Source organism: Lysobacter sp. FW306-1B-D06B, assembly GCF_038446665.1.
In the GTDB taxonomy this organism is placed as follows: domain Bacteria; phylum Pseudomonadota; class Gammaproteobacteria; order Xanthomonadales; family Xanthomonadaceae; genus Lysobacter_J.
This window is the reverse complement of sequence record NZ_CP151802.1, coordinates 1-57,671: the sequence shown is the minus strand read 5'-3', so window position 1 is coordinate 57,671 and position 57,671 is coordinate 1. Positions and strand designations below refer to the sequence as shown.

Sequence of the window (57,671 nt, the reverse complement as noted above, 5' to 3'; positions counted from 1 at the left end):
TCCATGCTCGCGCCGTCGAATCCATGCTGAGTAAACATTCTTTTCGCCGCCTCCAGGATGGCGGCGCGCTTGCCCATGTCCTTCGGGCGGCCGGGGCCGGCCGCTTTGGGGGCCTTCGGCGGACTGGCGGCGCCCGAGCGGGGCGCGGCGGGCTGGCGAGAAACAGGCATGCTGGCAATACTAGACTAATGAGTTTGATATTTATACAGTACCCACAGGTACATTAATTAACCGCAGGGACCCCCGCAATGCGCAGTTCTTCCCCCGCTGCGTTCCGCCTGAGTGCATGGACGCTGGCCGGACTCCTTCCCTTGCTGCTCAGCGCCTGCGGGCGCGGAGGCGCTGTCGAAGAAGCCCCCAGGCCCGTACTGGTGACCCATCCGGTCGCCTCGGATCACACCGCCACCGCGTTTGCCGGTGATGTCCGTGCCCGCGAAGAGAGCCCGCTCTCGTTCCGCGTCGGCGGCAAGCTCGTACAGCGCAATGTCGATGTCGGCGATCACGTGCGCGCCGGCCAGGTGCTGGCGACCCTCGATCCCGGCGATCTGCAGGCGCAGGCCCGCGCCGCACAGGCGCAGCTCGCGGCCGCCGAAGCCGAACTCGGCCGTGCCCGCGCCGACCAGGCCCGCTTCGCCAAACTCGCCGGCGAGCAACTGGTGAGCAAGTCCACGCTCGACGCGCAGAATGCCGCCGCCACCGCCGCGCAGGGCCAGGTCAACGCCGCGCGTGCCGAACTCTACGTCGCGCGTAACCAGGCCGCCTATTCCCAACTGCGTGCCACGCGCGATGGCGTGATCGCCGGCCGCCAGGCCGAAGCCGGCCAGGTGGTCGCGGCCGGGCAATCGGTGTTCACGCTGGCCGCCGATGGCGTGCGCGAGGTGGCCTTCGCGCTGCCGGAAGGCATGGTCGCCAACGTCCGCGCGGGGCAGCCGGTGCAGGTCGAGGCCTGGTCACAGCCGGGCCGCCGCTGGAACGGCCGGATCCGCGAGATATCGCCCGCCGCCGATCCCGCATCGCGCACCTTCGCCGCGCGCGTCACCGTCGATGCGCCGGCCGGTGCGATCGAACTGGGCCAGAGCGCACGCGTCTACCTGCCCACCAACGGCAACGGCGGATTGAGCGTGCCGATCGCCGCCCTGCAGCGCGAGAACGGCAAGGCTTCGGTGTTCGTCGTCGACATGAAGACCTCCACGGTCAGGCTGCGTCCGGTGCAGATCGGCGTGTACGGCGAGAACCGCGTGCCGGTGAAGGCCGGCATCGACGCCAACGACTGGGTCGTCGCCGCCGGCGGCCATCTGCTGCGTGACGGGCAGAAAGTGCAGCCGGTCGATCGCGACAACCGTCCGGTCGCCGGCGCGGTCGCCGCCGCCGCCGAGCGCTGAGGCCCGCATGCGCTTCAACCTCTCCGAATGGGCGCTGCGCCACCGCAGCCTGATCGTCTACGCGATGCTGGTGATGGCGATCGCCGGTACGTTCTCGTACCTGCGCCTGGGCCGCAGCGAGGACCCGGCCTTCACCTTCAAGGCGATGGTGATCCGCACGATCTGGCCGGGCGCGACCGCCGAGGAAGTCTCGCGCCAGGTCACCGAGCGCATCGAAAAGAAGCTGATGGAGACCGGCCAGTACGAGTTCATCCGCTCGTACTCGCGCGCAGGCGAATCGCAGGTGATCTTCGTCGCGAAGGACTCGCTGCGTTCGAAGGACATCCAGCCGCTGTGGTACCAGGTGCGCAAGAAGATCGGCGACATCCGGCCGACGCTGCCGGGCGACATCGTCGGCCCGTTCTTCAACGACGAGTTCGGCGACACCTTCGGCAACATCTACGCGCTCACCGGCAAGGGTTTCGACTACGCCGTGCTCAAGGACTACGCCGAGCGCGTGCAGCTGCAACTGCAGAAGCAGCCCGACGTGGGCAAGATCGAGCTGTTCGGCGTGCAGGACGAGAAGGTCTGGGTCGAACTGTCGAACGTGAAGCTCGCGACCCTCGGTGTTCCGGCCGCTGCCGTGCAGCAGGCGCTGGACGAACAGAACGCGATGGTGCCGGCCGGATTCTTCGAAACCGGCAGCACGCGCGTCGCGCTGCGCGTGGGCGGCAAGTTCAAGTCGGTCGAGGAGATCCGCGAGTTCCCGATCCGCGTGGGCGACCGCACGTTCCGTCTGGCCGACGTGGCCGATGTGAAGCGCGGCTTCTCCGACCCGCCGGCGCCGCGCATGCGCTTCATGGGCGAGGACGCGATCGGCATCGGCGTGGCGATGAAGGAGGGCGGCGACATCCTCAAGCTCGGCAAGCGGCTGGAGGTGGAGTTCGCCAACCTGCAGAAGACGCTGCCGGCCGGCATGGAACTGCGCAAGGTCGCCGACCAGCCCGCGGCCGTGACCGAATCGGTCGGCGAGTTCATCCGCGTGCTGTCCGAAGCCGTCGCCATCGTGCTGCTGGTGAGCTTCTTCTCGCTCGGCCTGCGCACGGGCTTTGTCGTCGCGCTGTCGATCCCGCTGGTGCTGGCGATGACCTTCGCCGTGATGGACCTGTTCGGCGTGGGCCTGCACAAGATCTCGCTGGGCGCGCTGGTGCTGGCGCTGGGCCTGCTCGTGGACGACGCGATCATCGCGGTGGAGATGATGGCCATCAAGATGGAGCAGGGATTCAGCCGACTGAAGGCCGCGGCATTTGCGTGGGATTCCACCGCGTTCCCGATGCTCACCGGCACGCTCATCACGGCGGCCGGCTTCCTGCCGATCGCCACGGCGAAGTCGAGCACCGGCGAGTACACGCGTTCGCTGTTCGAAGTGGTGACGATCGCGCTGCTGGTGTCGTGGGTGGCGGCCGTTGCCTTCATCCCGTACCTGGGCGACAAGCTGCTGCCCGATTACGGTCATGCGGCCAAGCCGATGAAGCCCGGCTCGATTCCGCATCGTTGGCACGCTTTCCGCGAGCGCATCGCCAGCCGTTTCCCGGCACTGCACGATTACATCGCGCCCAAGCCGCCGATCGACGGCCACGCCCACGATCCCTACGCGACGAAGTTCTACGTGCACTTCCGCCAATGGGTGACGTTCTGTGTGCGCCGGCGCTGGCTGGTGATCGGCATCACCGTGGCGGCATTCGTCGCGTCGATCTTCATGTTCCGCTTCGTGCCGCAGCAGTTCTTCCCGGATTCCACGCGTCCTGAACTGATGGTCGACATGGAACTGGCCGAAGGCAGCTCGCTGCGCGCGACCACCGAACAGGCGCAGCGCTTCGAGAAGATCCTCAAGGAACGCAAGGATCTGGCGAACTTCGTCGCCTACGTCGGCACCGGTTCGCCGCGTTACTACCTGCCGCTGGACCAGCAGCTGCCCGCGGCGAACTTCGCCCAGTTCGTGCTGACGCCGAAGGACCTGGAGTCGCGCGAGACGATCCGCCAGTGGCTGATCGACGATGTCTTCCAGCGTTTCCCCGAGCTGCAGATGCGTGTGACGCGACTGGAGAACGGACCACCGGTGGGCTATCCGGTGCAGTTCCGCGTGTCGGGCGAGCACATCGACCAGGTGCGCCGCATCGCCTACCAGGCGCGCGAGAAGATCCGCGAGAACCCGCACGTGGTGAACGTCAACCTCGACTGGGACGAGCCGAACAAGGTCGTGCGCCTGGTCGTGGACCAGGAGCGCGCACGCGCGCTGGGCGTGAGCTCGGCGCGGCTGTCGCAGTTCCTGTCGAGCTCGCTGTCGGGTTCGCACATCAGCACCTACCGCGAAGGCAACGAGCTGATCGAGATGCTCCTGCGCGGCCCGGAGGAAGAACGTCTGCGCCTGGAAATGCTCGGCAGCCTGATGGTGCCGACCGAGAGCGGCAAGAGCGTGCCGCTGACGCAGATCGCCACGCTCGATTACGGCTTCGAGGAAGGCATCATCTGGCATCGCGATCGCCAGCCGACGATGACCGTGCGCGCCGACATCTACGACGGCACGCAGCCGGCCACCGTGACCGCGCAGGTCTCGCCGACGCTGGACGCGTTGCGCGCGCAGCTGCCGTACGGCTATTCGATCGACATCGGCGGCAGCGTGGAGGATTCCGCGCGCGGTCAGAAGTCGATCAACGCCGGCATGCCGCTGTTCGTGTTCGTGGTGTTCACGCTGCTGATGCTGCAGCTGCGCAGCTTCTCGCGCAGCTTCATGGTGCTGCTGACCGCACCGCTGGGCTTGATCGGCGTGACGCTGTTCCTGCTGGTGTTCCGCGTGCCGTTCGGCTTCGTGGCGATGCTGGGCACGATCGCGCTGGCGGGCATGATCATGCGCAATTCGGTGATCCTGGTGGACCAGATCGAGCACGACATCGGCGAAGGCGCGGCACCGTGGCAGGCGATCGTGGAAGCGACCGTGCGCCGCTTCCGGCCCATCGTGCTGACCGCACTCGCCGCGATCCTGGCGATGATCCCGCTTTCGCGCAGCGCCTTTTTCGGCCCGATGGCGGTAGCGATCATGGGCGGACTGACGGTGGCGACGTTCCTGACGCTGCTGTTCCTGCCGGCGCTGTACGCGGCGTGGTTCCGCGTGAAGCCGCCGCAGGCGGCGTGATCGCGGACCGGCACAGCGAAAGGGCGCCTTGCGGCGCCCTTTCCTTTTAGTGCTTGGGCGTGCCGCCCCACGGCGGAGGCGGGGCCGGGATGGGGTGCTTGAGGTCGAAACTGACCCGGAACTCGCGGCCCGGCCGCGCCAGTTCGTAGACGAAATGATCCTGCGGTTCGACCTCCATCGCCCAGACGTTGGCGACGGAGGTCGCGCGCTTCTCGCGTTCGAACAGCGCTTTCGACGCCGCGTCCGCCGGGAATTCCTGGCGCTGCGCCGTTCCCGCGTCGACGGTGTCGCCGCCGTACTGGCTCAACGCGTCCTCGGTGCCGTCTTCGTGGCGATGGTCGTGCTTGAGCCGAAGGCCCGTCGCTGTGCGCGTCAACACCCACGTGCGCGAGCGGTCGCCGCCGACATAGAACGGGATGCGGATCGTGTCGCCGCTGCATTCGCGCACGTGCATGATCAGCGGCTTGCCGGCGAAGGGATCGCCGGGTGTTGCGGGCCGGTCCACTTCGACGCGACCGGCGAAAGCCTGGCCGCATAGCGCGGCCACGCTCTGGAAGAAGGCATCCTGCGGCGCCACGTCCGACGAAGCCTCCGGCGTGGAGGTGCAGGCGGCGAGGCAGCAGGACAGTGCGATCAGCAGGGCTGGACGTGTGCTCATGGGCGCACACGCTAGCCCGAAGCCCGTGCGCCGCGCAATGCGACGCCGGGTATCGCCCTCAATCGCGCATCACCACGGGCTGGCATTCCAATTCGAGCTGCTCCAGCACCGCCGCCGTGGCCGCTTGCGTGGACACGCCGCGCCCGGCCGGCGCCAGGTCGGCCGTGAACACGCCTGCGGCGAGCGCGCCGTCCACCGCCTTCTCCACGCAGCGCGCTTCCGATTCCAGATTCAGCGAATGGCGCAGCAGCATCGCCGTACTCAGGATCGTCGCGTACGGATTGGCGATGCCGCGTCCGGCGATGTCGGGGGCCGATCCGTGGATGGGCTCGTACAGGCCGATCATCCTCGAGGTGCCGTCCATGGCGTCACGCGATGGGCTTGCGGATGCCCCGGCCCGGCCATCCGTGGCCGGGTGCTCAGCAGTGCTGCGAGCAGTGCTCGCAGAGCGCACTGCTTCGCCCAAGGACGCCGACGGCAACAGCCCCAGCGAGCCCGCCAGCATCGAGGCCTCGTCGGTGAGGATGTCGCCGAACATGTTCTCGGTGACGATCACGTCGTACTCGCGCGGCTTGGCGAGCAGGTGCATCGCCATCGAGTCGACCAGCTGGTGCTCCAGCGTGATCTCGGGGAACTCGTCGCGCACCACGCGCGTGGCGACTTCGCGCCACAGCCGCGAGGTCTCCAGCACGTTCGCCTTGTCCACCGAGGTGACGTGGCCGCGTCGCGTGCGCGCCAGCGTGCAGGCGCGACGCACGGTACGTTCGATCTCCGCGACGGTGTACTCGCACAGGTCGCTCGCGCGGTCGGCCGCGCGCTGCTTCTGGCCGAAGTAGATGCCGCCGGTGAGTTCGCGCACCACCAGCAGGTCCACGCCGGTGAGCAGGTGCGGTTTGATCGGCGAGGCGCCGAGCGCGGCCTGGTGCGGCTTCACCGGACGCAGGTTCGCGTACAGGCCCAGCGCCTTGCGGATCGCCAGTAGGCCCTGTTCCGGGCGAACCTTCGCGCCCGGGTCGGACCACTTCGGCCCGCCGACGGCGCCGAGCAGCACGGCATCCGCACGCCGCGCGGCGTCCAGCGTGTCGGCCGGCAGCGGCTCGCCGGTCGCGTCGATGGCGGCACCGCCAATGAGCTTCTCGTTGAAATGGAACGAATGGCCGTAGCGTTTGCCCACGGCACGCAGCACCTGCACCGCCGCGGCGGTGACTTCCGGGCCGATGCCGTCGCCCGGCAGCACGACGATCTCAGCTTGCATGTTGGAACTCCTGGTCCTGGCGTTGTTGTTCATGGCGCGAGGTTTCGAAACGGGTGATCGCGTCGTTCTGCTTCAGCAGATAGCCCAGCTGGTCCACGCCATCCAGCAGGCAGGTCTGCGCGAACGCGTCCAGCGGGAAGTGCACGCGGCGACCGTCCGGCAGCGTGACGCTGCGCTGCGCCACGTCGATCCTCAGTTCCACGCCGGGCTGGTCGAGAAGCGCATCGACGACGGACTCCTCCAGCACGATCGGAAGCAGGCCGTTCTTGAGCGCGTTGCTTCGGAAGATGTCGGCGATCTCGGCGCTGATGACCGCACGCAGCCCCAGGTCGGTGAGCGCCCACGGCGCGTGTTCGCGCGAAGAGCCGCAGCCGAAATTGCGGCCCGCGACGAGGATGCGTGCGCCGATGTTGTCCGTGCGGTTGAACGGGAAGGCCGGGTTCGGCGTGCCGTCGGCGAGCAGGCGCCAGTCGTTGAACGCGTGCTTGCCCAGCCCCTTGCGCTCGGTGGTGGTGAGGAAGCGGGCGGGGATGATCTGGTCGGTGTCTATGTTGCGCTCGCGCAGCACGACCGTGCGCGAGACGACCTCGGTAAGCGGCTGCATCACGCGGTCTCCAGCTCGGCGGCGACCGGCGCCGGTGCGGTGGTGAGATAGGGGCGCGGATCGGTGATCTCGCCGGCGACCGCGCAGGCGGCCGCGGTGGCCGGCGAGGCGAGCACGGTGCGCGCGCCCTTGCCCTGGCGTCCTTCGAAATTGCGATTGCTGGTGGACACGGCCAGCTGTCCAGGACCGACGATGTCGCCGTTCATGGCGATGCACATGGAACAGCCAGGCTCGCGCCATTCCGCGCCGGCCTCGCGCACAATGAGGTCGATGCCTTCGCGCTCGGCCTCGCGCTTGACCTGCTCCGAGCCGGGCACGACCAGCATGCGCACGCGCGGATGCACGCGCCGGCCGCGCAGTACGTTCGCCGCTTCGCGCAGGTCGGACAGGCGCGAGTTCGTGCAACTGCCGACGAACACCACGTCCACCGCGCGTCCCGCCAGCGGCGCGCCGGCCTGCCAGCCCATGTACTCGCGCGCCTTGGCTTCGTCGCCGTCGTCGTTCGCCGGAACGTTGGCGCTGATCGCGGCGACCTGGCCCGGATGCGTGCCCCAGGTGACGGTCGGCTGGATGTCGCGCGCGTCGATGGTCACTTCGCGATCGAAGCGCGCGCCCTCGTCGCTGCGCAGCTGCGCCCAGCGCGCCACGGCTTCATCGAACGCGCTGCCCTGCGGCGCGCGGGGACGTCCGCGCAGGTAATCGAAGGTCACGTCATCCGGTGCGATCAGGCCCGCGCGCGCGCCGGCCTCGATCGACATGTTGCACACCGTCATGCGCTGTTCCATCGACAGCGACCGGATGGCCGAGCCGCGGTACTCGATGACATGGCCGGTGCCGCCGTTGACGCCGATCACGCCGATCACGTGCAGGATCAGGTCCTTCGCGCCGACGCCCGGCCCGAGTTCGCCGTCGATGGTGATGGCCAGCGTCTTCGGCCGGCGTTGCAGCAGGCACTGCGTGGCCAGGACGTGGCCGACTTCACTGGTGCCGATGCCGAAGGCCAGAGCGCCGAACGCGCCGTGCGTGGCGGTGTGGCTGTCGCCGCAGACGATGGTCTGGCCCGGCTGGGTGAGGCCGAGTTCCGGCCCCATCACGTGCACGATGCCGCGCTGCGGGCTGTCGTAGTCGAACAACTCCACGCCAAAGCGCGTGCAGTTGCCGCGCAGCGTTTCGACCTGGGCGCGCGCTTCGGCGTTGACGTAGGGACGCTGGCCGGCCGCGTCGACCGGCAGCGTCGGCGTGGAATGGTCCAGCGTGCCTTTCGTGCGGCCGGGGCGCCGCACCGGCAGGCCGCGCAGTTCGAGTTCAGCGAATGCCTGCGGCGAGGTGACCTCGTGGATCAGGTGCAGATCGATGTACAGGATCGCGGGCGCGGTGTCGGTCTCGGGCGTGACGATGTGCGCGTCCCAGAGTTTGTCGAAGAGGGTGCGGGGTGGGTGGGTCATGTGGGCCACTGGCTTGGGTCTTCCTGGCGTCTGGCATGGCCCCGCTCCTGCGGAACGGGGCGCGGTGGGTTCAGGCGATCGCGGCGGTGCGCGTCTGTGGCGTCTGTGCGCGCTTGCGCTGCACACGGTTGGCGATGTCCAGCCATGCGAGCGCGCTCGCTTCGAGGATGTCGGTGCTGGTGCCCGAGCCGGTGAGCTCGCGTCCTTCCACGCGCGCGATGATCTGCGCCTGTCCCTGCGCATCGTCGCCGGTGGTGACGCTGGACACCTGGTAGCTGTCGATCTCCAGCGCGATGCCGGTGGCGCGTGCGAGCGCGGCGAACAATGCGTGCACCGGCCCGTCGCCGACCGCGGCCTCGCTCACCGTCACGCCGTCCGCATCGACCAGCTGCACGCTGGCGGTGGGCAGGCTGTCCTGCGCGACACCGGTGCTGACGTGGAAGCGCGTCAGGCGATGCCCGCGCGCCATGCGTGCGTCGGCGCCGAGCACCAGCGCTTCCAGATCCGCATCGAACACTTCGCGCTTCTTCTCGGCCAGCGACTTGAAGCCGGCGAACACCGAATTGAGCTGCGCTTCGTCCAGCGCGAAGCCCAGCGTCTGCAGGCGGTCGCTCAGCGCGGCGCGGCCGCTGTGGCGGCCCATCACCATCTGCGACTGCGCCCAGCCCACGTCCTCCGGCCGCATGATCTCGTACGTGCCGCGATGCTTGAGCATGCCGTGCTGGTGGATGCCCGATTCGTGCGCGAACGCGTTCTGCCCCACGACCGCCTTGTTGCGCTGCACGGCCATGCCGGTAATGCGCGAGAGCAGGCGCGAGGTCGGCACCAGCCGGCGCGTGTCGATGCGCGTATGCGCGCCGTAGTACTCGCCGCGCACGCGCAGCGCCATCACCAGTTCTTCCAGCGCGCAATTGCCGGCGCGCTCGCCGATGCCGTTGATCGTGCATTCCACCTGGCGCGCACCGCCCTCGATGGCGGCCAGCGAGTTCGCCACCGCCAGTCCCAGGTCGTTGTGGCAGTGCGCACTGAAGACCACCTGCTCCGCGCCGGAGGCACCTGACTCGCGGACCGCCGCGCACAGGTACTCGAACAGGGCGCGGATCTCGCTCGGCGTCGTGTAGCCGACGGTGTCGGGGATGTTCAGCGTGCGTGCGCCGGCGGCGACGGCCGCGACGCAGACTTCGGCCAGGAAGTCCGGCTCGGTGCGCAACGCATCCTCGGCGGAGAACTCCACGTCGTCGGCGTACTTCCTGGCAAGCTGCACACCCATCACGGCGCGTTCGAGCACCTGCGCGCGGTCCAGGCCGAGCTTGTGCTCGCGGTGCAGCGGGCTGGTGGAGATGAAGACGTGGATGCGCGGATGCACGGCGTGCTCCAGCGCACGCGAGCAGGCTTCGATGTCGCCCGCATGGCAGCGCGCCAGCGTCGCCACCGTGGCGCCGCGCACTTCACGCGCGATGGCGCGCACGGCGTCCATGTCGGCTTCCGAACTGGCCGGGAATCCCGCCTCGATCACATCGACACCGAGCTCGGCAAGCGCGTGCGCGAAGCGAAGCTTCTGCGGCGCGGTCATGCTGCAACCGGGCGATTGCTCGCCGTCGCGCAGGCTCGTGTCGAAAATGCGTACTCGCGATGCGGGGTCGTTCATGCGTAGAGCTCCTCGTGGACGCGCGCGATGGCGGCGGCGCGGGGCGTGGTGGACGGGATGGGGTTCAGGGTGGCGATGGCCGGCTCCAGGGCGGCGGCCTGTTCACGATGGCGACGGCGCGGGCGGCGCGGCGCGCGCGGGCGCACGTCCGACAGCAACTGCGCGAGTACACCCGCATCGAGGTTGCCGCCGGAGACGACGGCGCATTTGCGCTTGCCGGCAATGCGCCGCCCGGCCGCGAGCGCGAGCGCGCCGGCGCCTTCGGCGATGACGTGCTCCTCCAGCGCGAGGCGCACCAGGGTTTCGCGCAGTTCGGCCTCGCGCACGACGATGACGTCGTCGAGCAGTTCCGCGAGCAGGCGCTGCGTGAGCTGGCCGGGTTCCTTCACCCGCACGCCGTCGGCCAGCGTGGCCGCGGGATCGCGCAGGGTCCGATCGCCGCGCAGTGCGCGTGCCATCGCGTCGACGCCTTCGACCTGCGCACCGATCACGCGCACGCCCTGCGACTTCAACGCGAGGGCGACGCCGGAGGCGAGGCCGCCGCCGCCGATCGGCACCAGTACCACGTCGGGTGCGAGCGCGGCCAGTTCCAGTCCGACGGTGCCCTGGCCGGCGATCACGTCGGGATCGTCGAAGGCCGACAGCACGCGGTAGCCGTTCTGTGCGGCGAGTTCGGCCGCGAACGCCTTGGCTTCGTCGTACGAATCGCCGTGCAGGCGCACGGTCGCGCCCCAGTGCGACACGCCGGCGATCTTGGTCTGCGGCGCGCCGCGCGGCATCACGGTGATGGCGTTGACACCCAGGCGGTAGGCGGCCCACGCCAATCCTTGCGCATGATTGCCGGCGGAGGCGGCGATCACGGGGCGATGGTCGCCGCGCTCGCGCGCGGCCAGCAGTGCATTCAGGGCGCCGCGCACCTTGTACGAACCGGTGCGTTGCAGGTTCTCCAGCTTCAGCCAGCAGCCGAAGCGCTCGGCGTGGTGCAGTGGCGTTGCCGACAGGTAGCGGCGCAGGCGGGCCTGCGCTGCCAACACGTCGGCGGCGGTGACGGTCGCGTCTGTGCGTACGTCGGTGACTACGTCGCCGTCCATGGCCTCAGACCACCGTCAGCCAGTGCGCATGTGCGGCGTCTTCGCCGCGCACGACACGCGCGTACTGTGCCTGCAGCACGCGTGTCACCGGGTTGTCGCCGAACTCGCGGCGGTCCAGTGCGCTGATCGGGGCGATCTCCGCCGCCGTGCCGCAGACGAACACTTCGTCCGCGTCCAGCAGCTCGTGATGCGTCACCGGCCGCGAGCGCGCGCCGCTCAGCGCCATCACCGTGTCGCGGGTGATGCCCGGCAGTGCGTCGCGATGCTCGACCGCGGTGACTTCGCCGTTGCGCACCATGAACACATTCGCGCCCGTGCACTCGACGACATAACCGTCGTCGTCGACGAACAGCGCTTCATCGAACCCGCGCAGGCGCGATTCGCGCTTGGCCAGGATGGAGTTGATGTAGGCCCCGCACAGCTTCAGCGGCGGCAGCGACGAGGCGGGGTTGCGCTTCCACGGCGACACGGTCAGGCGCGAGCGCTTGCCGTTGAGGTGGACCACCGTGGGCAGCGTGACGACCATGAAGTGCTGGCTCAGCCCCGGCACGTCCAGGCCGACGGACACGCCTTCCGCGCCCGTGCCCAGCCACGTCAACGGGCGGACGTAGGCATCGCGGTGGCCGTTGGCGCGCAGCGTCTGCAGCGTCGCCTCGAAGGCCTGCGCGACGTCGAAGTCGATGCCCAGCAGATCCGCGCCCTTGCGCATGCGCTCCAGGTGCTCGGGCAGCCGGAACACCGCGGCGCCATCGCGCGTGGCGTAGCTGCGGATGCCTTCGAACACGCCGGTGCCGTAGTGCATCGCGTGCGTGGTCAGCGGCGCCTGCAGCGTGTCGGCGCTGCTCAGTTCGCCGTCGAACCACAGCAGCGGCATGCCGGGGCGGCGCGCCTCGTCGCGCAGTTCGATGGGGCGAGTCGCCGGCTGTGCGGCCGAATGTTGTCGCGCGGGCGGCGGTGCGGGTGTGGCGGTCACTGACATGGCGACACCTCCACCGACAGGCAGTCGTAGAGCTTGGCGAGCTGGTGCTGCAGGTTGGCGTCGTCGCGTTCGCCTTCCACGGTCAGCCGCAGGTACCAGCGGTCGCCGTCGGCCTGCGCTTCGCCGTCGACGGCAAGCGGACGGAAGCCGCGGCGCTCGGCGGCGCCCAGTACCCGCGACAGCGCGCCTTCGGCCTGACGGAGCGTGAGATCAAGCTGGTATCGCATGGCGGGGATCCTCGTTGGGGGTGGGAGGGTTGGACGCGGCGTCGAGCTCCGGATCGAGCATCTGCGCATTGTTGTGATTGGGCGGAACCAGCGGCCACACGTTGGCGGCCTGGTCGATGGCGACATGCAGCAGCGCGGGGCCGTCGATGGCGAGCAGCGCCTGCAGCGCGTCCTCCACGCGATCGGCGCGATCGACGTGCAGCGCCTGCACGCCGAACGCCGCCGCGATCGCGCCGAAGTCGGGGTTGTCGGACAGGTCGACCTCGGAATAGCGCCGGTCGAAGAACAGTTCCTGCCACTGGCGCACCATGCCCAGCGCCTGGTTGTCCAGCAGCACGATCTTGATCGGCAGGCCATAGCGGCGCAGCGTCGCCAGCTCCTGCACGTTCATCAGGAACGAACCGTCGCCGCTGACGCACACGACCTGAGCATCGGTGGATTGCAGTTGCGCGCCGATGGCGGCGGGCAGACCGAAGCCCATCGCGCCCAGCGCGCCGCTGGTGAGGTGTTGGCGCGGATCGCCGAAGCGCCAGTGCTGTGCGACCCACATCTGGTGCTGGCCGACATCGCAGGCGACGATCGCGCCCGGCGCCATTTCGGACAGACGCTTCAGCAATGCGGGCGCGTACACCGTTTCGCCGGGCGCGTCGTAGCGCGCGGCGCACTCGCGCATGCGCTGCTGGCAGGTCGCGCGCCAGGCGCGGCGCGCGGCGCCGTTGCGGCCGTGCAGGTGCGCGGCGCAGGGCAGGGTCAACGAGGTCAGGGTGCGACGGATGTCGCCGCAGACCGCGGCATCGGCATGGCGCAGCTTGCCGATCTCGCATGCATCCAGGTCCATGTGGACCACGCGCGCATTCGGCGCGAACTCGGCGAGCTTGCCGGTGGCGCGATCGTCGAAGCGCGCGCCGACGACCAGCAGCAGGTCGGCCTCCTGCACCGCCAGATTGGCGGCGCGGCTGCCGTGCATGCCCAGCATGCCCAGGTTGAGCGCGTGGCCCGACGGCAGCGCGCCCAGGCCCTTGAGCGTCAGCACCGTCGGAATCTGCGTGGCGTCGACGAAGGTGCGGAACGCCTGCACCGCATCGCCCAGCGCGATGCCGCCGCCGCCGTAGATCACCGGCTTGTGCGCCTGCGAAAGCAGGGCCAGCGCGGCATGCAGCGAGGCGTCCTTCGGCGCGGGCGCATCGTCGATGTCGTGTGGAACGTGCGGCGGCAGATGCGAGGCGTCGCCGATCTGTACGTCCTTGGGCAGATCGATCAGCACCGGGCCGGGGCGTCCGGAACGCGCCAGGCGGAACGCCTCGGCGACGACGTTCGGCAATTCGTCCACGCGGCGCAGCAGGAAGCTGTGCTTGACGATCGGCATGGTCATGCCGAACACGTCCAGCTCCTGGAACGCATCGGTGCCCATCAGCGCCGTCGGCACCTGGCCGGTGATGATCACCATCGGCACCGAATCGAGCATCGCGTCGGCGATGCCCGTGACCAGATTCGATGCGCCGGGACCGGAGGTCGCCACGCATACACCCACGCGCCCGCTGGCCCGTGCATACCCGTTGGCCGCGAAGGCCGCACCTTGCTCGTGCCGGACCAGCACATGCTTGAGATCCGAACCGTGCAGGGCATCGTAGAAGGGCATGATCGCGCCGCCCGGATAGCCGAAGAGCGTGTCCACGCCTTCGGCCGACAGGGCTTGCGCCAGCCAGCGAGCACCGTTCATCACGCCGCCTCTGTCTGCGATTCGCGCTTTCCGGCGGCCGCGGACGGCGTCGCCTGCGGCGCGGTGGAAAGCCATTTCATGTTGGCGCGCAGCTTCTTGCCGACGGCCTCGATCGGATGCTCCAGGTCGCCCTGCTTGAGCGCCTTGTAGTTCGCGTTGCCGGCGGCGTACTCGGCGATCCACTGGCGCGCGAACGTGCCGTCCTGGATCTCGGTGAGGATCTTCTTCATCTGCGCGCGCGTGTTGTCGTCGACGACGTAAGTGCCGCGCGTGAGCGCGCCGTACTGCGCGGTCTCGCTGATGAACTCGTGCATGCGCGTGATGCCGCCTTCATAGAACAGGTCGACGATCAGCTTCAGTTCGTGCAGGCACTCGTAGTACGCGACCTCCGGCTGGTAGCCGGCTTCCACCAGCGTTTCCCAGCCGGCCTGCACCAGCTTGGTGGCGCCGCCGCAGAGCACGGCCTGCTCGCCGAACAGGTCGGTCTCGGTCTCTTCCTTGAAGGTGGTGCGGATGGCGTTCTGGCGCGCGCCGCCGATGCCGGCGCAGTAGGTCAGCGCAAGCTGCTCGGCATTGCCGCTCTTGTCCTGGTGGACGGCATACACCGACGGCACGCCGCGGCCGATCTCGTACTCGCGGCGCACCAGCGCGCCCGGGCCCTTGGGTGCGACCAGCACGACGTCCAGGTCCTCGCGCGGCGTGATCTGCCCGTAATGCACGTTGAAGCCGTGCGCGAACAGCAGGCACGCGCCGGGTGCGATGTTCGGCTCGATCACCTCGCCGTAGAGCTGCGGCTGGACCATGTCCGGCGTGAGCACGGCGACGAGCTGCGCGTCCTTCACCGCTTCGGCGGGCGATTTGACGGTGAAGCCGTCCGCCTTCGCCTTGATCTCGGTCGGGCCGCCGGGGCGCAGGCCGATGGTCACGTCGAAACCGGAGTCGCGCAGGTTCAGCGCGTGCGCGCGGCCCTGGCTGCCGTAGCCGACGATGGCGATGCGGGGTTTGGCTTGGGTGCTCATGTAAGTGTCCGTTGGGTGAAAGGGTGGGCGGGGCAATGCGGTAACGGGTCCGACGGAAATGCCGTCTCAGACCAGGAACAGTTCCTTCGCTTCATCAGGTTCGATGGGCTCCCCGACGACCTGCACGGGGATCTCGCGGGACTTCGCGCGCGCGGCATCCAGCGGGCCCGGCGCAGTGACCGCGCCGCGCGAGGCCGAACTCACCTGCGCGGCGTACTTGGCGAGCACACCGGTGGTGACGCGCGGCGCGATGCGCGCCACCGGCCGCGTCCGCAGGTCGGCATCGACGTCGATGCGGCGCGTGGTGACGTCGATACGCACGCGGTCGCCATCGCGCAGCTTGGCGAGCGGGCCGCCGCGCGCGGCTTCGGGTGAAATGTGGCCGACCATGAAGCCGTGCGTGGCGCCGCTGAAGCGGCCGTCGGTGATCAGCGCCACGTCGTTGCCGAGCCCCTGTCCGACCAGCGCGGCCGTGACGGCGAGCATCTCGCGCATGCCCGGGCCGCCGGCGGGGCCTTCGAAACGGATCACGACGACGTCGCCGGCACGGATCGTGCGCGCCTGCACGGCGGCGAACGCGGCTTCCTCCGAATCGAACACGCGCGCCGTGCCTTCGAAATGTTCGATGCCGTGGCCGGCGAGCTTGAGGATGCAGCCTTCAGGTGCGAGATCGCCGTAGAGGATCGAATAGCCGCCGCGCGGCTTGAGCGGACGCGCAATCGGATGCACCACGTCCTGTGCACCCGGTGCGGGAACCTCGTCGAGCTCGGTGAAGAAACTGCGGCCGGTGACGGTGGGAATGTCTTCGATGAGGCCGGCCGCGCGCAGTTCGCGCGCGACCAGGGCGGTGCCGCCGTATTCGAACATCTCCGCCGCGGTGTAGCGCCCGCCGGGTTTGAGGTCGGCGATGACGGGCGTGCGCGCGGCAGCTTCGAATTCCTCCAGGTCGAACGCCACGCCGGCTTCGTGCGCGATCGCCAGCAGATGCAGCGCGGCGTTGGTGGAGCCCGCGGTGGCCGAGACCGCGCACGCCGCGTTGCGCAGCGCGACGGGAGAGAGAATCTCGCGCGGTCCCGGTCCACCGTTGCGCAAACGCTGCATCACCATCGCGCCGCAAGCCCGCGCGGCGGCGGGCTTGTCGGCGTGGACGGCGGGAATGTCGTTGAGCTGGAGCGGCGACAGGCCGAGGAACGTCAGCACCATCGCCATCGTGTTGGCGGTGAACTGGCCGCCGCACGCGCCCGCGCCGGGACAGGCGTGCGATTCGATCCGATGCAGTTCGGCGTCGTCGATGCGACCGGCCGAGTGCGCGCCCACCGCCTCGAAAACGTCCTGCACGGTCAGCGCCTTGTCACTGCCGTCCTTGCGGCAGTGGCCGGGCATGATGGTGCCGCCGTAGAGGATCACGGTCGGGATATCGAGCCGCGCCGCCGCCATCGCCGCGGCCGGAATCGTCTTGTCGCAGCCCACCAGCAGCACCATCGCGTCCAGGCAATGGCCGTTCACCGCCAGCTCGATGGAGTCGGCGATGGTCTCGCGCGAGGCCAGCGAAGCGCGCATGCCGTCGGAGCCCATCGCGATGCCATCGGTGACGGCGATGGTGTTGAACTCGATCGGCGTGCCGCCGTTCTCGATGACGCCGGCGCGCACGTGCTGGGCCAGGTCGCGCAGCGTGAAGTTGCACGGCGAGACGTCCGACCACGTGTGCACCACGGCGACCAGCGGCTTGGCGATCGCCTCGTCGTCCAGCCCGGTGGCGCGCAGCATGGCGCGTGCCGGAGCGCGTGCGGGGCCTTGCTTGATGGCATTGCTTCTCACGAACTGCGTTCTCCTGACTGGGGAAACCGCAGGCCCAAAACAAAGACCCCGCGCCGTTTCGGGCGCGGGGTCTTGGGTATCGACCTGGGGTGTGTGGTGTCTTACTTACACAAACCCGTACTCCGCGCTGGCAAGCCCGGTAATAAGTACGAGTACAAGAATGAGCGCCGAGAGGGGCGCGATCTTGGTCAGCAACTCGAGGGCGCGGGTGTCCGCGGCCTTGCGCAGCGCAACGGCCGGACGGTGGGTCCGGTGGTGGGCGGTCTGCGAATGGTTGCTGCGTTGCGTCATGGGTTCGAGGTAAACATGGCTTGAATGGGCGTGTCAACAGTTTCGTTCGCAACTGCGGCGAAGTCTCACCGCAGCGCGATGGTTACCGTTGCAACTACGTCGTGCCTCCGAGCAGTTGCGTTCGCAGTGCTTCGTAGTCGGCCGACAGCCGTTCGGCGGAGGCCGGCCAGGCCAGTGTTTCGGCGAGCGCGGGCGGTGCCGGCACCGCGTGGCCGACCAGCGGCTCGACGATGCCGTCGAACTTCGCCGGGTGCGCCGTCGCGACGACCGCCCACGGACGCGTATCGCCGCGCGAGCGCAGTCCTTCGAGCACCTTCAGCCCCGTCGCGGTATGCGGACAGGGCACGATGCCGTGCCGTTCGGGCGCGCGGCGGAGCGTGTCGGTGATGTCCTCATCGCTGACCGAGAACGCGGTGACACTCGTGCGCAAGTCATCGTCGTTGCGGTGCCAGTGGCGCAGGCGCTCGAAATTGCTCGGTGCGCCCACGTCCATCGCATTCGCCAGCGTCGCTCTCGTCGCCTGCGGTGCGTAAGCCTCGCCCGCGAAGAAGCGCGGCAGGACGTCGTTGGCATTGCAGGCGAGGATCAGCTCGCCGATCGGCAAACCCATGCGACGTGCGACGAACGCGGCGCATGCATTGCCCAGATTGCCGGTCGGCACGATGAAGTTGAGCGGCTGCCCGTTCGCGCTCCGGAACCGCAACGCGGCGTGCGCGTAGTACGCCACTTGAGGCAGCAAGCGCCCCAGGCTGATGCTGTTGGCCGAACTCAGCGGTACGTCGCGACGCAATGCTTCGTCCGACAGCGCCTGCTTCGCCAGCCGCTGGCAATCGTCGAACGTGCCCTGCACGCGGAACGTGCGCACATTGTCGCCCCAGCATTCCAGGCCGTGCGCCTGGCGCGGCGAAACACGGCCTTCGGGGTAGAGGACGACGACGTTGAAGCCAGGGCGACGATGGAAGGCCGAGGCCACGGCCGCACCGGTGTCGCCGGACGTGGCGACGACGATCGTGGTCGGCGCTGCGTCGGCATGGCGCAGGCGCGACAGCGATTCGGCCAGGAAGCGTGCGGCGTAATCCTTGAAGGCCGCCGTCGGGCCGTGGAAGAGTTCGAGAAGATGATCGTCTTTGCCGAGCGGTCGCAGCGGTGCATCGAAGGAGTAGGCATGCGTGCAGATATCGGCGAGCGCATCGCGCAACGAGGACGTGGCGAAGTAGGGACGCAGCACGGCATGCGCCGTATCGGCGAGTGTGGCGCCGGGCGTGATGTCGATGTGTGGGATCGATTCGGGCACGTACAGCCCGCCGTCCGGCGCGAGGCCGGCGACCAGGGCGTCGTCGATCGAGGTGGGCGGCGTCTGGCCGCGGGTGCTGAGGAAGTTCATGCGCGTTCGATGACCTCCGCGCGCGGGCCGGCCACCGGCGTGACATAGGCGCGTGAACCGTAGCCCGCCGCGGCGAACGCAGCCTGCATCGACGGCGCCGCGGCCTGCGCCTGCTCGCGCGATTCGAACCACGCAAAGGTGCTCGGCCCTGCGCCGGAAATGCTGGCCCCGAGCGCGCCGTGTTCGAGTGCGGCGGCCTTGGCCTCGACGAAGCCGGGAATCAGTGGCGCGCGGCGCGGTTCGACCAGCAGGTCGTGCAGGCCCTCGCGCAACAGCGTTGCATCACCGCGTTGCAGCCCCGTCAGGAACAGAGCGAGATGCGCGCTCTGTTCGACCACCACCGACAGCGGATACGGATCGGCCAGCACCGCGCGCGCACGGCGTGTTTCCAGCACCTGATCCGGGTGGACCACGACCGCGTGCAGCCACTGCGGCACCTGCAGCGGGATCATGCGGGTGTCGGTCGCCATCACCACGCCGCCGAGCAGCATCGGTGCGACGTTGTCGCCGTGGCGGCTGCCGCTGGACACCGATTCGCCGTCCAGCGCGAATTCGTACAGCGCTTCGCGCGGCAGCGGTGTGTCGAGCAACGCGTTCGCCGCGACCAGCGCGGCCACGCACGAGGCCGCCGAACCGCCGAGGCCGGAGCCGAGCGGAATGCCTTTTTCCAGTTCCACGGTGAAGCCGTGAGCAAGCCCCAGCTTGTTGCGAAGACTGATCAGTGCCTGTCCGGCGGTGTTGCGTTCGGCCTGCAGCGGCAGCGAGTCCGCGCCGGGCACGTGGCCTCGGATCGCGTCGATGCGGACGACGGGTTCGGCGATGCGCCGTACGATCGCGACGTCGCGTACGCCGACGATGGAATGGCCGAGCAGATCGAAGCCCACGCCGATATTGCCGACGCTGCCCGGCGCGAACGCGCGGGCGATGGGCTGTGCCTCGATGTCGTCGCTCATGCATGGACCTCTGCGTGCGCTTCGCCCAGTGGCAGCGACAGCCCCGGCGCGGTGCCGAGCGACTGCGCGATCGCGAGCACATCGCCGAACACGCCGGCCGCGGTCACCTCGGGTCCGGCGCCCGGACCCTGTACGACCAGCGGATTGTCGGCGTAGCGGCGCGTGCGGAACTGCACGAGGTTGTCGGTCAGCCGTGTGTGGCAGCAGGCGTGCTCGGCGGGCAGGGCGACCACGCCGACGCGGGCGCGGCCATCACGGTCGAGCTGGGCGAGGTGGCGCAGCGATCGGCCTTCCGCCGCGGCCTCCCGGTAGCGGGCCAGCATCGGGGCGTCCATTTCCTCCAGGCGCGCGAGGAACGCCCCGCGGTCCACTTCGCGCAGTGCCTGCGGCACCAGGTTCTCCACTTCGACATCCTCCAGCGACAGCGCGCGACCGGCCTCGCGCGCCAGGATCACCAGTTTGCGTGCGACGTCGAGGCCGGAAAGGTCGTCGCGCGGATCCGGCTCGGTATAGCCCAGCGCCTGCGCCTCGCGTACGAGCTGCGAGAACGGCACCGTGCCGTCGAACCGGTTGAACAGCCACGCCAGTGTGCCCGAGAGCATGCCGTCGATGGCGTACAACTCGTCGCCGGTGTCGAGCAGATTGCGCAGGGTGAGCATCACCGGCAGCCCCGCGCCGACGGTGGCTTCGTAACGGAAACGTCCACCGCCACGGCGGCCGGCGTCCTGGATCGCGGCGTAGTTCGCCCACGGACCGCTGCCGGCCAGTTTGTTGGGCGTGACGACGTGGATGCCGCGCGCCAGCCAGCGCGGATAGTGTTCGGCCACGCGCGGGCTCGCGCTGCAGTCGACGATGAGCGCATGCGGGAGGTGTTCGCCACGGACGTGGTCGGCGAATTCATCCAGATCCAGCGCTCGTGCGGCCCCGCCCTGCAGGCGGGCGGCGGCGTCGGCCGGCTCCACGCCGCGTTCGTCGAGCACCATCGCGCGGCTGTTCGCGATGGCGCGCAGGCGCAGGTCCAGGCCGGAACGCTCGCGCAGCCGCGGCAACGCGGCGGACATCTGCACCAGCAGCGCGCTGCCGACCTGACCGGGGCCGATCACGCCGACCGACAGCGTCTGCGGCGAGAGCCAGAACGCGGCGTGCGCGGCACGCAAGGCGCGCGTCGCGTCGTTCGCGCCGATGGCGACGGAGATGTTGCGTTCGCCAGCGCCCTGCGCGATGGCGCGTGCATTCACGCGTGCCTGCGCCAGTCCGCTCAGCAGGCGCGCCGCGACGCCGGGCGTACCGACCATGCCGTCGCCGACCGCCGCCAGCACGGCGATGTCGCGCGTGAGCGTCACGCCTTGCGCCTGGCCGTCGGCGATGGCGTCGGCGAAGGCGGCAGCGGCGGCGTTGCGCGCGCGCTCGGCCTGATCGGCGCGCAGCACGCAGCAGATCGAATGCTCGGACGAACCCTGCGAAATCATCGTCACCGATACACCCGCGCCGCGCAGCGCACCGAAGAGGCGCTCGGCCGCGCCCGGCACGCCCACCATGCCGTTGCCGACGAGTTCTACGATGGCCAGGTCGCGCACCAGGCTCAGGCCTTTGACCGGCGCGGCGTCGTGGCCGCTGTGCGTGGAGATCAGCGTGCCCGGCGCTTCGGGGCGGTGCGTGTTGCGGATCCACAGCGGAATGCCGCGTTCCTGCACCGGCGCCATGGTCTGCGGATGCAGCACCTTCGCGCCGAAGTACGCCAGCTCGCAGGCCTCGGCGTAGGACATCGAAGGCAGGCACACCGCTTCGGGCACCAGGCGCGGGTCGGCGGACAACACGCCGTCGACGTCGGTCCAGATGGTGAGCCCGACGGCATCGAACAGGTTGGCGAAGATCGCGGCCGAGTAGTCGCTGCCGTTGCGGCCGAGCGTGGTGGCATGGCCGTCGGCATCGCGCGCGACGAAACCGGTGACTACGACGTTGCCGTCGGCGTGGCTCGCACGCCACGCGGCCAGGCGCTCGCGCGAGGCGGCCCAGTCCACCGCCATGCCCATCTCGCCTTCGTGCACGACGAGCACGTCGCGCGCATCGAGCCGGTGCCAGCCCGCTGCATCAGCGCCGAGGGCGGCCTGCATCAGACGCGAGGACACGACTTCGCCCAGACCGGGCAAACCGCGAGCATGCACGTCGGCCGATGCATCGCCGCAGGCCAGCGCGAGGAGTTGTTCGTGCAGAACGTCGAAGTCCTGCAGCAGTGCGGCCTTGAGGACGTGATGACCATTGGGGTCCAGGACCGCTGCGGCGACGAGATGCCGCTCGCGCAGCGCGTCCCATTCGGCGGCCCAGTCATCGCCCCGGCGTGCGGATGCCAGCAGGGCGAGGAGGGCGTCGGTAACGCCCTGCATCGCTGATACGACGACGATGCGGGTGCGCGCCGGATCCTGCAGCAAGGCGGCAGCGGCGCGATAAAGCGACGCATCGGCCAGGCTGCTGCCGCCGAACTTGTGGACGTGGCACTGCGGAGAAGGTGGAAGTGATGCGTCTGCGGGGGGCATGGTCGGGCTCCGTGTTTGAGCCCCGCGACCGCCCGGGTGCCAGACCTGCGCACCCGGTTCGGGTGCGGAGGCGTGGTCTTCAGATCAACTGGACACGCCCGTCCGCACCCGCAAGCGAGTGGTACCGGTACCGGTGGTAATCGCAAATACGCCCGCAACGGACGCCACGCCGGTCGGCGCGGTCAGGTCGGTCTGCGGAAGCGTGCTGCGATGCGTCATGGGGTCGAGAAGATCACGCGGTTTCGGGGCTTGTCAACTGTTGCATCTGTAACCGGACAACGCCGTCCGCGCTGCGATTCGGTCGCTCTTGTGCCGGAGCGTCCGAGTCGCAGGTGACCGGCAGCCCATGCCTCCACTAGCATGCGGGCTGCCGGGGAGCCGCGCGCAGGCGCGTACCAACCAACAATCGGACACCCAGCCGACGCATGCGCGGCAGGGCTCAGTGCGGGGATTCGTGAACACGTCGACGGCCAGGACCACTCTGTCGCTCCGCGAAGCTTTCGCGGTCGCGGCGATCTGCTTCGGCCTATCCGTCCTGGCGTCGGTGGAGGCCGTCGTGGTGGGGTTTCCCGATCAGGTCTTCTCGGACGCCTCGAACGTCTGGGCCGCCTTCATCGAAATCATGTTGGGTATGGCCGCGGTGTTCTACCTTCGCGTGCGCGATTTCGACGTGCATTCACTGATGCCGCGCCCCGACCTGAGCGGAACCGTGGTCGGCATCGTGCTGTTCTTCGCCACGTGGATGGCGTGCGCGGCGGTCCTCGCGATCCTCGGATTGGAGCGTGCGGTCGTCGGATTCTCCTTTACCGAGGCCTCTCTCGGCTCGACCGTTCTCATCTCGATCGTCAATGGAACGTTCGAGGAAGTCTTCCTGCTGGGCGTGCTGACCCGCAGCTTGAGGGAGCACGGTGCCTCCATCGCCATCGGTCTTTCGCTGCTGGTGCGTCTGTTGACCCACCTTTACCAGGGGCCGGCGGGCGCCGTATCGATCCTCGTATTCGGCCTGTTGCTGTCGGTGTTCTATGTGCGCACGGGGCGGCTGTGGCCGGTGGTGTTCGCGCACATCCTTGCGGATGTCGTCCCGATGACCCAGGGCGGGGCGGGCGGCTGAGTTGTCCCGCCCGCGGCCGCGTGGTGAAATGCACGCCGAAGCGGGGGTACCGGCCATGGGGCCGGTTGAGACAGACCCTTCGAACCTGATGCGGTTGAGACCGCCGTAGGGAAGCTTCGCGACACCGCCGTGCGTGCGGTGCGCGCCGCCGCTTCGTCCCGCCGCTCCAGGACGAACGCCATGAATGCTGTCCCCTCCGAACTCCTCCAGAAGGCCGAACAGCTGTCGGCCGACGTCACCCGTCCGATTCCGGGCTCGCACAAGATCCACGTCGAAGGTTCGCGCCCCGATCTGCGCGTGCCGATGCGCGAGATCGCGCTGGCGAAGACGCCGACCATGTTCGGTGGAGAAGACAACGCACCGATCGCCGTGTACGACACCTCCGGCGCCTACACCGATGCGAACGCGCACATCGACCTTGCCCAGGGGCTGACGCCGCTGCGCGCGCAGTGGATCGCCGAACGCGGCGACACCGAAGTGCTGTCCGCGCTGTCGTCGGAATTCGGCCGCAAGCGCGAGCACGATCCCAAGCTCGACGCCGTGCGTTTCCGCAATCGCCCGCTGCCGCGCCGTGCGCTGTCCGGCGCCAACGTGACGCAGATGCACTACGCGCGTCGCGGCATCGTCACGCCGGAGATGGAGTTCATCGCCATCCGCGAGAACCAGCGGATCGAGGCGATCCGCGAGGCGCACCTGCTGCGCCAGCATCCGGGCGAAACCTTCGGCGCGAACATCCAGAAGATCATCACGCCGGAATTCGTTCGCGATGAAGTGGCGCGCGGTCGCGCGATCATCCCCAACAACATCAACCATCCGGAAAGCGAGCCGATGATCATCGGCCGCAACTTCCTCACCAAGGTCAACGCGAACATCGGCAATTCGGCCGTGTCGTCCGGCATCGCCGAGGAAGTGGAGAAGCTGGTGTGGTCGATCCGCTGGGGCGCGGACACGGTGATGGACCTGTCCACCGGCAAGCACATCCACGAAACGCGCGAGTGGATCATCCGCAATTCGCCGGTGCCGATCGGCACGGTGCCGATCTACCAGGCGCTGGAGAAGGTGGACGGCCGCGCGGAGGAGCTCGACTGGGAGATCTTCCGCGACACGCTCATCGAGCAGGCCGAGCAGGGCGTGGATTACTTCACCATCCATGCCGGCGTGCTGCTGCGTTACGTGCCGCTCACCGCGGGCCGCGTGACGGGCATCGTCTCGCGCGGCGGTTCGATCCTCGCCAAGTGGTGCCTGGCGCATCACAAGGAGAATTTCCTATACACGCACTTCGAGGAGATCTGCGAAATCATGAAGGCCTACGACGTGGCCTTCTCGCTCGGTGACGGCCTGCGTCCGGGTTCGATCGCCGATGCGAACGACGCGGCGCAGTTCGGCGAACTGGAAACGCTGGGTGAGCTGACCAAGATCGCGTGGAAGCACGACGTGCAGACCATGATCGAAGGCCCCGGCCATGTGCCGATGCAGCTGATCAAGGAAAACATGGACAAGCAGCTGCGCGAGTGCGGCGAAGCGCCGTTCTACACGCTCGGCCCGCTGACCACCGACATCGCGCCGGGCTACGACCACATCACCAGTGCGATCGGCGCGGCGATGATTGGTTGGTTCGGCACGGCGATGCTGTGCTACGTCACGCCGAAGGAGCACCTGGGCCTGCCCAACAAGCAAGACGTGCGCGAAGGCCTGATGGCGTACAAGATCGCCGCGCATGCGGCCGACCTCGCTAAGGGCCACCCGGGCGCACAGGCGCGCGACAACGCGATGAGCAAGGCGCGTTTCGAGTTCCGCTGGGAAGATCAGTTCAACCTCGGCCTGGATCCGGAGCGTGCGCGCGAGTACCACGACGAGACGTTGCCGAAGGATGCGCACAAGGTCGCGCATTTCTGCTCGATGTGCGGCCCGCACTTCTGCTCGATGAAGATCACCCAGGACGTGCGCGACTACGCGAAGGAGCATGGCGTGGACGAGTCCGCCGCGCTGGCCGAGGGCATGGCGGAGAAGTCGGCGGAATTCCGCGCGCAGGGCGCGCAGGTCTACCGCAAGGCGTGACTTCGCAGGGCGTCGTTGTCGCACAACGACGCCCCTTCGCCCCGCGTTCGGCTACGCTTGGCCGCATCCGGAAGGGACGCGAGGCGACATGGCAGACAACCGCATCGGCAAGCTGCGCTGGCGCGCGCAAGCGCGGCGCCATCCTTCCGCATTCCTGCTGGGGGCGCAGCTGCTGAGTCTGGTGCTGTACCCGCTGTTCGACGAGATGCGCGGCGGGCGCGTGCTGTTCGGTGCACTGGGCGTGGCGGTGCTGATGCTGGCGGTGTGGGTGGTCAACCGCAGCCCGGCGAAAGTGTGGGTGGCGTGGCTGCTGGCGGCGCCTGCGCTGCTGCTGTCGGTCGCGGCCGTCGTGCTGGGCAACGACACGCTGCTGGTGGTGTCCTCCGCGCTGGAGGCGCTGCTGTACCTGTACGCCGCGGCGAGCCTGATCGCCTACATGCTCGGCGATCATCGCGTCACCACCGACGAACTGTTCGCTGCGGGCGCGACGTTCACGCTGCTCGCCTGGGGCTTCGCCTATGCGTATTTCGTATGCCAGGCCTGGTATCCGGGCAGCTTCACCGGCGCGGTGAACCCCGAGGCGCCGCGCACCTGGCTGGAACTGCTGTTCCTGAGCTTCACCACGCTCTCGGCGACGGGCCTGGGCGACATTCTGCCGCTGTCCTCGCCGGCACGCGTGCTGGTGATGCTGGAGCAGTTCGCCGGCGTGGCCTACATCGCCGTGGTGGTTTCGCGCCTGGTGGGCCTGACGATCCTGCGCTACGGCGCCCGCTGACGCTGCGGGCCGGGATCTCCAGACAAAAAAATTCGCGCCGGAGCGCGAATGCTGGAACAGAACGTTCTGTAGTACGTCGGCGAGAGAGGGCCTGAAGCCCACCCCCATGTAAACGGGAGTAAGCCTGCGGACGTTAGAATGTCCAGGCAAGTTTTGCTTTCCCCGTGACGTCTGGGCGTTTTGCCGGATTTGCCGAGTAGTCATGCCAAACCCTTTCGGCACATGACGGCTGTTCAGCTTGCCGCTCAACATCTCCGGATTCATGCCCAGACCTTCCGAACCCTCCACCTCGCCCCTGCCGTCCGAACGACTGCGCGTGGGCGAATGCGTGGTCGACGTGCCCCTGCGCGAGATCCGCGCGCCGGGCAAGCGTCGGCCGTTGCGCATCACCCCCAAGTCCATGGGCGTGCTGCTGGTGCTGGTCGAGCAGGCCGGGCGGGTGGTCAGCCGCGACACGCTGATGACCGAAGTCTGGCCGGACACGCTGCCGACCAACGACGTGGTCACGCAGGCGATCACGCAGCTGCGCAAGGCCTTCGACGACGAGCGTGGCAATCCGCGCTACATCGAGACGATCGCCAAGAACGGCTATCGCCTGCTGGCGCCGATCGAATGGGTTCACACCGCCACGCCTTCGGGCAGTGCAGACACGGTGACCGGCGACGAGCGCTGGGCCGACCCCACGCGCACGACCGCCAAGTACCCGGCGATTGCCGGCGCCGATCCGAGCGAACCGCTGGCGCCGGTGCCGTTTCCGGCCGCGTCGATGCCGCGCGGGACCTGGGCGTCGATCGCCTCGGTGGTGTTTGCCGTGGCCCTGCTGGTCGCGGGCCTGGTCGCTTGGGCCCTGCTGCGCGCGCCCGTGGATTCCGGCGAGGCGAATACGCCGGTGGCGGTGTCGGGCATGCAGGGGCTGCGAAGTGAGCGCCCCTATCGCCTGATCACCTCCGCCGTCGGGTTCGAGCTGTCGCCGACCTTGTCGCCGGACGCCGGCCTGGTGGCGTACGTCGCGATCCCCGAGGGGCAGCGCGGCACCGCGATCATGATCCAGACGACCGAGCAGACGCAGCCGCGCCAGCTCACGCGCCCCCCGGAAGGCGCCGACGACAGCGCGCCGACGTGGTCGCCCGACGGGCGCTGGATCGCCTTCATGCGCACCACGGTGGACAGTTGCAGCATCCGTCTGGTCACGCCGAACGCGCGCTCGGAGCACGAGGTCGGCGATTGCGACCGCCGCAACCCGCCCAGCTTCGACTGGACGCCCGACAGCAACGGTCTGATCTTCGGCGGCATGACCGGCGAGCACGGCAGCCTGGGGCTGCGAGTGCTCGACCTCGACAGCGGACAGTGGCGGCCGATCGAGTACCCGCACGACCCCGAAGAGCTGGACACCTCGCCGCGCTACTCGCCGGACGGCCGCTGGATCGTGTTCGTGCGCAACCCGCCGCTGGGGGATTTCTGGCGCATTCCCGCGCAGGGCGGGAATGCCGAACGCCTCAGCCGCCTGCGTGCCGACCTGCGTGGCTGGGACTGGTCGCCGAGCGGGCGCGGCCTGCTCTTCAGTGCGATGGTCGACGGCGAATACCGCGTGTTCCGGCTCGACACCGGCACCGGCGAGGCGCGGCCGGTCGGGCTCGACGAGGCGCAATCGCCGGTGGCGGCGCGCGCGCGGCGGGCGATCGCCTTCGTCCAGCGCCGTCCGTACTTCGGCCTGTACCGCGTGCGCCTGGACAGCGACGGCTCCGGCCACGGTCGCGTGCACGTGGTCGAGCCACTTTATCCGTCCTCGTCGCGCGACCTCCTGCCGGCGATCGCGCCGGACGGGCGGCAGCTGGCCTTCGTGTCGGATCGCTCCGGCAGCAATGGCCTGTGGGTGGGCGACGTGGACCAGCCCGACACGCTGCGCATGATGGGCGGGGTTCGCCCGGGCACCCGCTACGCCCCGTCCTGGTCGTCCGACGCCCGCCGCCTGCTGGTCACCGGCTCGGACGAAGGCGGCAAGGCGGTGGTCCAGGAAGTCATGGCGGCCAGCGGTCAGGTCGTGACCCTGCCGATCCCCGACCCGGACCCGCTCCAGGCCCAGTACACGCCGGACGCGAACCGCCTGCTCGTCCTGGCCGCCAACGACGACGGCCTCCCGCAGCTGCGCATGTACGACCGTTCCACCACGCCGTGGCGCTCCCTCGGCCGGGTCGATGGCGTCTCGCACTTCCAGGTGGACGGGCCGCGCCGGCGCATTCTGTTCACCCGCCTGACCGAGGCCGGGCTGTGGGAAGTCGGGCTGGACCTGTCGGCCGCGTCGATCCGGCGCATCAGCGCCGCCGACCCGACGGCCGACCGTTACCGCATGTGGTCCGTGGCGCCCGACGGCGAGGTCCGCTACATGGAGCGGCTCCAGGATTGCGCCGCCAGCCTGCGCCGGATCGTCCCCAGCGACACCGCTCCGCCGCGTTGCCTGGACCAGACCCGACGCTCGGCGATCAATGGTTTCAGCCTCGGTGGGCCGCGCGGTGACGTGGCTTATCTGGCCCTGGTCGAGTGGGACGGGGCCGATATCGGTTACATGGAGCTGCCGAAGGAAACGACGGACGTGATGCCCGGATGGATCAAGTAATTGATGCCGCTGGGAAAAGTCCTTTCGGAAGTCCTTCGGTTTTGCCGTCGTTGCGATTTCGGATAAGTCTCGACCAACTTTCCTGATGGCGACCCCGCCTCTCAGGCAAATCCATTGACCATTCTCGGCACATGAGGTGGACCAATGGAGCAAGTGCAATGGGCGGACCGCGGGCAGCTGCTGCAGCTCGACACGCCTGACGGCGCGGTTCAGGGCGGTTGCATCGGGGTTTCCCGGCTGGGCAGCGTCCAGGTTTCGGGCGGCTTCTCGTTCTGGGTGCAGCTGCATGGCAGCTCGTGGGTCGAGGCGAAAGAGGGCAAGTTCCGTCTTCGCAGCGGCGACTGGCTCGCGTTCGAAAAGGACTCCAAGCCGGTCGTCCAGGCCGACCGCTTCGGCATCGCCATCGGTCTCACCCTGTCCGGCGACGCGCTGCGGGAAATGACCCGCTTCGCCGACCGCGGCCTCTACGCCGGCCGTGGCCAGATGACCCGTCACGACGCCCGCATCGCCCTGCGCCTGTGGCGCGAAGCGGCGGCCCGTCTGGCGGAGAACCCCGGCGCCGGCTTCGACGCCTCGCTCCTGCGCCCGATCCTGCTGCACCTCGCCGGCGTCCAGCGCGAACTGGCCGCACGCATCCCGCGTTGCCCGGGCCGCTCGCGCAGCCGCAAGCGTCAGGTCTTCGGCCGCCTGCAGCGTGCCCGCCTGTACCTGGAAGGCAATTGCGACCGCGTGGTGCGCATCAGCGAACTGGCCGAGCTGACCAGCTTCTCCAGCTGGTACTTCTCCAAGACCTTCCACAGCCTCTACGAGGAAAGCCCGCAGGCGGCCTCCGCGCGCATGCGCCTGGAGCACGCGGCGGACCTGCTGACCAGCACTTCGATGATGATCGGCGAAGTCGCCGCGGCCAGCGGCTTCGACAACTGCTGCAGCTTCGCCCGTGCCTTCCGCGCGCGCTTCGGCGAGTCCGCCACGCGCTACCGCGCCGCGTCCGCTCGTGGCGATGCGAGCCGCGCGTTGGCGGTCTCGCGCAAGTCGCTGGAACGCAAGTCGCTCGCGACTGGCAACTGATCGCGCACGCACGCGTTACCACAAACGGCCGGCGATTCGCCGGCCGTTTTCGTTGTGCGTTCTCTTTGCGCGCAGGTTCTGCGAGCGCGGTCTCAGCTTGATGTCCTGCGTCGGTCGCGCGTAAGAGACACCGTCGGTTCGGAACGTTAAGGCCGTGTCCTCGCTGGCAGACTCAGCAAAGTCTCTCAACGGCACACGCAAAGCGATGGAGCTCCCCAGAACTTAAGTTTGATGAGCGTTTAACACGCCCATAACAGATATCTGGAGAGAGATAGATGAACCATCGCAATTTGCGCACCGCGATGCGCGTCGGCATGCTGCCGGCAGGCATCGCGATCGCACTGGCGCCGGCGTTCGCCGTCGCGCAAGAAGGTGGCGAGCAGGGTGCGACCACCCTGGACCGCATCGAAGTGACCGGCTCGCGCATCAAGCGCGCCGACGTCGAGACCTCGCAGCCGATCTTCACGCTGAGCCGCGCCGAGATCCAGAAGCAGGGCGTGACCTCGGTCGCCGACGTGCTGCAGCGCATCTCGAGCAACGGCGCCGCGCTGAACTCGACCTTCAACAACGGCGGTGACGGCTCGGCCGGCATCAGCCTGCGTAACCTCGGTGAAGGCCGCACGCTCGTGCTGGTCAACGGCCGTCGCTGGACCCAGGGCCTGGGCGGCAGCGTCGACCTGAACACCATCCCGGCCGCAATGATCGAGCGCGTGGAAGTCCTGAAGGACGGCGCCTCGACCATCTACGGTTCCGACGCCATCGCCGGCGTGGTGAACATCATCACCCGTTCGAACTTCGAAGGTGCCGAAGCCGGTGCGTACATCGGCCAGTACCAGCAGGGCGACGGCGAGCGTCAGGCGTATGACTTCACCATCGGCACGGGCAACGATCGCGGCAACGTGATGCTCGGCGTGTCGTACGTGAAGGAAGAGCCCGTCATGGCCGGTGATCGCAAGATCTCCGCCGGCGGTCCTCCGTTCTTCGGCGGTCAGAGCACCACGGGCTTCCCGGGTTCGTTCGTCGACACCGACAATATCCGCTACATCATCGATCCGACCACGGGCGCCAAGACGCGCTTCAACTCGGACATCCACGGCTACAACAGCGCCCCGGACAACTACCTGCTGACCCCGCAGGAGCGTACGTCGCTGTTCACGCAGGCCAACTACGACATCACCGACAACGTGCGCTTCAAGACCGAGATGCTCTACAACGAGCGCATCTCGGAGCAGCTGCTCGCGGCGATGCCGGTGACCGGCATGCGCCTGTCGGCCAGCAGCTACTACAACCCGACCAATCCGAACGGCTTCTACGCCGGCACGCCGGCCTTCCAGACCGGTGGCGCGCGTGACCTGATCGGTGTTGCCCGTCGCTTCCAGGAGTCCGGTGGCCGTTCGTTCAATCAGAACGTCAAGAACTGGCACTTCTACGGTGGTTTCGAAGGCTACTTCGAAGTCGGCGAGCGCACGTTCGACTGGGATGCGGGCTACCGCTACGACCGTTCGGACGAGAATGACCTGACCTACGGTCTGTTCAACCGCTCCAACCTGGCCCTGGCCTACGGCCCGAGCTTCAACGACAACGGCACCATCCGTTGCGGCACCGCGGCAGCTCCGCTGGCCGACTGCGTCCCGGTCAACCCGATCGGCACCGACGGTTCGATCTCGCAGGAAGCGATCGACTACACCGCCTTCACCGCGCACGACTCCAGCCGCGTCACCTCGAAGAGCTACTACGCCAACATCAGCGGCGACATCGTCGACCTGCCGGCTGGCGCGCTTGCCTTCGCTGCGGGCTATGAGCACCGCACCGAGAGCGGCCAGTACGATCCGGACGCGTTCATCGCCGCCGGCCTGAGCACGGGCAACGGTTCCAAGCCGACCGCCGGTGGCTACAAGCTCGACGAGTACTACCTCGAGCTCGCGGTGCCGGTCCTGGCCGACCTGCCGGGCGCCAAGCTGCTCGACTTCTCGCTGGCCACGCGCTACTCGGACTTCAGCAACTTCGGCAACACGCTGAACAGCAAGTTCGGTTTCCGCTGGAAGCCGATCGACGACCTGATGGTCCGCGGTAACTGGTCCGAGGGCTTCCGTGCTCCGACGATCAACAACCTGTACGCGGGCAACCAGGATTCGTTCGAGAGCTACGACGATCCGTGCGATGCACGCACCGGCCAGCTGGGTAACCCGCAGGTCGCCGCGCGCTGTGCTTCGGAAGGCGTCTCCCCGACGTTCACGCGTTCGCAGCGTCAGACCGCCGAGGCCTTCACCTGGACCTCGAACGACAACCTGCAGCCGGAAACCTCCACCACCAAGACCCTGGGTTTCGTCTACAACCCGAGCTGGCTGGAAGGCTTCGACATCTCGCTGGACTGGTACGAGATCAAGATCGAGAACGCGATCTCGCGTCCGGAAGCTCAGTTCATCCTGGACAAGTGCTACGCCGGTACGGCGGGTGAGCAGGCCGTGTACTGCGGTCTGTACTCGCGCGATCCGGCTTACCCGGGTGCGCCGAACACGATCACGAACCTGGAAATGCCGCTGCTGAACCTCGCCGAGTACAACGTCGAGGGCTGGGACATGACCGTGAACTACAAGTTCCCGGAAACGTCGTTCGGCAAGTTCGCGATCACCTGGGACACCGCGTACACCTCCAACTGGTCGACCAAGGCCACGGTGGATTCGGTCGAAGAACAGCGTCAGGGCCTGTACCTGCCGCAGGATCCGTACTGGCGCATCAAGTCCAACATGTACCTGGACTGGACCTACGGCGACTTCGGTGCGACCTGGGGCATGCGCTACAAGTCCGGCCTGTATGAGACCTGCGTGCTCGACAACGACGAAGGCCTGGCCGATGCGTACTGCTCGGATCCGGACCGCGTGACCGCCGAGGGCCCGTCCCCGCGCAACTACCTGGGCGCCGTGACCTATCACGACATCCAGGTGCGCTACAACACGCCGTGGAACGCGACCGTCTCGGTCGGCGCCAACAACGTGTTCGACAAGGAACCGCCGACCTCGTACAGCTCGCCGTACAACAACTTCGATCCGCAGTACGACCTGCCGGGCGCGTTCTACTACGTCCAGTACCGTCAGCGCTTCTGATCGGTTGAAGTACCGCAACACGTAACACCGCCACGGCCCCGAAAGGGGCCGTGGTTTTTTGTGCCCGGCGTCGAGGGTTTGCGGAGTCTGGCGCGGGCCCGCGCGGGCGGTACGATAGCGGCTGGTTTCCGGATCGACCTCCCGATGAAATTGCAGGTGCCGTTCATCCAGTTGCCCGTGCACTTCGACGCCGCCGCGCTGGCGGCCGAAATCGCCGCACTGGGCGAGGGGCCGTGGCGGCCGCACCCGCAGGGCTTTGCCGGCAATTCGATGCTGCCGCTGGTGTCCGCGCAGGGCGAGGCGGCCAACGAGGCGTTTTCCGGCCCCATGCGGCCGACGCCGGAACTGTTCCGCTGCCCGTATCTGACGCAGGTCTTCGCCAGCCTCGGCGCGACGGTGGGCCGCAGCCGGCTGATGCGCCTGTCAGGCCACGCCGAAGTCACGCGTCATGCCGACCAGGGCTATTACTGGACCGAGCGCGTGCGCGTGCACATTCCGATCGTCACCCAGCCGACCGTGCGTTTCGAGTGCGACAGCGCCGTGATCAACATGGCGCCGGGCGAATGCTGGATCTTCGACACCTGGCGCCAGCACCGCGTCCTCAACGATGCGGTGGAATCGCGCATCCACCTGGTCGTGGACACGGTCGGCGGCGGGCGTTTCTGGGACATGGTCAACCGTGGCCGTCCGCATGACGCGCCTACGGCGGGCTGGCAGGCCGTGCCGATCGCACCGAAGCCCGGCGAGGTCGCACCGTTCCCCTGCGAGCGCGTGAACGTGCCGGTGGTGATGAGCCCATGGGAACTCAACGATCATCTGGGCCTGCTGTTCGCCGATGCGGTGCCGCATCCGAGCCTGCCGCAGGTGCGGCAGATCGCGATGCGCTTCGCGCGTACGTGGCAGGGCTTGTGGTTCGAGTTCGGTGAACGCGAGGAAGGTCACGCGCGCTACGCGGCCGCGGTGCAGCGCCTCGTCGAGGACATCCGCGGCCCCAGCCAGCCGTTGATGCTGAAGAACGAACTGCGCTGGTTCAACGCGCTGATGACGATCGTGTGCAAGTTCGCGGTGACGGCAGGCGATGCGCAGTTGCCTGCGACGGCGCAGCGGCAGCGCGAGATGGGCGATAACGCGTAGGGGACATCTCCCGGAACGTCAGTCCAACGTCATCCCGAGGAACGGCCAGAGGTGGTGCCATGGTGTGAGCCAGGCATCATGAAGAAAAAGGCCGCCCGGAGGCGGCCTTCTTCATTCGCGAGGAGCCAGGCCGATCAGAACTTCGGCTTGTCTTCTTCCGCGTTGTAGCGGGCGATGGCGTCGTTGAGGATCGACTTGGCCTCGGCGGCGTTGCCCCAGCCTTCGATCTTCACCCACTTGCCCTTCTCCAGGTCCTTGTAGTGCTCGAAGAAGTGGCCGATGCGATCGAGCCAGTGCTGCGAGACCTGCGCGATGTCGGTGACGTGCGCGTAGCCGCCGAAGATCTTCGGCACGGGCACGGCGATCAGCTTCTCGTCGCTGCCGGCCTCATCGCTCATCTTCAGCACGCCCACCGGCACGCAGCGGATGACCGAGCCCGGCACCAGCGGCAGCGGCAGGATCACCAGCACGTCGGCCGGATCGCCATCGCCGCACAGCGTGTGCGGGACGTAGCCGTAGTTGCACGGGTAGCGCATGGGCGTGGACAGGATGCGGTCGACGAAGATCGCGCCCGAAGCCTTGTCGACTTCGTACTTGACCGGCTCGGCATCCTTGGGGATTTCGATGATGACGTTGATCTCATCCGGCGGGTTCTTGCCGGTGGGGACGAGGTCCAGACCCATGTGGTGCTCCAACTGCGTGGGGGCCGCGCCGGACGGCGGGCGGGGTTTTCGGGAATGCGGGCCGGCATTTTACGTGGATGACTGCTGCGGCGCAGCAGCCGGAGTGCCGCTCCTGGGCGGGCGCCGCGCCCCGTTCAGCCCCGAAAACGAAAACGGCGGCCCGCAGGCCGCCGTCCCGTGAACCCTGCGCGGGAGCCCTTAGAGCAGCGGCACCATCAGCAGCGCGACGATGTTGATGATCTTGATCAGCGGGTTGATCGCCGGGCCCGCGGTGTCCTTGTACGGGTCGCCCACGGTGTCCCCGGTCACCGCCGCCTTGTGCGCGTCGGAACCCTTGCCGCCGAAGTTGCCGTCCTCGATGTACTTCTTGGCGTTGTCCCAGGCGCCGCCGCCGGTGGTCATCGAGATGGCGACGAACAGGCCCGTGACGATCGTGCCGATCAGCAGGCCGCCCAGCGCCTTCGGGCCCAGCAGCAGGCCGACGATGATCGGCACCGCGACCGGCAGCAGCGACGGCACGATCATTTCCTTGATCGCCGACTTGGTCAGCATGTCCACGGCCTTGTCGTACTCCGGCTTGCCGGTGCCTTCCATGATTCCCGGGATCTGTCGGAACTGGCGACGCACTTCCTCCACCACCGCACCGGCCGCACGGCCCACGGCTTCCATCGCCATGGCGCCGAACAGGTACGGGATCAGGCCGCCGATCAGCAGGCCGATGATCACCGTGTGGTCCGACAGATCGAAGGTGAACACCTCGCCCGGATGGGCCGCCTGCAGGTTGTGCGTGTAGTCGGCGAACAGCACCAGTGCCGCCAGCGCCGCCGAACCGATCGCGTAACCCTTCGTCACCGCCTTGGTGGTGTTGCCCACGGCGTCGAGCGGATCGGTGACCGCGCGCACTTCCGGCGGAAGCTCCGCCATCTCGGCGATGCCGCCGGCGTTGTCGGTGATCGGGCCGTAGGCGTCGAGCGCGACGATCATGCCGGCCATCGACAGCATCGCCGTCGCGGCGATGGCGATGCCGTACAGGCCGCCCAGGTAGAACGCGAGCCAGATCGCCACGCACACCGAGATCACCGGCAGCGCGGTCGACTTCATCGACACGCCCAGGCCCGCGATGATGTTGGTGCCGTGGCCGGTGGTGGAGGCCGCGGCGACATGGCGCACCGGCTTGTACTGCGTGCCGGTGTAGTACTCGGTGATCCACACGATCGCGCCGGTCAGCACCAGCCCGATCAGCGCGCAGCCGTAGAGGTTCATCGCACCGTGGCTGTTGTCGCCCATCAGTTGCGTGGTGATCGGGTAGAACGCGATCGCGGCAAGCACCGCCGAGACGATCACGCCCTTGTACAGCGCGCCCATGATCGAGCCGCCGGCCTTCACCTTGACGAAGAACGCGCCGATGATCGAAGCGATGATCGACACGCCGCCCAACACCAGCGGGTAGAGCACGGCGTTGCGGCCGGCTTCGCTGGCCATCAGGCCGCCGAGCAGCATCGTCGCGATGACGGTCACCGCGTAGGTTTCGAACAGGTCCGCCGCCATGCCCGCGCAGTCGCCGACGTTGTCGCCGACGTTGTCGGCGATGACCGCCGGATTGCGCGGGTCGTCCTCGGGAATGCCGGCTTCGACCTTGCCGACCAGATCCGCGCCGACGTCGGCGCCCTTGGTGAAGATGCCGCCGCCCAGTCGCGCGAAGATGGAGATCAGCGACGAACCGAACGCCAGCCCGACCAGCGCGTGCAGCGTGTGCTCGACGTCGTAGCCCATGTAGCGCTGCAGCACGACGTAGTAACCAGCAACGCCGAGAAGGCCGAGGCCGACCACGAGCATGCCGGTGATCGCGCCGCCACGAAACGCGACGTCCATCGCCGGGCCAATGCCCCGGCGTGCGGCTTCGGCGGTGCGCACGTTGGCGCGTACCGAGACGTTCATGCCGATGTAGCCGGCGGCGCCGGACAGCACCGCGCCGATCAGGAAACCGATCGCCGAGGCCCACGTCAGGAAGAAGCCGATGAGCACGAACAGCACCACGCCTGCGATGGCGATGGTCGTGTACTGGCGATTGAGGTAAGCGCGCGCGCCTTCCTGGATCGCGCCGGCGATCTGTTGCATTCGTTCGTTGCCGGCGGGCTGCGCGCTGATCCAGCGCGCGGAGATGATCCCGTAAAGGATCGCGATGACGGCGCAGACCAGCGCCAAGGCCAAACCGTACTGCTCCAGCATGAACCCCTCCCCGTAGAAGTGGACACCAGGAATTTCGAGTTTTCGTAAACCTTTCGAGTTGTGGTGCTGCGCGGATCGTGGGGTGCCGCCGCAACGGCCCGACTATCGCACAGGCGCCGGGCCCGACGCACGCCGTAGACGCAGCATTCAGCGCATCCGTGCCAGCCTGCGGTCCCGGTCACGGAAAGGTCGTCCCGCTGCCATGCGCATGTCGCCCCTCCTTCTCCTGATGTTCACGGCACCGGCACTGGCGGCCGGTCCCGGTGCTGCGAAGCCCGAGATCTCGCGTGGTCCGGTGGCGCCGCAAGCCCAGAACGCCGTGCACACGCTGCGACAAATTCCTGAGGCCTGCGCGCGACTGGAAGGCATGTTCACCGGCCAGGCCGCCGAGCCGTACACCTTCGCCGTGGTGCGCATCAGCCCGCAGTGCCAGCCGCGCGCACGCTTCGTCGACGCGGCGAAAGCCAGGCCGGAGCAGAACGGCTGGGTCCTCAATGACGTGATCCGCGTGCCGAACGCGGCCTGCCCGTCGCAGCAGGCCGTCGTGCATGTGTGGCGCAAGCCGGTGGACAAGACGCCCAAGCTCGACGGCCAGGGGCAGGCGCGCATCTACCTCAAGGAACAGTCCGACAAGGCGAAGGCGGGGCAGCTCGACGCCGTGCCGATGTATGCCGCGCAGATGGACGTGGAAGGCACGTCCTGCGGCCGCTGATTTCCGTCACGGAGGCGACGAAGGGGGGCCGCATCCAGCCCCTTCGCGTGATCCGGCCCGCTTACTTGGCCGGCTTGAGCTTGCCCGCCATCGCCAGGAACGTGGCTTCGTCCGACGGCGACAGGTTGGGCCGGCCCGCGACGATGCCCATGCCGAGCGAACCGAGCACGTAGTAGGTTTCGCCGGCCTCGACTTCCATCGTCAGCACGTCCTTGGTCTCGCCGTGCACGTTGTACTCGTGCTTGCCGGGTTCGACGTGGGCGACGAAATACTTGCCGCTGCGCAGCTTGCCCAGTTCGGCCTCGCCTTCGCGCACCTTGAAGCCGATCGCGCCGCCGACGAACTTCGATTCGCGGAAGAACACGATTTGCGCCTTGTCCTGCGGAGCCGCGGTGATGAGCGTGTTGGCGGCGGGTGCGGTCACGACAGCGGTGGTGGCTTCACCATCCTTGGCGATGGCGAAGGCGGGTGCGACGAGCAAAGACAGGGCAAGGCTGCAGGACAGCATGGAACGCATTCGGTTTACTCCTTCAAAGTGAGGACGCGGGCTCGGCGTCATGGGGACTTGGGGCTTCGGGCGCCGGCGCGGTGGCGTCCGTGTGCGGAGGTGACGCGTAAGGGATGCGCGCGGGCGCAAGGTCCTGCGCGAGCTTTGCGAGCGCGCGCGTACCTACGGGGATCTCGATCTCCCCTCCGTGCACGAACAGTGCGAAGGGCCCGGCCACAAACGACGTGGCGAGCGATGCATTCATGTTGTCCTTACCGCGCGCCGCAAGCTTCATGGCACGCAGCGTGAGCGGGCCGTCGGGGAGTTCGAGGAACCGAGCCGCAAGCAGCAGTTCGCCGGGTTTGCCACCGCCACGAGAGGCTTGCGCGTGGACTACTTCACCAATGCCGGGTGTGCCGGCCGGCACGACCACTACGCCGTCGCGGATAAGGGGCTTGGCCAGGCGCAGCCGGAAGCGATAACCGTTCTTGTGGCTGGCCGAGCCGACAGGTTCCGCCAGTTCGAGCTCGACCTCCTGCCCCGCACACAGGGACGTGCACTCCGCCAATGGGGCATTCGCGAACTGCGCGGCAGGCGGTTCGATGATCGCGCCGCTCGTTGTTTGCGGTGCCGATTGCGCGAACGCCTGCCCGACGGCCAGGCTGGCCGCCAGCGCCCATCCATTCCAATTCATCCACTGTCCCTTGCGATCCGCGAGGCGCGACGGACGCTAGTGGAAAGGGGTTACTCCGCCAAGGGCGGCAATTTCTTGGGCACCAGCACGTTCTTCATCGCCACGTACTTCGGCAGCCCGTCGCGGCCGTAGGGCGGCGGCGCTTCGCCGCGGATCAGCGGTTCCAGGTAACGGCGCGCGGGCGGCGTGATGCCGTAGCCGTCCTTGCGGATGAAGTTCGCCGGCATCATTTTTTCGTGGTTGGCGATCTTCGACAGCGGCGCGGCTTCGATCTTCCAGCGATACGGCGAATCCGACGTGCGCACGATCACCGGCATCACCGAGTTCATGCCCTTCAACGCGAATTCCACCGCCTTGCGACCCACGGCCTGGGCCTGGTCGAGATCGGTCTTCGACGCAAGGTGCCGCGCGGAGCGTTGCAGGTAGTCGGGCAGGGCCCAGTGCACCTTGTAGCCGAGCGCGTCCTTCACGCGGCCGGCCAGGAACGAGGCGACACCGCCCAGCTGCGTGTGGCCGAACGAATCCTTGCCGCCACCTGCGTCGGCGACGAACTTGCCGTCCGGCGTCTGGATGCCTTCGCTGGCGACCACCACGCAATAGCCGACGCGTTCGACGGTGGCCTTCACCTTGGCGAAGAAGTCGGCTTCGTCGTAAGGGCGCTCGGGGAACAGGATCAGATGCGGCGCGGCGTCCTCGCCTTCGCCGGCCAGTCCCGCGGCGGCGGCGATCCATCCGGCGTGGCGGCCCATCGCCTCGTAGACGAACACCTTGGTGGACGTGTCGGCCATCGCCGCCACGTCGAGCGCGCACTCGCGTATCGACACGGCGGTGAACTTGGCCACCGAGCCGAAGCCCGGGCAGCAGTCGGTCACGGCCAGGTCGTTGTCCACCGTCTTGGGCACGCCGACGCAGGTCAGCGGGTAGTCGAACTCCGCCGCAAGCTGCGACACCTTCAGCGCCGTGTCGGCCGAATCATTGCCGCCGTTGTAGAGGAACCAGCGCACGTCATGGGCGCGGAAGACCTCCAGCAGTCGCTGGTAGCGGACGCGGTCCTGGTCGAGCGACTTCAGCTTCACCCGGCACGAACCGAATGCGCCGCCCGGCGTATGGGCGAGGCCGCGGATGGCGGCGGCGGACTCCTTCGAGGTGTCGACCAGTTCCTCCCGCAAGACCCCGAGGATGCCGTTTCGGCCGGCCAGCACGCGCACCTTGCGGGCGCGGGCGGTCTCGATGACGGCGGAGGCGGTGGCGTTGATGACGGCGGTGACGCCGCCCGACTGCGCATACAGCAGGGTTCCGGAGGCCATGTCCAATTCCAGTCGGAGATCGGGATAGGGAGCGGGATGCGGTAAAGTGGCCGCAATATTGGCCCGGCGGGGCCGGACGCTGCGAGTGTAGCGCCGCCTCGCGGGCGGGCGACGGGGCCATGCCAACGTCGTCGGCCCCCCTGAGGCCGAAGAATTTTCCCGTTCTAGGAGTGATGTTGATGCGATTGGTACTTCTGGGCGCGCCCGGCTCCGGCAAGGGCACGCAGGCCACGCGCCTCAAGGAGCATCTGCAGGTCCCCCACATCTCCACCGGCGACCTGCTGCGCGCCGAAGTGGCGGCGGGCAGCAAGCTGGGTCTTGAGGCGAAGGAGATCATGGCCTCGGGCAACCTCGTCAGCGACGAGATCCTGCTGGGCATGCTGGAGGACCGCCTCTCGCGTCCCGATACCCAGGGCGGTTTCATCCTCGATGGCTACCCGCGCAACCTGGCCCAGGCCGCTGCGCTGGACAAGCTGCTGGGCCGCATCGGCCAGCCGATGGACTACGCCGTGCAGCTGGAAGTGCCGACCGAGATGCTGGTCGAGCGCATCGCCGGCCGCGCCAAGGCCGAAGGCCGCGCGGACGACAGCCCGGAATCGGTGCGCACGCGCCTGACGGTCTACAACGACCAGACCGCGCCGGTGATCGACTTCTATCGCCAGCACGGCCAGCTGACCGTGGTGAACGGCGTGGGCTCGCTGGACGATGTGTTCAACCGCATCGTCGAGGCGTTGTCGCCGGCTAAAGAAGTCGGGTGAGGCAGGCCGCTCACGCGGCACTGCCGCGTGGCCTGCCGAACGACCGGCCATGGATGGCCGGGCCGGGCGACCCGAAGCCGATCGCGCTTCGCCATGGACGGCCGCAAACACCCATCTGATGCAGCATCCGGTCACTGCTGACGTTCAATAAAGCGAGCGTTGAGGAAGTCGCAATCTTGAAGATTCATATCCTGGGCATCGCCGGCACCTTCATGGGCGGCGTCGCCGCGCTCGCGCGCGAACTTGGTCATGACGTCGAAGGCAGCGACCAGGCGGTCTATCCGCCGATGTCGACGCAGCTGGAAAACCTCGGCATCGCGCTGCGCCAGGGGTACACGCCCGAGAACATCTCCGCCGACTGCGAACAGATCGTCGTCGGCAACGCGCTCTCGCGCGGCAATTCGGCGGTGGAGCAGGTGCTCGACGACGGTCGCCGTTACACCTCCGGCGCGCAGTGGCTCAGCGAGAACCTGCTGCCCGGACGCGACACGCTGGCCGTCGCCGGCACGCACGGCAAGACCACCACGACCACCATCCTCACCTACCTGCTGCAGGCGGCCGGGCGCGAGCCGGGCTTCCTGATCGGCGGCGTCGCCGAGGATTTCGGCGTTTCCGCGCGCATCGGCGCGGGGCGGGAGTTCGTGGTGGAGGCCGACGAATACGACACGGCGTTCTTCGACAAGCGCAGCAAGTTCGTCCATTACCGTCCGCTGGTCGCCATCCTCAACAATTTGGAATACGACCACGCCGACATCTTCCCGGACGTGTCCGCGATCCAGCGCCAGTTCCACCACCTCGTGCGCACGGTGCCGCGTCGTGGGCGCCTCATCGTCAACGGCGAGGACAAGCACCTGGCCGAGGTGCTGGCGATGGGTTGCTGGACGCCGGTGGAAACCTTTGGCCTCGACGCAAGCCTGCTGCCCGCGACGTCCGCCGGCGGCAGCCACGGCGACCGGGCCGACGAGCGCGCGACCGCGCGCGCCGCCTTCGACTGGACCGCGCGCCTGATCGCGCAGGACGGCAGCCATTTCGCGGTCGTGCACCGCGGCGTTGAAGTCGGCGAGGTGCGTTGGCCGTTGCTCGGCCGGCACAACGTGATGAACGCGCTCGCCGCGCTCGCCACGGCGAATGCGGTGGGCGTCGACGTGGCCGGCGTGCTGCCTTCGCTGGCGGACTTCCGCAGCGTGAAGCGCCGGCTGGAAGTGATCGGCCAGGCGCAGGGCGTGACGATCTATGACGACTTCGCCCACCACCCGACGGCCATCGCGACCACGCTCGCGGGCCTGCGTGCGAAGGTCGGCGGTGCGCGGATCGTGGTAGCGATGGAACCGCGCAGCAACTCGATGCGCCTGGGTGCGCATTCCGATGCGCTGGCGCCGTCGCTCGACCTCGCCGATACCGTGGTGTTCCTGCATCGGCCGGAACTCGCATGGGACGCCGGCAAGGTGGTCGGCGCGCTGCGGGGCGAGGGCGTGGCCGTGCCGGACGCCGACGCGCTCATCGCCGCGCTGCGTGAACGCGTGCGTGACGGCGACCACGTGGTGTTCATGTCCAACGGCGGTTTCGACGGTGCACCGCGGCGTTTCCTCGCGGTGCTGCGCGAGTCCTGAGGCGCGGCGCGCCTTCGCGCCACCGGCACCCGATCGGCCCTAAACTGCCGTCGATGCCTGCAGACGACACCGCACCGCAAACCCTGGGGCTGTTCCCGCTGCATACCGTGCTGGTGCCCGGCGCGGCGCTGGGTTTGCGCGTGTTCGAACCGCGCTACCTCGACCTGATCCGCGATTGCAGCCGCAACGGCAAGGGCTTCGGCGTGTGCCTGATCATCGACGGCGAGGAAGCCGGTGCGCCGGCCAGCGCGGCGGCGTACGGCACCGAGGCGGTGATCGAGGATTTCGGCCGTGGCGACGACGGGCTGCTCACCCTGCAGGTGCGCGGCAAGCGGCGGTTCCACGCGCAGAGCGTGCGCGTGCGCGACAACGGCCTCCAGGTGGCGCAGGTGAGCTGGTGCGATCCCGATCCGGACGATCCGCTGCGCCCGGAGCACGGTCTGCTCGGCAAGCTGCTGGAGCAGATCGTGGAGCAGATCGGCGGCGAGCACGCCGGCGCGCCGAAGGCGCACTTCGACGATGCGGCCTGGGTCGGCTGGCGGCTGGCGGAACTGCTGCCGCTGGAGAACGCGCAGCGGCAGGTGCTGCTGCAGACCGAGGATCCGCACGCGCGACTGGATCGGCTGCTGGCCCTACTTCCCTGACGTTCCGCCGGCGTTCGTGGTGCGCACGCGCAGCACGGGCGTGTCGCCGTGCGGATGCGGGGCTTCGACGGTGTCCAGGTCCTTCAGCGCCTCGCGCACCAGCGCGTGCGCGCGGCCGTCGTCGATGGCCGGCAACCACAGCGAAGCGGCGGCCAGCGGCTTGTTCAGGCGCAGCGTCTGGCTGGTGCCGAGCCACAACGGCGTGCCGTCGTCCAGCAGCACCGGCGCGTGCCACAGGCGCAGGACGAACTGCTCGTCCTCGCTGGCGCCGTCGTGCAGCATCAGCAGCGATTCGGCCTGCGCATCGAGCGTGGCCGGCAGCACGGCCTGATCGTGCGGCGAGGCGTCGTCATCGAGCAGCCCCAGCGTCGCGACCCAGTCCGCCTGCGGCTGCACATGCCAGCCGTGCGCTTCCAGCCGTTGCTGCAGCGGCTCCAGCGGGCCGGCGACCTGAAGGTCGAGCGGCCAGCGGCGGCGCTGGTCGCGTTCGTTGCGCTGGGCGGGAAGCTCGCTCCAGCCGTCGCGCCACCACGCTTCATGGCTCATCACCGAGGTCGGCGTCGCCGCGGCGAAGCGCGCCAGCAGCGTGTCCGCTGTGCGCGGTGCGTGCCAGAGCGCGGCGATCGCGAAGGTGCCGTAGAACAGCCACGCCAGCGGTCGCATCCAGAACGAACGCTGGACGTGGCGCCGGTACGCGATGCCCAGTGCGAGCAGCCACAGCACGCCGAAGAGCGTCCCGCCGACCAGGTCGCTGGGCCAGTGCGCGCCCAGGTACAGGCGCGCGAAGCCGACCAGCGTGGTCACCACGCCCGCCAGCAGGTACGGCCACACGCGTGTACGGCCCGGCAACTCGCGTGCGATGAGCACGGCGAAGAAGCCGAACACGATGGTGCACATCGTCACCGCCACCGACGGGAAGCCGAACCCCGCCGGCGCCGTCGGCGGACGCGGCATGTCGATGGCCGCTTCGAGCAGGGAGGTCAGCGCCAGTCCGAACACGATCGCGGCGGCGAAATGCGCCGCGGCCATCCAACGCTTGCGCCACGCCAGATACGCCAGCGCCACCAGCGCCGCGGGACCCAGCACCGAGGCATCGCCGATGCACGCCAGCGCGGCCATGAGCCGGTCCGCCAGCGGATTGCGCAGGCTCCACATGAACTCGTGGATGGTGTGGTCCAGCGCGAGCGGTCCGCCGCTGGCGAGCAACGTCGCCAGCAGCGTGAACCACGCCCAGCTGATCGCCAGCAGGCACACGGCCAGCATCAGCAACGACGGCGATTCTGGCCGGTTCGGGTCGATCAGCGCCGCCGCGTACGGCCCCAGGCGCGGGTGCTGGCGGGTCCAGCGAAGTGCGCGGGCGAGCAGGGTGTCGGCGTGGTCGGCGAACCAGCGCCAGGTGTAGAGCACCACGGCCCACACCAGCGCGACCGCGACCGCCAGCGCACCCAGCACCAGTGCGAGTCGGTCGGCCACGGCGGCGACCGCGTCGTACGAACGCCCCAGCACCCAGCCCGGCGCGAGGAACAGCAGCGCCCAGGCGATGCAGGCCAGCAGGCTCGGCAACGCATAGCGACGCAGGGGCATGTGCAGCATGCCCGCGATCGCGGGCACGAACGGACGCACGGCGCCGACGAAGCGGGCGATGAAGATGCTCTTCGTCCCGTGCCGGCGGAACATCGACTCGCCGCGGTCCAGCCATTGCGGGTAGCGCGAGAACGGCCAGCGACTTCGCAGCTGCACGCCCCAGCGCTGGCCGACCCAGTAGCTCAAGCCGTCGCCGAGGAAGGCGCCGAGTGAGGCACACACCAATGCGTAAGGGCCGCTTATGTGTCCCAGCCCCACCAATGCACCCACCGCGAACAGCAGCGGCAGCGCCGGCACCACGATGCCCAGGAGCACCACGGCATCGCAGAAGGCGATAAGGAAGATGGCGGCGCCGGCGGCGACGGGGTTTTCCGCGATCCATGCGGTCGCGCTTTCGATCCAGGCCGGTTCCATCAGCCGATTATAGGCAGCGCGTCCATGACGGCGCGATGGCTGGAGCGGCCCGTGACCATCGGCACGCCCGCGACGCGGCCATCCGCGTGGCGCGCACGTACACTGGCGTGATGCCCGATCGCACCGACACCATCGAAGTCCAGGCACTGAAGGCCGACAGCTTCGGCCGCATTGCCCTGATGCAGGACGGACGCGGCCTGTTCGTGCGTCGCGATCTGGGCCACGTGCCGATGTGGTTGCGCGTGCCCGCGTGGTGGTTGGCGCGTCGTGAAGCGCGCGCGCTGGAACGGGCGGAGGGTTTGCCGGACATGCCGCAGTTGCTGCGCTGGGACGGACGATGCCTGGATCGCAGCTACCTCGACGGTGCCGCGATGTACCAGCGCCCGCCGCGCGACGATCTGGCCTATTTCCGCCAGGCCCGGCGCCTGCTGCAACAACTGCACCGCCGCGGGCTGGCGCATAACGACCTGGCGAAGGAGGCCAACTGGCTGGTCCTGGCCGACGGACGCCCGGGCCTCATCGACTTCCAGCTCGCCACGCGCGGCGATCCGCGCTCGCGCTGGATGCGGCTGCTGGCGCGCGAGGATCTGCGCCATCTGCTCAAGCACAAACGCACCTATTGCCCGCAGGCGCTGACGCCGGTGGAACGACGCGTGCTCAAGCGCCATTCGTGGCTGCGCGAGGCGTGGTTCGCCACGGGAAAGCCGGTCTACCGGTTCGTAACGCGGCGCCTGCTGAAATGGGAAGACAACGAGGGCCAGGGGCCCAAGCCCTGATGGGCACGACTCGACGGAGCGTGCCCCCGCGGCGCGACCCCCGGGAACCAATAAGGAGAACGCGCCATGCGCACCCTGTCCGGAAAGACGCTTTTCATCACCGGCGCCTCGCGCGGGATCGGCCGCGCCATCGCGTTGCGAGCCGCACGCGACGGCGCCAATGTCGCCATCGTCGCCAAGTCGGCGGTGCCCAACCCCAAGCTGCCCGGCACGATCCACACCGTCGCGGAGGAAGTCCAGGCCGCCGGCGGCAAGGCCCTCGCGCTGAAGTGCGACATACGCGAGGAAGAAGAGGTGCAGGCGGCGGTCGCCGCGACGGTCGACGCGTTCGGCGGCATCGACATCCTCGTGAACAACGCGAGCGCGATCTGGCTCCGGGGCACGCTCGACACGCCGATGAAGCGCTATGACCTGATGCAGGACGTCAACGCGCGCGGCACGTTCCTGTGCTCGCAGGCGTGCCTGCCGCATCTGCTCAAGGCGCCGTCGCCGCACATTCTCTCGCTCGCCCCGCCGCTCAACCTGGATCCGAAATGGTGGGCGCCGCACACCGCCTACACGCTGGCGAAGATGGGCATGAGCTTCGTCACGCTGGGGCTGGCGGCGGAGTTCGGACCGCAGGGCGTGGCCGTCAACGCGCTGTGGCCGCGCACCGTGATCGCCACCGATGCGATCAACATGATCCCCGGCGTGCGCACCGAGCTGTGCCGCACGCCGGACATCGTCGCAGACGCGGCGCAGATCGTGCTGTCGCGTCCGGCGCGGGATTACTTCGGCCACTTCCTGATCGACGACGACGTGCTGTTCGCCGCCGGCGTCACCGACTTCAACCAGTACGCCGTCGATCCCACCGCCGAGCGCCTGCTTCCGGACCTGTTCCTCACCGAGTCGCAACTGGCGCGCAAGCCGCGCTGAGCCCGGTTGTCCTCAACCGGTCGCCGACGGAAGCGACCGGCCGCAGTGCCGGCAGAAGTGGGCGGCCGGATCGTGGCCTTCCAGTCCGCAGCCCTTGCAAGCGCGGCGGTCCAGATGAAGGGTGTCCTGACTGGCTTCGCGCAGGCTGGTGGCGAGCTCGGCGGTGTAGATGCCGGTCGGCACGGCGATGATGCTGTAGCCGATCAGGATCAGCAGCGAGGTGATGAAGCGCCCCAGCGTGGTCTGCGGCGCGATGTCGCCGAAGCCCACCGTCGCCATCGTCACCACCGCCCAGTACATGCTGGTGGGAATGCTGGCGAATCCGTGTTCCGGGCCCTCGACCACGTACATCAGCGCGCCGAAGATCACCGTGATGGTGATGACCGCGCACACGAACACGAAGATCTTGCGCCGGCTGCGCCACAGCGCGCCCATCAGCACGCCACCTTCTTCCACGTAATGGGTGAGCTTGAGGATGCGGAACAGCCGCAGCATGCGCAGGATGCGCAGCGCGAGCAGGCTCTGGCTGCCGGGCAGGACGAGCGAGAGGTAGGTAGGCAGGATCGAGAGCAGGTCGACCAGGCCCCACAGGCTAAGCGCGTAGCGCCATGGTTTGCGCACCACCGCAAGGCGCAGCGCGTATTCCACGGTGAACAGGATCGTGAATCCCCACTCCAGCAGGTAGAGCAGGTTCGCGTGGCGGGCGTGGATGCGCGCCACGCTGTCCAGCATGATCACGATCACGCTGGCGACGATCGCCACGATCAGCATCAGGTCGAAGTTGCGCGAGCGCTGCGTGTCGTGGCGGAAGACGATGTCGTACCAGCGCCGCCGCCAGCCGGTGTCGCGTGCGGGTTTCAGGTCCGGATCGATCAGCTGCGTCGGCATGGCGGCCTCCAGCGGGCGATTGTGCGAAGCCGGGCGTGGACGCCGTGGCAATCTTCATATTGCCCGTTCCGGCCAGGGGCCCCGCGCTCGCCGCGATCGGCGACAATGTCGCCCCCACGCCTTTCCGATCCGACCCGATGAGCGCTTCCTCCACCGACCTTTTCTCGCTGTCCGAACGCTATTACCTGCCGGTCTACCGGCCGCGCCGGATCGTCCTGGACCACGGTCTGGGCGCGCGCGTGTGGGACCGTGACGGTCGCGAGTACGTCGATTTCGGCGCCGGCATCGCGGTGAACGCGCTCGGCCACGCGCATCCGGCGCTGATCGCCGCGCTGACCGAACAGGCCGGCAAGCTCTGGCACACCAGCAACGTCTTCGTCAGCGAACCGCCGCTGCGCCTGGCCGAGGAGCTGGTCACCGCTTCGCGCTTCGCCCAGCGCGTGTTTTTCTGCAATTCCGGCGCGGAGGCCAACGAAGCGGCGATCAAGCTGGCGCGCAAGTGGGCCACATCGAAGGGCCGCGCGCCCGCACAGCGCGGCATCCTCACCTTCCGCGGCAGCTTCCACGGCCGCACGCTGGCCGCCGTGACCGCGGGCGCGCAGCCGAAGTACCACGAAGGTTTCGAGCCGCTGCCGCCGGGCTTCGTCTACAGCGATTTCAACGACCTCGCCGCCGCCGAAGCCGCGATGGCGTCCGGCGATGTCTGCGCCGTGCTCGTCGAGCCGGTACAGGGCGAGGGCGGCGTGACGCCGGCGACGTCGGAGTTCCTGCTCGGCCTGCGCGCGCTGTGCGACCGCCATGGCGCTCTGCTGTTGTTCGACGAGATCCAGTGCGGCATGGGCCGCATGGGCCACCTGTTCGCCGCGCACGCCTACGGTGTGACACCCGACGTGGTGACGCTGGCGAAGGCGCTGGGCAGCGGGTTCCCGATCGGCGCGATGCTGGTGGGCGAGAAGGCCGCCGAAACCATGCAGTTCGGTGCGCACGGCACGACGTTCGGCGGCAATCCGCTGGCGGCGGCGGTCGCGCGAGCGGCGCTGCGCGAGATTTCATCGCCGCAACTGCTTGCCAATGTCGAGCGTCAGTCGCTCGCGATCCGCGATGCGCTCGCCGCGATCGACGCGGAGCTGGGCCTGTTCTCCGAGGTCCGTGGAAACGGCCTGATGCTCGGCGCGCAGCTGCGCGAGGCGCATGCGGGCAAGGCGGGCGAGATCCTCGACATCTGCGTCGATCATGGCCTGTTGCTGCTGCAGGCTGGACCGGATGTGCTGCGCTTCGTTCCGGCGTTGAACATCAGCGACGAAGACGTGGCCGACGGCCTGGCGCGCCTGCAAGCCGCGCTGCGCGCGTTCGCGAAGCGCTAAATCTCGCGCGATGACCGCAAAAAACGCGGACGGGCCCGGCCTCGTCCGCGTTTCTTTTTTGGCGGAAGTAAACGGATTACGCGCCCGCGAGTTCCTTGAACGATTCGCGCGCCGCGTTCACGGTGTGCGCAATTTCCGCCTCGCCGTGGGCGCTGGAAACGAAACCGGCCTCGAACGCCGACGGTGCCAGATACACGCCACGGCCCAGCATCGCGTGGAAGAAACGGTTGAAGCGCGCGGTGTCGGAGGCTTTTGCGTCCTCGAACGTCTCCACCGGACCCTCGCGGAAATACAGGCCGAACATGCCCGGCGCGCGCGTGGTGGTGAAGGAGATGCCGGCGTCGCGCGCGGCGGCTTCCAGGCCGTCACACAGCACGTTGGTGCGTCGCTCCAGTTCGGTGTGGAAACCCGGCACCTGGATCAGCTCCAGCGTCGCCAGGCCCGCGGCCATCGCCACCGGATTGCCGCTGAGCGTGCCGGCCTGGTAGATCGGGCCGCTCGGCGCGACCTGTTCCATGAGATCGCGACGTCCACCGTAAGCGCCCACCGGCATGCCGCCGCCGATGATCTTGCCGAACGTCGACAGGTCCGGCGTGATGCCGTAACGCTCCTGCGCGCCGCCCAGTGCGACGCGGAAGCCGGTCATCACCTCGTCGAAGATCAGCAGCGCGCCGTGCTTCGAGCACAGTTCGCGCAGATGCTGCAGATAGCCGTCGCGCGGCAGGATGCAATTGGCGTTGCCGACGATCGGTTCGATGATCAGGCCGGCGATGTCGCCACCGACTTCGTCGAAGAGCTTGGTCGCGGCGTCGAAATCGTTGTACGCAATGGTGAGCGTGAGGTCGGCCAGCGCCGACGGAACGCCCGGCGAATTCGGCAGGCCCAGCGTCATCACGCCGCTGCCGGCCTTTACCAGGAAGCTGTCACCGTGGCCGTGGTAGCAACCTTCGAACTTCACGATCCGGCTGCGGCCGGTGGCGCCGCGTGCGACGCGGATCGCTGACAACGTGGCCTCGGTGCCCGAGTTCACCATGCGAACCATTTCGCAGCTCGGCACGATCTTCGTGATGCGTTCGGCCATCGTCACTTCCAGCGCATTGGGCACACCGAAACTGAGGCCGTTGCGCATGGTTTCGGCCACGGCGGCGAGCACGTCCGGATGCGCATGGCCGGCGATCATCGGGCCCCATGAGCCGACGTAGTCGACGTAGCGATTGCCGTCCACGTCGACGATGTACGCGCCTTCCGCGCTCTGCGCGAAGAACGGTTCGCCGCCGACCGACTTGAATGCGCGTACGGGCGAATTTACGCCGCCGGGAATGAGCTCCCGGGCGCGGGAAAACAGGGCGTGCGAGCGTTCGTGGTTCATGGCGTGTCCGTGGAAAGGGGGGAATCGAAACAGCCGCGGTAGGCGCGCGCGGCGGCGGCCGGATCGGCGGCGTCGAAGACACCGGAAATCACGGCCAGAAGGTCGGCGCCTGCATCAACCAGCGGGCGCGCATTGTCCGGGGTGATGCCGCCGATCGCCACTCTGGGAAGGCCCAGCGGCGCGGCATCGCGCAGCAGGTCCAGCGTCGCCCGTCGCGCGTTGGGTTTGGTCGGCGAAGGGAAGAAGGCGCCGAACGCGATGTAGCTGGCGCCTGCGTCCGCGGCGCGTCGGGCCAGCGAAAGGTCGTCGTAGCACGAGGCGCCGAGAATCGCGCCTTCCGGAAGGGTCGCGCGGGCGCTTGCCAGCTCGCCGTCGTCTTCGCCCAGATGGGCCCCGTCTGCCCCGATTGCGGCGGCCAGGCGCCAGTCGTCGTTGACGATGAGCGGCACCTCGAAGCGGCGGCACAGCGCGAGCAGGCGGCGCGCCTGGTCTTCGCGAAGGGCGTCGTCGGCGGCCTTGTTGCGGTATTGCAGCCACGTGGCGCCGGCCTGGAGGACCGTCTCAACCCGGGCCAGCAGGCGGAGTGTGTCGCCGTCGTCCGGCGTGATGGCATAGAGGCCGCGCGGCGGCCGGGGCGAATTCATTCGGGAAGCTTCCGTGTGCGCGGACGCGGTGGGACAATGAGCGTTCCGCAATTCCCGCATTATCCGCCCATGTCCGAGACCGCCGCGACCACCACTTTCCGCACCTGGATGTGCGTCGTCTGCGGCTTCATCTACGACGAGGCCCTGGGGCTGCCGGAAGAGGGCATCGCCCCCGGTACCCGCTGGGAGGACGTGCCGGACACCTGGACCTGCCCGGACTGCGGCGTCACCAAGGACGATTTCGAGATGATGCCGCTCTGAGCGGCGAGGCGCGGCTCAGGGCTGCGCCAGCCCCGGTCCGAAGGTCAGCTCCACGCCGTCCTTGAGCCCCAGCCGTGCCGCCTGGCCGGCGTTGAGTTCCAGCACATACCGCGCCGGCGCGTTGCTGGGGTAGGGCGGACAGCCGTCTCCGAGCGAGCACGGCGGCACATCGCGCTGCTGCGATACCAGCTTCCGCGCCGAATCGAAGTAGAGGATGTCCAGCGGGATCTTCGTGTTCTTCATCCAGTAGGCGAGCGGCTCCTGGCGCTCGTGGATGAAGAGCATCCCGCGGTCGGCAGCCATTTCATCCCGGAACATCAGGCCGCGTGCCCGCTCGGCGTCGTCATCGGCCACTTCCACCGTGTAGCGCTGGCCGTTCAGTTCGACCCAATGGTCGGTACTGCTCGCGCAGCCCGAAAGGGCCAGGCCGCAGCAGGCAAGCAGGAGGCGGAAGGCGGGCATGCGAGGCTCCGGAATGGGCGTGGAAGTGTGAGCGCGAACATCCGGCAGCGCCTTCGGCGAGTCAATAGATCCGACATCGCTCGACCCCCTTCCCAAACTCCGAATGCATGTGCACAATGCGCGCCCCGCCAAGGTGAACTTCACTGAAGCGGGGCGCGGTTGAAGCGGTGGTTTCGAAGGGCGGTTGACGAACTTCGAAGGTGCTGTAAGATGCGCGGCCCGGTCGCCCGGGGCGGTCCGAAAGGACGAGCTGAATGGCGGCGGGGGCGGTCAAAAAGATTTCGACACGGTGTTGACGGAATCGAAATTGACTGTATAGTAGTCGGCTCCCTCGGGCACTTTGGTGCGACGGGGCGAGAAAAGGGAAAGGCGCTGAGGCCGGCCCCGAGATCTTTGACAGTGTGCGCAGGTGACTTGTGCGGGCGTCTGGCTAGTGGATGGTTGTCCACAGCAGATGTCCTGTAACAAGCATTAATGATTCAAAGCATGCAAATGCAAGCGAGTAATTGATGCCTGGAACGGGCTCTGCACTCAAGATATTGGATCTTCGGATCCTGCAATTTTAAGTGAAGAGTTTGATCCTGGCTCAGAGTGAACGCTGGCGGCAGGCCTAACACATGCAAGTCGAACGGCAGCACAGCAGTAGCAATACTGTGGGTGGCGAGTGGCGGACGGGTGAGGAATGCATCGGAATCTGCCTATTTGTGGGGGATAACGTAGGGAAACTTACGCTAATACCGCATACGTCCTACGGGAGAAAGTGGGGGACCTTCGGGCCTCACGCAGATAGATGAGCCGATGCCGGATTAGCTAGTTGGCGGGGTAAAGGCCCACCAAGGCGACGATCCGTAGCTGGTCTGAGAGGATGATCAGCCACACTGGAACTGAGACACGGTCCAGACTCCTACGGGAGGCAGCAGTGGGGAATATTGGACAATGGGCGCAAGCCTGATCCAGCCATGCCGCGTGTGTGAAGAAGGCCTTCGGGTTGTAAAGCACTTTTGTCCGGAAAGAAAAGCATTCGGTTAATAACCGGGTGTCATGACGGTACCGGAAGAATAAGCACCGGCTAACTTCGTGCCAGCAGCCGCGGTAATACGAAGGGTGCAAGCGTTACTCGGAATTACTGGGCGTAAAGCGTGCGTAGGTGGTTTGTTAAGTCTGATGTGAAAGCCCTGGGCTCAACCTGGGAACTGCATTGGAAACTGGCTTACTAGAGTGCGGTAGAGGGGTGTGGAATTCCCGGTGTAGCAGTGAAATGCGTAGATATCGGGAGGAACATCTGTGGCGAAGGCGACACCCTGGACCAGCACTGACACTGAGGCACGAAAGCGTGGGGAGCAAACAGGATTAGATACCCTGGTAGTCCACGCCCTAAACGATGCGAACTGGATGTTGGGGGCAACTTGGCCCTCAGTATCGAAGCTAACGCGTTAAGTTCGCCGCCTGGGAAGTACGGTCGCAAGACTGAAACTCAAAGGAATTGACGGGGGCCCGCACAAGCGGTGGAGTATGTGGTTTAATTCGATGCAACGCGAAGAACCTTACCTGGCCTTGACATGCACGGAACTTTCCAGAGATGGATTGGTGCCTTCGGGAACCGTGACACAGGTGCTGCATGGCTGTCGTCAGCTCGTGTCGTGAGATGTTGGGTTAAGTCCCGCAACGAGCGCAACCCTTGTCCTTAGTTGCCAGCACGTAATGGTGGGAACTCTAAGGAGACCGCCGGTGACAAACCGGAGGAAGGTGGGGATGACGTCAAGTCATCATGGCCCTTACGGCCAGGGCTACACACGTACTACAATGGTAGGGACAGAGGGCTGCAAACCCGCGAGGGCAAGCCAATCCCAGAAACCCTATCTCAGTCCGGATTGGAGTCTGCAACTCGACTCCATGAAGTCGGAATCGCTAGTAATCGCAGATCAGCATTGCTGCGGTGAATACGTTCCCGGGCCTTGTACACACCGCCCGTCACACCATGGGAGTTTGTTGCACCAGAAGCAGGTAGCTTAACCTTCGGGAGGGCGCTTGCCACGGTGTGGCCGATGACTGGGGTGAAGTCGTAACAAGGTAGCCGTATCGGAAGGTGCGGCTGGATCACCTCCTTTAGAGACTAAAGACAGCAAATTGCTGGCCGGACGTCCGCACAAGTGACCTGCATCTAGTTCCGGGAGCTCCCAAGGGGGAGATCCGCGGGAGCGTCCCGTTCGATTGTTTGAACATGGGGCTTTAGCTCAGCTGGGAGAGCACCTGCTTTGCAAGCAGGGGGTCGTCGGTTCGATCCCGACAAGCTCCACCAAACCAGCCGTGCACGACTTTTGGGTCTGTAGCTCAGGTGGTTAGAGCGCACCCCTGATAAGGGTGAGGCCGGTGGTTCGAGTCCTCCCAGACCCACCACCCCGAACGAAACTAGATTGCGCACACATCAAGAATTGAAGCGGTTCGGCGTTGAGGCCGGATCGCGTTCTTTGAAAACTGGGAAAGTAGCGAGCGTTTTGAGACGAATGTCCATGACGTGTCGTAGAGGCTAAGGCGAGTGTCTTCGGACACTTTATTAATTGAGTCGTTATATTCGAGTTCGGGCTTTGTACCCCCGAACCCATGACTCCGAGGCGACTTGGGGTTATATGGTCAAGCGAATAAGCGCACACGGTGGATGCCTTGGCGGTCAGAGGCGATGAAGGACGTGGCAGCCTGCGAAAAGTGCGGGGGAGCTGGCAACAAGCATTGATCCCGCAATGTCCGAATGGGGAAACCCACCTAGCAATAGGTATCCTGCAGTGAATACATAGCTGCTGGAAGCGAACCCGGAGAACTGAAATATCTAAGTACCCGGAGGAAAAGAAATCAACCGAGATTCCCTAAGTAGTGACGAGCGAACGGGGACTAGCCCTTAAGTCGAATGAGTTTTAGCAAAACAACCTGGAAAGGTTGGCCATAGACGGTGACAGCCCGGTATGCGAAAGGGCTCATTCGATGAAATCGAGTAAGGCGGGGCACGAGAAACCCTGTCTGAACATGGGGGGACCATCCTCCAAGGCTAAATACTCCTGACCGACCGATAGTGAACCAGTACCGTGAGGGAAAGGCGAAAAGAACCCCGGAGAGGGGAGTGAAATAGACCCTGAAACCGTGTGCGTACAAGCAGTCGGAGCCCGCAAGGGTGACGGCGTACCTTTTGTATAATGGGTCAGCGACTTACTGTTCGTGGCGAGCTTAACCGTATAGGGGAGGCGAAGGGAAACCGAGTCTGATAAGGGCGCATAGTCGCGGGCAGTAGACCCGAAACCGGGTGATCTAGTCATGCCCAGGGTGAAGGTTGAGTAACATCAACTGGAGGCCCGAACCCACTCCCGTTGCAAAGGTAGGGGATGAGGTGTGATTAGGAGTGAAAAGCTAATCGAACCCGGAGATAGCTGGTTCTCCTCGAAAGCTATTTAGGTAGCGCCTCATGTGAATCTTCCTGGGGGTAGAGCACTGTTATGGCTAGGGGGTCATTGCGACTTACCAAACCATGGCAAACTCCGAATACCAGGACAGAATGCATGGGAGACACACGGCGGGTGCTAACGTCCGTCGTGAAAAGGGAAACAACCCAGACCCACAGCTAAGGTCCCAAATTTCGTGCTAAGTGGAAAACGATGTGGAAAGGCACAGACAGCCAGGAGGTTGGCTTAGAAGCAGCCACCCTTTAAAGAAAGCGTAATAGCTCACTGGTCGAGTCGGTCTGCGCGGAAGATTTAACGGGGCTAAGCACGAAACCGAAGCTTGGGGTGCACAACTTGTTGTGCGCGGTAGAGGAGCGTTCCGTAAGCCTGCGAAGGTGGATTGAGAAGTCCGCTGGAGGTATCGGAAGTGCGAATGCTGACATGAGTAACGATAATGCGGGTGAAAAGCCCGCACGCCGAAAGCCCAAGGTTTCCTTGCGCAACGTTAATCGACGCAGGGTGAGTCGGCCCCTAAGGCGAGGCAGAAATGCGTAGTCGATGGGAAGCTGGTTAATATTCCAGCACCTCGCGTAAGTGCGATGGAGGGACGGAGAAGGTTAGGCAGGCCGGGCGTTGGTTGTCCCGGTGAGAGAGTTGAGGCGGTCCCCTTAGGCAAATCCGGGGGGGCAACGTTGAGACTAAGGACGAGTCCATTAGGACTGAGCTGCCGATATCACGCTTCCAGGAAAAGCTCCTAAGCTTCAGCTTACGCAGACCGTACCGTAAACCGACACAGGTGGGCAGGATGAGAATTCTCAGGCGCTTGAGAGAACTCGGGTGAAGGAACTAGGCAAAATAGCACCGTAACTTCGGGAGAAGGTGCGCCCTTTTTGGTTCATAGCTGAGAAGGGCCGCAGTGACCAGGCCGCTGCGACTGTTTATCAAAAACACAGCACTCTGCAAACACGAAAGTGGACGTATAGGGTGTGACGCCTGCCCGGTGCCGGAAGGTTAATTGATGGGGTCAGCCGCAAGGCGAAGCTCTTGATCGAAGCCCCGGTAAACGGCGGCCGTAACTATAACGGTCCTAAGGTAGCGAAATTCCTTGTCGGGTAAGTTCCGACCTGCACGAATGGCGTAACGACAGCGGCGCTGTCTCCACCCGAGACTCAGTGAAATTGAAATCGCTGTGAAGATGCAGCGTTCCCGCGGCAAGACGGAAAGACCCCGTGAACCTTTACTATAGCTTTACACTGAACGTTGAGTTCTTCTGTGTAGGATAGGTGGGAGCCTATGAAACCGAGGCGCTAGCTTCGGCGGAGGCAACCTTGAAATACCACCCTGAAGTGCTTGACGTTCTAACCTGGGTCCGTAATCCGGATCGGGGACCGTGTATGGTGGGTAGTTTGACTGGGGCGGTCTCCTCCCAAAGTGTAACGGAGGAGCACGAAGGTACGCTCAGCGCGGTCGGACATCGCGCACTGTGTGCAAAGGCATAAGCGTGCTTGACTGCAAGATCGACGGATCAAGCAGGTACGAAAGTAGGTCTTAGTGATCCGGTGGTTCTGTATGGAAGGGCCATCGCTCAACGGATAAAAGGTACTCCGGGGATAACAGGCTGATACCGCCCAAGAGTTCATATCGACGGCGGTGTTTGGCACCTCGATGTCGGCTCATCACATCCTGGGGCTGTAGTCGGTCCCAAGGGTATGGCTGTTCGCCATTTAAAGTGGTACGCGAGCTGGGTTCAGAACGTCGTGAGACAGTTCGGTCCCTATCTGTCGTGGGCGTTGGAGATTTGAGAGGGGCTGCTCCTAGTACGAGAGGACCGGAGTGGACGAACCTCTGGTGTTCCGGTTGTCACGCCAGTGGCACTGCCGGGTAGCTATGTTCGGAAGCGATAACCGCTGAAAGCATCTAAGCGGGAAGCGCGCCTCAAGATGAGATCTCCCGGGAGCTTGACTCCCCTAAAGGAACCATCAAGACCAGGTGGTTGATAGGCAGGGTGTGTAAGTGCAGCAATGCATTGAGCTAACCTGTACTAATGATCCGTGTGGCTTGACCATATAACCTCAAGTGGCCTTGGACTCGACGATACGTCGGACGTTCGGCTCACTCGCTACTTATCCCAACCTATCCGCCGAAGACGGGCAACCGTCCGAAGCAACCCTACGAGAGCGTGTGCGCGACTCAATCCACCGAGATCCGCGACCCTCCACCCTCTCCCTGGTGACAATAGCTGTGTGGTCCCACCCGATCCCTTTCCGAACTCGGAAGTGAAACGCACATGCGCCGATGGTAGTGTGGCTTAAGCCATGCAAGAGTAGGTCATCGCCAGGGGCTTTACCCCAGAAGGCCGGTCCAACAGGACCGGCCTTCTTCTTTTTGCGCGGGCGAA

At 67.1% G+C, this 57,671-nt stretch carries 43 protein-coding genes, 2 tRNA genes, 3 rRNA genes and 1 riboswitch (1 of these 49 running past the window's edge); of the genes, 22 read left to right on the top strand and 26 right to left on the bottom strand.

What is annotated here, in order from left to right:
- On the bottom strand, positions 1-77 hold the beginning of the coding sequence (locus AAFF32_RS00240) for a TetR/AcrR family transcriptional regulator (protein WP_342317187.1). Its footprint begins 556 nt before the window's first position; 77 of the gene's 633 nt are visible here — the first part of the coding sequence; the start codon lies at positions 75-77; its stop codon lies beyond the left edge, outside the window.
- 171 nt (positions 78-248) lie between these two features.
- Between AAFF32_RS00240 and AAFF32_RS00235 the strand changes: the two genes are divergently transcribed.
- Together AAFF32_RS00235 and AAFF32_RS00230 are read left to right on the top strand one after the other, a co-directional pair.
- Entirely contained in the window at positions 249-1,382 is a 1,134-nt protein-coding gene (locus AAFF32_RS00235; protein ID WP_342316101.1) for an efflux RND transporter periplasmic adaptor subunit, read from the top strand.
- 7 nt (positions 1,383-1,389) lie between these two features.
- On the top strand, positions 1,390-4,554 hold the full coding sequence (locus AAFF32_RS00230; RefSeq protein WP_342316100.1) for an efflux RND transporter permease subunit: 3,165 nt from the start codon (positions 1,390-1,392) through the stop codon (positions 4,552-4,554).
- 46 nt (positions 4,555-4,600) lie between these two features.
- Here AAFF32_RS00230 and AAFF32_RS00225 read toward each other — a convergent pair whose 3' ends face one another.
- The 15 genes from AAFF32_RS00225 to thrA form a co-directional block, all read right to left on the bottom strand.
- The gene (locus AAFF32_RS00225) at positions 4,601-5,212 is read right to left on the bottom strand and encodes a hypothetical protein (RefSeq protein ID WP_216966034.1); all 612 of its coding nucleotides are present in this window, start codon (positions 5,210-5,212) and stop codon (positions 4,601-4,603) included.
- Positions 5,213-5,270: 58 nt separating this feature from the next.
- Positions 5,271-6,467, bottom strand: a complete 1,197-nt coding sequence (gene leuB / locus AAFF32_RS00220; RefSeq protein WP_342316099.1) for a 3-isopropylmalate dehydrogenase — start codon at positions 6,465-6,467, stop codon at positions 5,271-5,273.
- On the bottom strand, positions 6,457-7,071 hold the full coding sequence (gene leuD / locus AAFF32_RS00215; RefSeq protein ID WP_216966038.1) for a 3-isopropylmalate dehydratase small subunit: 615 nt from the start codon (positions 7,069-7,071) through the stop codon (positions 6,457-6,459). Before leuD ends, leuB begins: the two co-directional genes overlap by 11 nt.
- Entirely contained in the window at positions 7,071-8,516 is a 1,446-nt protein-coding gene (gene leuC / locus AAFF32_RS00210) for a 3-isopropylmalate dehydratase large subunit (RefSeq protein ID WP_216966040.1), read from the bottom strand. The genes leuD and leuC overlap by 1 nt, the downstream gene beginning before the upstream one ends.
- A 70-nt stretch (positions 8,517-8,586) precedes the next feature.
- Entirely contained in the window at positions 8,587-10,164 is a 1,578-nt protein-coding gene (locus AAFF32_RS00205) for a 2-isopropylmalate synthase (RefSeq protein WP_342316098.1), read from the bottom strand.
- Positions 10,161-11,255, bottom strand: coding sequence for a threonine dehydratase (locus tag AAFF32_RS00200; protein WP_216966044.1), 1,095 nt, complete (start codon positions 11,253-11,255; stop codon positions 10,161-10,163). The genes AAFF32_RS00205 and AAFF32_RS00200 overlap by 4 nt, the downstream gene beginning before the upstream one ends.
- A gap of 4 nt (positions 11,256-11,259) precedes the next feature.
- Complete coding sequence (locus tag AAFF32_RS00195) at positions 11,260-12,234, bottom strand: aminotransferase class IV (RefSeq protein ID WP_216966046.1); 975 nt, start codon at positions 12,232-12,234, stop codon at positions 11,260-11,262.
- Positions 12,225-12,461, bottom strand: a complete 237-nt coding sequence (locus AAFF32_RS00190; protein ID WP_216966048.1) for an ACT domain-containing protein — start codon at positions 12,459-12,461, stop codon at positions 12,225-12,227. The genes AAFF32_RS00195 and AAFF32_RS00190 overlap by 10 nt, the downstream gene beginning before the upstream one ends.
- Positions 12,445-14,181 carry an acetolactate synthase 2 catalytic subunit gene (gene ilvG / locus AAFF32_RS00185; protein ID WP_342316097.1) on the bottom strand — a complete coding sequence of 579 codons (1,737 nt, stop codon included), beginning with the start codon at positions 14,179-14,181 and terminating at the stop codon, positions 12,445-12,447. The genes AAFF32_RS00190 and ilvG overlap by 17 nt, the downstream gene beginning before the upstream one ends.
- Complete coding sequence (gene ilvC, locus AAFF32_RS00180; RefSeq protein ID WP_342316096.1) at positions 14,181-15,200, bottom strand: ketol-acid reductoisomerase; 1,020 nt, start codon at positions 15,198-15,200, stop codon at positions 14,181-14,183. Before ilvC ends, ilvG begins: the two co-directional genes overlap by 1 nt.
- A gap of 66 nt (positions 15,201-15,266) precedes the next feature.
- On the bottom strand, positions 15,267-17,018 hold the full coding sequence (locus AAFF32_RS00175) for a dihydroxy-acid dehydratase (protein WP_342316095.1): 1,752 nt from the start codon (positions 17,016-17,018) through the stop codon (positions 15,267-15,269).
- A 105-nt stretch (positions 17,019-17,123) separates the two neighbouring features.
- Positions 17,124-17,309, bottom strand: coding sequence for a hypothetical protein (locus AAFF32_RS00170; protein ID WP_342316094.1), 186 nt, complete (start codon positions 17,307-17,309; stop codon positions 17,124-17,126).
- Positions 17,310-17,403: 94 nt separating this feature from the next.
- Entirely contained in the window at positions 17,404-18,693 is a 1,290-nt protein-coding gene (gene thrC / locus AAFF32_RS00165; RefSeq protein ID WP_342316093.1) for a threonine synthase, read from the bottom strand.
- Entirely contained in the window at positions 18,690-19,646 is a 957-nt protein-coding gene (locus AAFF32_RS00160; protein WP_216966059.1) for a homoserine kinase, read from the bottom strand. The genes thrC and AAFF32_RS00160 overlap by 4 nt, the downstream gene beginning before the upstream one ends.
- Positions 19,643-22,180 (bottom strand): bifunctional aspartate kinase/homoserine dehydrogenase I, encoded by a 2,538-nt coding sequence (gene thrA, locus AAFF32_RS00155; protein ID WP_342316092.1) that lies wholly within the window; start codon positions 22,178-22,180, stop codon positions 19,643-19,645. Before thrA ends, AAFF32_RS00160 begins: the two co-directional genes overlap by 4 nt.
- Positions 22,181-22,634: 454 nt before the next feature.
- On the opposite strand from thrA, the gene AAFF32_RS00150 reads away from it, so the two are divergent.
- From AAFF32_RS00150 to AAFF32_RS00120, 7 genes are all read left to right on the top strand, one after another.
- Positions 22,635-23,291 (top strand): CPBP family intramembrane glutamic endopeptidase, encoded by a 657-nt coding sequence (locus tag AAFF32_RS00150; protein WP_216966063.1) that lies wholly within the window; start codon positions 22,635-22,637, stop codon positions 23,289-23,291.
- Positions 23,292-23,323: 32 nt separating this feature from the next.
- Positions 23,324-23,421: riboswitch (TPP riboswitch) on the top strand.
- 50 nt (positions 23,422-23,471) lie between these two features.
- Entirely contained in the window at positions 23,472-25,349 is a 1,878-nt protein-coding gene (gene thiC / locus AAFF32_RS00145; protein ID WP_342316091.1) for a phosphomethylpyrimidine synthase ThiC, read from the top strand.
- An 88-nt stretch (positions 25,350-25,437) separates the two neighbouring features.
- The gene (locus AAFF32_RS00140) at positions 25,438-26,124 is read left to right on the top strand and encodes a potassium channel family protein (protein WP_216966068.1); all 687 of its coding nucleotides are present in this window, start codon (positions 25,438-25,440) and stop codon (positions 26,122-26,124) included.
- A 262-nt stretch (positions 26,125-26,386) separates the two neighbouring features.
- Complete coding sequence (locus AAFF32_RS00135) at positions 26,387-28,738, top strand: winged helix-turn-helix domain-containing protein (protein ID WP_342316090.1); 2,352 nt, start codon at positions 26,387-26,389, stop codon at positions 28,736-28,738.
- 144 nt (positions 28,739-28,882) lie between these two features.
- Positions 28,883-29,806 (top strand): helix-turn-helix domain-containing protein, encoded by a 924-nt coding sequence (locus AAFF32_RS00130; RefSeq protein WP_216966072.1) that lies wholly within the window; start codon positions 28,883-28,885, stop codon positions 29,804-29,806.
- 275 nt (positions 29,807-30,081) lie between these two features.
- The gene (locus AAFF32_RS00125) at positions 30,082-32,910 is read left to right on the top strand and encodes a TonB-dependent receptor (RefSeq protein WP_342316089.1); all 2,829 of its coding nucleotides are present in this window, start codon (positions 30,082-30,084) and stop codon (positions 32,908-32,910) included.
- Positions 32,911-33,054: 144 nt separating this feature from the next.
- Positions 33,055-34,044, top strand: coding sequence for an aspartyl/asparaginyl beta-hydroxylase domain-containing protein (locus AAFF32_RS00120; protein WP_216966075.1), 990 nt, complete (start codon positions 33,055-33,057; stop codon positions 34,042-34,044).
- A gap of 134 nt (positions 34,045-34,178) precedes the next feature.
- Here the strand turns inward: AAFF32_RS00120 and ppa are convergent, their stop codons facing one another.
- Positions 34,179-34,727 carry an inorganic diphosphatase gene (gene ppa, locus AAFF32_RS00115; protein ID WP_216966077.1) on the bottom strand — a complete coding sequence of 183 codons (549 nt, stop codon included), beginning with the start codon at positions 34,725-34,727 and terminating at the stop codon, positions 34,179-34,181.
- A gap of 198 nt (positions 34,728-34,925) precedes the next feature.
- On the bottom strand, positions 34,926-36,956 hold the full coding sequence (locus AAFF32_RS00110; protein WP_342316088.1) for a sodium-translocating pyrophosphatase: 2,031 nt from the start codon (positions 36,954-36,956) through the stop codon (positions 34,926-34,928).
- A 202-nt stretch (positions 36,957-37,158) separates the two neighbouring features.
- Here AAFF32_RS00110 and AAFF32_RS00105 point away from each other — a divergent pair, with 202 nt between their 5' ends.
- Entirely contained in the window at positions 37,159-37,668 is a 510-nt protein-coding gene (locus AAFF32_RS00105) for a hypothetical protein (RefSeq protein ID WP_216966081.1), read from the top strand.
- A gap of 61 nt (positions 37,669-37,729) precedes the next feature.
- On the opposite strand, the gene AAFF32_RS00100 is transcribed toward AAFF32_RS00105, so the two are convergent.
- The 3 genes from AAFF32_RS00100 to AAFF32_RS00090 are packed head-to-tail and all read right to left on the bottom strand — an operon-like array spanning position 37,730 to position 40,156.
- Positions 37,730-38,185, bottom strand: a complete 456-nt coding sequence (locus tag AAFF32_RS00100; protein ID WP_342316087.1) for a DUF2846 domain-containing protein — start codon at positions 38,183-38,185, stop codon at positions 37,730-37,732.
- Positions 38,186-38,198: 13 nt separating this feature from the next.
- Positions 38,199-38,849, bottom strand: a complete 651-nt coding sequence (locus tag AAFF32_RS00095; RefSeq protein WP_342316086.1) for a hypothetical protein — start codon at positions 38,847-38,849, stop codon at positions 38,199-38,201.
- 50 nt (positions 38,850-38,899) lie between these two features.
- Positions 38,900-40,156, bottom strand: a complete 1,257-nt coding sequence (locus tag AAFF32_RS00090) for a 6-phosphofructokinase (RefSeq protein WP_342316085.1) — start codon at positions 40,154-40,156, stop codon at positions 38,900-38,902.
- Positions 40,157-40,335: 179 nt separating this feature from the next.
- Here AAFF32_RS00090 and AAFF32_RS00085 point away from each other — a divergent pair, with 179 nt between their 5' ends.
- The 3 genes from AAFF32_RS00085 (at position 40,336) to AAFF32_RS00075 (ending at position 43,168) form a co-directional block, all read left to right on the top strand.
- A complete protein-coding gene (locus AAFF32_RS00085) occupies positions 40,336-40,914 on the top strand; it encodes an adenylate kinase (protein ID WP_216966089.1) in 579 nt (192 codons plus the stop codon).
- A 173-nt stretch (positions 40,915-41,087) separates the two neighbouring features.
- The gene (mpl, locus tag AAFF32_RS00080) at positions 41,088-42,524 is read left to right on the top strand and encodes a UDP-N-acetylmuramate:L-alanyl-gamma-D-glutamyl-meso-diaminopimelate ligase (protein WP_342317186.1); all 1,437 of its coding nucleotides are present in this window, start codon (positions 41,088-41,090) and stop codon (positions 42,522-42,524) included.
- Between the two features lie 53 nt (positions 42,525-42,577).
- Positions 42,578-43,168, top strand: a complete 591-nt coding sequence (locus AAFF32_RS00075) for an LON peptidase substrate-binding domain-containing protein (protein ID WP_216966091.1) — start codon at positions 42,578-42,580, stop codon at positions 43,166-43,168.
- Here the strand turns inward: AAFF32_RS00075 and AAFF32_RS00070 are convergent.
- Positions 43,157-45,166 carry a VTT domain-containing protein gene (locus AAFF32_RS00070; RefSeq protein ID WP_342316084.1) on the bottom strand — a complete coding sequence of 670 codons (2,010 nt, stop codon included), beginning with the start codon at positions 45,164-45,166 and terminating at the stop codon, positions 43,157-43,159. The genes AAFF32_RS00075 and AAFF32_RS00070 overlap by 12 nt on opposite strands.
- A 110-nt stretch (positions 45,167-45,276) precedes the next feature.
- Between AAFF32_RS00070 and AAFF32_RS00065 the strand changes: the two genes are divergently transcribed.
- Positions 45,277-45,942 carry a serine/threonine protein kinase gene (locus tag AAFF32_RS00065; protein ID WP_216966095.1) on the top strand — a complete coding sequence of 222 codons (666 nt, stop codon included), beginning with the start codon at positions 45,277-45,279 and terminating at the stop codon, positions 45,940-45,942.
- Positions 45,943-46,008: 66 nt separating this feature from the next.
- Complete coding sequence (locus tag AAFF32_RS00060; protein WP_216966097.1) at positions 46,009-46,857, top strand: NAD(P)-dependent oxidoreductase; 849 nt, start codon at positions 46,009-46,011, stop codon at positions 46,855-46,857.
- Positions 46,858-46,869: 12 nt separating this feature from the next.
- Here the strand turns inward: AAFF32_RS00060 and AAFF32_RS00055 are convergent, their stop codons facing one another.
- Positions 46,870-47,745, bottom strand: a complete 876-nt coding sequence (locus AAFF32_RS00055) for an ion transporter (RefSeq protein WP_342316082.1) — start codon at positions 47,743-47,745, stop codon at positions 46,870-46,872.
- 137 nt (positions 47,746-47,882) lie between these two features.
- On the opposite strand from AAFF32_RS00055, the gene AAFF32_RS00050 reads away from it, so the two are divergent.
- Positions 47,883-49,109, top strand: a complete 1,227-nt coding sequence (locus AAFF32_RS00050; RefSeq protein ID WP_342316081.1) for an acetylornithine/succinyldiaminopimelate transaminase — start codon at positions 47,883-47,885, stop codon at positions 49,107-49,109.
- A 76-nt stretch (positions 49,110-49,185) separates the two neighbouring features.
- On the opposite strand, the gene hemL is transcribed toward AAFF32_RS00050, so the two are convergent.
- Positions 49,186-50,478: a glutamate-1-semialdehyde 2,1-aminomutase gene (gene hemL, locus AAFF32_RS00045; protein ID WP_342316080.1), complete on the bottom strand. Its 1,293-nt coding sequence runs from the start codon at positions 50,476-50,478 to the stop codon at positions 49,186-49,188.
- Entirely contained in the window at positions 50,475-51,122 is a 648-nt protein-coding gene (thiE, locus tag AAFF32_RS00040; RefSeq protein WP_216966104.1) for a thiamine phosphate synthase, read from the bottom strand. Before thiE ends, hemL begins: the two co-directional genes overlap by 4 nt.
- Before the next feature lie 36 nt (positions 51,123-51,158).
- Between thiE and AAFF32_RS00035 the strand changes: the two genes are divergently transcribed.
- A complete protein-coding gene (locus AAFF32_RS00035; RefSeq protein WP_254200968.1) occupies positions 51,159-51,383 on the top strand; it encodes a rubredoxin in 225 nt (74 codons plus the stop codon).
- 15 nt (positions 51,384-51,398) lie between these two features.
- Here AAFF32_RS00035 and AAFF32_RS00030 read toward each other — a convergent pair whose 3' ends face one another.
- Positions 51,399-51,845: a DUF192 domain-containing protein gene (locus tag AAFF32_RS00030; RefSeq protein WP_342316079.1), complete on the bottom strand. Its 447-nt coding sequence runs from the start codon at positions 51,843-51,845 to the stop codon at positions 51,399-51,401.
- 563 nt (positions 51,846-52,408) lie between these two features.
- Here AAFF32_RS00030 and AAFF32_RS00025 point away from each other — a divergent pair.
- From AAFF32_RS00025 to rrf, 5 genes are all read left to right on the top strand, one after another.
- Positions 52,409-53,953 (top strand): 16S ribosomal RNA (locus AAFF32_RS00025).
- Between the two features lie 115 nt (positions 53,954-54,068).
- Positions 54,069-54,144, top strand: a tRNA-Ala gene (locus AAFF32_RS00020).
- A gap of 21 nt (positions 54,145-54,165) precedes the next feature.
- A tRNA-Ile gene (locus AAFF32_RS00015) sits at positions 54,166-54,242 on the top strand.
- Between the two features lie 232 nt (positions 54,243-54,474).
- A 23S ribosomal RNA gene (locus AAFF32_RS00010) occupies positions 54,475-57,339 on the top strand.
- 159 nt (positions 57,340-57,498) lie between these two features.
- Positions 57,499-57,613: ribosomal RNA gene (rrf, locus tag AAFF32_RS00005) — 5S ribosomal RNA — on the top strand.
- Together the 16S, 23S and 5S rRNA genes with 2 tRNA genes alongside form the textbook arrangement of a ribosomal RNA operon.
- The last annotated feature ends 58 nt before the right edge of the window (positions 57,614-57,671 follow it).

What these genes read in the sequence shown, in the direction of transcription:
- AAFF32_RS00235 (WP_342316101.1), top strand. Translation starts at nt 249, where the DNA reads ATGCGCAGTTCTTCCCCCGCTGCGTTCCGCCTGAGTGCATGGACGCTG.
- AAFF32_RS00230 (WP_342316100.1), top strand. Translation starts at nt 1,390, where the DNA reads ATGCGCTTCAACCTCTCCGAATGGGCGCTGCGCCACCGCAGCCTGATC.
- AAFF32_RS00225 (WP_216966034.1), bottom strand. Translation starts at nt 5,212, where the DNA reads ATGAGCACACGTCCAGCCCTGCTGATCGCACTGTCCTGCTGCCTCGCC.
- leuB (WP_342316099.1), bottom strand. Translation starts at nt 6,467, where the DNA reads ATGCAAGCTGAGATCGTCGTGCTGCCGGGCGACGGCATCGGCCCGGAA.
- leuD (WP_216966038.1), bottom strand. Translation starts at nt 7,071, where the DNA reads ATGCAGCCGCTTACCGAGGTCGTCTCGCGCACGGTCGTGCTGCGCGAG.
- leuC (WP_216966040.1), bottom strand. Translation starts at nt 8,516, where the DNA reads ATGACCCACCCACCCCGCACCCTCTTCGACAAACTCTGGGACGCGCAC.
- AAFF32_RS00205 (WP_342316098.1), bottom strand. Translation starts at nt 10,164, where the DNA reads ATGAACGACCCCGCATCGCGAGTACGCATTTTCGACACGAGCCTGCGC.
- AAFF32_RS00200 (WP_216966044.1), bottom strand. Translation starts at nt 11,255, where the DNA reads ATGGACGGCGACGTAGTCACCGACGTACGCACAGACGCGACCGTCACC.
- AAFF32_RS00195 (WP_216966046.1), bottom strand. Translation starts at nt 12,234, where the DNA reads ATGTCAGTGACCGCCACACCCGCACCGCCGCCCGCGCGACAACATTCG.
- AAFF32_RS00190 (WP_216966048.1), bottom strand. Translation starts at nt 12,461, where the DNA reads ATGCGATACCAGCTTGATCTCACGCTCCGTCAGGCCGAAGGCGCGCTG.
- ilvG (WP_342316097.1), bottom strand. Translation starts at nt 14,181, where the DNA reads ATGAACGGTGCTCGCTGGCTGGCGCAAGCCCTGTCGGCCGAAGGCGTG.
- ilvC (WP_342316096.1), bottom strand. Translation starts at nt 15,200, where the DNA reads ATGAGCACCCAAGCCAAACCCCGCATCGCCATCGTCGGCTACGGCAGC.
- AAFF32_RS00170 (WP_342316094.1), bottom strand. Translation starts at nt 17,309, where the DNA reads ATGACGCAACGCAGCAACCATTCGCAGACCGCCCACCACCGGACCCAC.
- thrC (WP_342316093.1), bottom strand. Translation starts at nt 18,693, where the DNA reads ATGAACTTCCTCAGCACCCGCGGCCAGACGCCGCCCACCTCGATCGAC.
- AAFF32_RS00160 (WP_216966059.1), bottom strand. Translation starts at nt 19,646, where the DNA reads ATGAGCGACGACATCGAGGCACAGCCCATCGCCCGCGCGTTCGCGCCG.
- thrA (WP_342316092.1), bottom strand. Translation starts at nt 22,180, where the DNA reads ATGCCCCCCGCAGACGCATCACTTCCACCTTCTCCGCAGTGCCACGTC.
- thiC (WP_342316091.1), top strand. Translation starts at nt 23,472, where the DNA reads ATGAATGCTGTCCCCTCCGAACTCCTCCAGAAGGCCGAACAGCTGTCG.
- AAFF32_RS00140 (WP_216966068.1), top strand. Translation starts at nt 25,438, where the DNA reads ATGGCAGACAACCGCATCGGCAAGCTGCGCTGGCGCGCGCAAGCGCGG.
- AAFF32_RS00135 (WP_342316090.1), top strand. Translation starts at nt 26,387, where the DNA reads ATGCCCAGACCTTCCGAACCCTCCACCTCGCCCCTGCCGTCCGAACGA.
- AAFF32_RS00130 (WP_216966072.1), top strand. Translation starts at nt 28,883, where the DNA reads ATGGAGCAAGTGCAATGGGCGGACCGCGGGCAGCTGCTGCAGCTCGAC.
- AAFF32_RS00125 (WP_342316089.1), top strand. Translation starts at nt 30,082, where the DNA reads ATGAACCATCGCAATTTGCGCACCGCGATGCGCGTCGGCATGCTGCCG.
- AAFF32_RS00120 (WP_216966075.1), top strand. Translation starts at nt 33,055, where the DNA reads ATGAAATTGCAGGTGCCGTTCATCCAGTTGCCCGTGCACTTCGACGCC.
- ppa (WP_216966077.1), bottom strand. Translation starts at nt 34,727, where the DNA reads ATGGGTCTGGACCTCGTCCCCACCGGCAAGAACCCGCCGGATGAGATC.
- AAFF32_RS00110 (WP_342316088.1), bottom strand. Translation starts at nt 36,956, where the DNA reads ATGCTGGAGCAGTACGGTTTGGCCTTGGCGCTGGTCTGCGCCGTCATC.
- AAFF32_RS00105 (WP_216966081.1), top strand. Translation starts at nt 37,159, where the DNA reads ATGCGCATGTCGCCCCTCCTTCTCCTGATGTTCACGGCACCGGCACTG.
- AAFF32_RS00100 (WP_342316087.1), bottom strand. Translation starts at nt 38,185, where the DNA reads ATGCGTTCCATGCTGTCCTGCAGCCTTGCCCTGTCTTTGCTCGTCGCA.
- AAFF32_RS00095 (WP_342316086.1), bottom strand. Translation starts at nt 38,849, where the DNA reads ATGAATTGGAATGGATGGGCGCTGGCGGCCAGCCTGGCCGTCGGGCAG.
- AAFF32_RS00090 (WP_342316085.1), bottom strand. Translation starts at nt 40,156, where the DNA reads ATGGCCTCCGGAACCCTGCTGTATGCGCAGTCGGGCGGCGTCACCGCC.
- AAFF32_RS00085 (WP_216966089.1), top strand. Translation starts at nt 40,336, where the DNA reads ATGCGATTGGTACTTCTGGGCGCGCCCGGCTCCGGCAAGGGCACGCAG.
- AAFF32_RS00075 (WP_216966091.1), top strand. Translation starts at nt 42,578, where the DNA reads ATGCCTGCAGACGACACCGCACCGCAAACCCTGGGGCTGTTCCCGCTG.
- AAFF32_RS00070 (WP_342316084.1), bottom strand. Translation starts at nt 45,166, where the DNA reads ATGGAACCGGCCTGGATCGAAAGCGCGACCGCATGGATCGCGGAAAAC.
- AAFF32_RS00065 (WP_216966095.1), top strand. Translation starts at nt 45,277, where the DNA reads ATGCCCGATCGCACCGACACCATCGAAGTCCAGGCACTGAAGGCCGAC.
- AAFF32_RS00060 (WP_216966097.1), top strand. Translation starts at nt 46,009, where the DNA reads ATGCGCACCCTGTCCGGAAAGACGCTTTTCATCACCGGCGCCTCGCGC.
- AAFF32_RS00055 (WP_342316082.1), bottom strand. Translation starts at nt 47,745, where the DNA reads ATGCCGACGCAGCTGATCGATCCGGACCTGAAACCCGCACGCGACACC.
- AAFF32_RS00050 (WP_342316081.1), top strand. Translation starts at nt 47,883, where the DNA reads ATGAGCGCTTCCTCCACCGACCTTTTCTCGCTGTCCGAACGCTATTAC.
- hemL (WP_342316080.1), bottom strand. Translation starts at nt 50,478, where the DNA reads ATGAACCACGAACGCTCGCACGCCCTGTTTTCCCGCGCCCGGGAGCTC.
- thiE (WP_216966104.1), bottom strand. Translation starts at nt 51,122, where the DNA reads ATGAATTCGCCCCGGCCGCCGCGCGGCCTCTATGCCATCACGCCGGAC.
- AAFF32_RS00035 (WP_254200968.1), top strand. Translation starts at nt 51,159, where the DNA reads ATGAGCGTTCCGCAATTCCCGCATTATCCGCCCATGTCCGAGACCGCC.
- AAFF32_RS00030 (WP_342316079.1), bottom strand. Translation starts at nt 51,845, where the DNA reads ATGCCCGCCTTCCGCCTCCTGCTTGCCTGCTGCGGCCTGGCCCTTTCG.